The following is a 47,964-nucleotide window of genomic DNA, read 5'->3' as shown; positions in this document are numbered from 1 at the left end:
CCCCACGGGGCTGCAGCCCGCGCTGGTGCTGGGTGCGGCCATGGGGAATCAAAGTATCACTAGCATTCGCTAGAAGAGCCCAAATTCCTTCAAACCCTCACCTCGGCCAGAGCACCCACAGCCGCAGGTTCTGCTTGAGCCGCCCGGCGATGTCTCCGGCCTCCTGGCCCCAGCCCGTGAAGTAGTCAGCCCGCACCGCGCCCAGGATGGCGCTGCCGGTGTCTTGCGCCAGCACCAGGCGGCTCAATTGCACCTGGGGGCCGCTGGAGGCCAGCCACACGGGCGTGCCGTAGGGAATGCTCTGGCGGTCCACCGCGATGGAGCGGCCGGGGGTGAGGGGCACGCCCTGCGCGCCCTTGGGGCCGAAGGCGGCGTCCATGCCAGCCAGAGGTTCTTCCTTGAAGAACACGTAGCGCGGGTTGGTCCACATCAGCTCGTTGGTGCGCTGCGGGTTGGCGGCCAGCCAGGCACGGATGCCGGGCCAGGTGGCGTCGCGGGTGTAGCCCTGGTCCAGCAGCCAGCGGCCAATGCTGCCGTAGGGCTGGTCGTTGGTGCCAGCGTAGGCTACGCGCACCAGGCTGGTGGAGCCGTCGGGCTCCATCACGCGCAGGCGGCCCGAGCCCTGGATGTGCAGCACCATCGATTCCACCGGGTCGCGCAGCCAGGCAATGGCGCGGCCCTGCAGCGCGGCCTGGGCTTCGGGCAGGGTTTCGATCTGCTGGCGGGTGTACCAGGGCTTGCGCGCGCCAAAGCCCGCTGGCGTCCGGTAAATGGGCACGTTGAAGCCGTTGCCGGGCTGGCGGGCGGCGTCCATCAGGGGTTCGTAGTAGGCGGTGAGCAGGCCGTCGGGGTTGCCGTCGGTGGTTTCCACGCGGTAGGGCTGCAAGCGCGCCATCATCCAGGCGCGCTGCTCATCGCCGCTGGCAATGCTGAGCTGCCGCACTTCGCTACACAGCGCGGTGAACGGCGCCACGGGCCGCTCGCAGCTTTTGATCCAGGCGTTCCAGGCCTCGTGCAGCGCGTCTTCGGTAAAGCCGGGCAGTTCGGCCCAGCGCACAGGCGTCCAGCGGCTCTTGGGCTGCGACAGGGGCGGCGGCAGCGGACCCGTGTCGCCGGGCAGCGCCATGGGCGCCGTGGGGCGGGTGGCCGGCAAGTCCCCAGGGGCCGAAGGGGATGGCGCGGGCGGGGTGGAGCAGGCAACGAGCGTTCCTACAATCAGCGCCGTTACGACCAGGCGCAGGAGTGTCAATTTCATGGGGCTGATTTTGCTTGAAGCGCTGCTGGCGCTGGTGGTGCTGATTGCCATTGTGTGGTGGACGATGTTCTCGGGCCGCAAAGGCGGCGAGATGGATCTGCCCGCACAGAACCCGAACCCCGAGGCCCCCGACGATCGCAAACCGCCAACGCCAGGCGGCTGAGGCGCGCCGCGCCGTCTGCGTCAGCACATGCGGCGTTGTCCTACATAGCTTGCCTGCCTGTGCTGATGGCGCACGCGGCCCCTGTGCGAGATCATTGCAGGCAGCGAGGCGTACCGCGCACCCTGTGCCGATGCCACCCTTGCACACCGATATTTCAAGGAGCACACATATGCGCAAACACATTCTTCTGGGCGTCAGCGCCGCTGTCATTCTGGCCACGGGCTGCGCAAGCATGGACGACACGCAGCGCCGCACAGCCACAGGCGCGGGCGTGGGTGCCCTGGCGGGGGCGGTGATCGGCTCGGCCACCGGCGGCAATGCGGGCACGGGTGCCGTGCTGGGCGCAGGTGTGGGGGCCCTGGGCACCTACATCTGGTCGCAAAACATGGAGCGGCAAAAGCGCGAAATGGAACAGGCCACGCGCGGCACGGGCATTGCCGTGTCGCAAACGGCGGACAACCAGTTGATGCTGAACATCCCCAGCGACATCTCGTTTGCCGTGGGCCGCTCTGACATCCAGCCCAACTTTGCGCCGGTGCTGGACCAGTTTGCGATGGGCCTGCGCAACAACCCGTATTCGGACGTGCGCATCGTGGGCCACACCGACAGCACGGGCAGCGACGCGGTGAACAACCCCCTGTCGGTAGACCGCGCCGCCAGCACCCGCAACTATCTGGTGAACCGGGGGGTGGACGGCCGCCGCATTTCCATCGACGGCATGGGCGAGCGCTACCCGATTGCCAGCAACGACACCGCCGAAGGGCGCGCACGCAACCGACGCGTGGAAATTTTTGTGGGTGAGCGCGCCCGCTGAGGCGGTGCTGCGCTCAGGCGTGGTTCAGCGCTGTTTTGAACCAGTGCCCAATCCAGCGCTCAATCCAGCGCTCAATGGCCGGTGCGCAGCAAGTTGGCCAGCTCGACAGCCGACTTGACGTGCATCTTGTCGAACACGCGTGAGCGGTGCACCTCCACCGTGCGCACGCTGATGTCGAGCTGATCGGCAATCAGCTTGTTGGGCAGACCGGCCACCACCAGATCCATCACATCGCGTTCGCGGTCGGTCAGCTCGCGCAGCCGCTCTTGCAGGCTGCTGCGCTCGCGCAACTCGGCCAGCCGCTCGCCCGACTGGGCCAGGGCCTGCTCGATGCGGTCCACCAAGGCATTGTCGGAAAACGGCTTTTCGCAAAAGTCGAAGGCGCCGCGTTTGACGGCATCGACCGCCGTGGGCACATCGGCATGCCCGGTGAGGAAGATGACGGGCATGGTGTGCAAGCTGCCCCGCGCCACCAGCAAGTCAAACAAGGCCAGGCCGCTCATGCCGGGCATGCGCACGTCCAGCAGCAGGCAGCAGGGCTGGCGCTGGGACGGCCGGGTCTGCAGCATGGCTTCAAAGGCCTCGGCACTGTCAAACGATTCGCTGGGCAGGCGGCGCGAACGCAGCAGCCAGGCCAGCGCTTCGCGCACGCCAGCGTCGTCGTCAACGATGTACACAGTCGCGTTGGATACGGGTTCCATGGCAAATATCAGTTGGGAGGGTGTTGCGTTCGTTACGCCCACTCGAACGCCAGCGCAGCCCGCGCCGGGAATGTCATATTTTGACCGGCAGGGTGAAAGTGAATACCGTACCACGCGGCTCGTTTGGCGCGAACCCAAAGTACCCGCCATGCTGCTCCACCACCGTGCGGCACAGGCTCAGCCCCAGGCCCATGCCCTCGGTGCGGGTGGTGAAGAACGGGGTGAACAGCTTTTTGGCCACCTCTTGCGGGATGCCGCTGCCGCCATCCGCCACCGAAAACTCCAGCCACCCGCTGTGCCCTTTGGACGCTGCACGCCGCACGCGGATGTCCAGCACGCGGGGGGTGATGGTGGGGTCGTCCATGGCCTGCATGGCGTTGCGCGCCAGGTTGAGCAGCACCTGCTCCACCATCGTGCGGTCGCACAGCGCGGGGGGCAGGTCGGGCTCGACCGAGGTGCGCACGCTCACGCCCAGCTTGCGGGCCTGCAGGTTCACCAGCGGCCAGATGGCCTCGATGAGCTGCTGGGCGGGCACGGCCTCGCGGGCCTGATCGCGGCGGCGCACAAAATCGTGCACGCTCTTGATGACTCGGCCCGCCCGCTCGGCCTGACGCGCAATCTGGCGCATGGCCATGCGCACGTCTTCCAGGTTCTGGCTTGAGGGCACCGGCTGGTCGCCGGACACCGACTCCAGCAGGTTCAGCGAACCCGTGGCATAGCTGGAGATGGCCGCCAGCGGCTGGTTCAGCTCGTGGCTGAGCAGCGAGGCCATCTCGCCCACCGTGGCCAGGCGGGCGGTGGCCTGCAGGCGCTCTTGCGAAGCGCGCGAAAGCTCTTCCACACGGCGCTGTTCGCTAATGTCCAGAAACGCGCTCATCCAGCCGGTGTGCAGGCCCTGGGCGTTGATGAGTGGGGCCTCGATGATCAGCACCGGAAAGCGCGTTCCATCCTTGCGCATGAATTCGGACTCAAACCCCTCCCGTGGCGGCACGCTTCCGGCAAAGCGGTGGGCCTGGCGCTGGCGGTATTCCTCGACCCGCTCCGGGGGCCAGTACGGGGCCGAGGCGGGGGCGGTGGTGCTGTAGCCCAGCAACTCTTGCGCCGTAAAGCCCACCATTTCGCAGAACGCGGGGTTGACGTAGGTGATGCGGCCTTCCAGGTCGCGCGCGCGCAGGCCGGTGACCAGCGAGTCTTCCATGGCCTTGCGAAACGCCAGCGCATCGCCCAGGTCGCGCTCGGCGCGCAGGCGGCGCCGGTTGTCGCGCACCAGCACGCCCACCACCGTGACCAGCGCGATCGACATGGCCGTGACCAGGGCCGTGAGCACATTCGGGAACACGCTGGGCGCGGTGTGCCAGGTGTCCAGGCGCAACACCAGCGTGGTGCCCGGCAGGTCCAGCAGCTGCTGCGCGGTGAACATGCGCGTACCCCGGCGCGAGGCGCCCAGCACGGCCAGCCGGGTGCCGTCTGGTTCGGTGAAAGAGGCTTCCTGGCTGCGCGTGAGGCTGGCACCCACCATGTCGGCCAGCACCGATTGCAGCGAATAGGTGGCAATCAAAAAGCCCGATGCACGCCCGTTGACGCTCAGGGGCAGGCACAGCTCCATGAGCTCGGAGCCGAGCCCGTCTGAGTGAGGCTGGTAGTAACTGCCGGAATACGCAGGGGCGCTCAGGCGCCGCGCGGTGCTGCACGCCTGATTGGCTTCCGAATGGCTGTTCTCGCGCATGCCCCGGTCCCACATCAGGGCGCGGTAGGGCGTTTGCACATGGGTGCGCAGGCGCATGGCGTTGTCGCGCCATTCAAGGCGCACCAGTTCGCGCTGCAGGCGCAGCAGTTCGGCCGCCTCCACCTCCCACGCCAGCAGGCCGGGGTCAGACGCGTGCAGGGCCTGCAGGCTCTGCAGGTTCCGGTTCAGCGCCACGCGCACATCAGAGACAGCATCGGCCGTATCACGCTCCAGCCGCGTTTGCACCTGGCTGGCTTCGTACCGCCCCGCGAGCCACACCATGGTGACCAGCATGGACACCACCAGAGCGATCAGGGCGGTCCACAGCGACCAGCGCCGCCACGCGCTGCGCCAGCGGCGCCAGATGGCGCGCGAAATGGTGCTCATAAAACGCGGTGGGTGAGTGCCGGCAACTGCTGGCGCACGCTGCGCAGCCGCTCGGGGTCCAGGTCAGCCAGCACCACGCCGGGGCCCTGGCCCTGCTGCGCCAGCACCTGGCCCCAGGGGTCGGCCACCAGGCTCTGGCCCCAGGTGTGGCGGCCGTTTTCGTGCACACCGCCCTGGGCGGGTGCCACCACGTAAGCCAGGTTCTCAATGGCGCGGGCGCGCAGCAGCACTTCCCAATGCGCCTGGCCGGTGACATGGGTGAAGGCGCTGGGCACCAGCAACACATCCGCACCCGCGTGGGCATGGGCGCGGAAAAGCTCGGGAAAGCGAAGGTCGTAGCACACTGACAAGCCCACCCGCCAGCAGTGGCCGTCGCGGGCGGGCAGGTCAAACTGCACCGGAGCGTTGTCGCCCGCTTCGATCACGCGGCCTTCATGAAACTGCTCGCGCCCGTTGTCAAACCAGAAGAGGTGGATCTTGTCGTAGCGGGCCACGCAGCGGCCATCTGGCGCAAACACCAGCGTGGTGTTGCGCACGCGCTGGGGGTCGGTGGTGCGCAGGGGCAGGGTGCCGCCCACAATCCACAGCCCGAGTTCGCCCGCGGTGCGGGCCAGGAAGCTCTGGATGGGGCCCTCGCCCCAGGCCTCCTGGTAGGCGAGCTTGTCGGTATCGCGCAGGCCCATGGCGCAGAAGTACTCGGGCAGCACGGCCAGTTCGGCACCGGCCTGCGCGGCCTCTTCCCGCAGCCCACCGCCGGTGGCCAGGCTCTCTTCGGGCCGGGGGCCAGACACCATCTGGATCGCAGCGACTTTCATCATGAGGGGTCTCCGGTGCGGAGGGTCTCAGGCGTGGCATTTTGCGGCCCAGGCGCGGCGGGGCTGGCCCCCTGAGCCGGTGAAGTGGCCTCGCGGCCGCGGCGCGGCACACGCACTACGCGAGGCTCGGCCCAGCCACCGTCGATGTGGAACTCCTGCGTGGCGGCCTCGATGAGCGGGCCACGCAGGAACACCTGCGCCAGGAAGCTGCCCAGCCCCACCACCGGGTTGATGGCTGTGGCCACCAGCGATGCCGTCATGGCGTTGATTTCGGGCACCACCACCACGCGCAGGTCCTGGGTTTCTTTCTCGATGTCGGCCTTGCCTTCCATCAGCACGGCGGCGTTCACGCCCTTCATCTGCAGGTTGTTGGTGGAGGCCACGCCCTGGTCGATCAGCATGTCGCCGCGCACGAAGTCAAATGCAAACCCTTCGCTAAACACATCCCGGAAATCGAGCGAGAGGCGGCGCGGCAGGGACTGCAGGCTGAGCACGCTCAGCAGCTTGGCCAGGCCCGGATCAGCCTTCAGAAACTGCCCGGATTCGATGTTGAGGTTGACCTGCCCGGCCATGGTGCGAAAGTCAGGACTGAACGGCGCGCCGATCCAGCCCACCTGCCCCTCCATGCGCCCTTTGCCCCGGCGCACCACATTGACCATGCCAAACCGCGCCAGCAGGTCGCCCGAGTCGCGGATGTCGAGCTTGAAGTTGAGCGCCGTGCGCCGCTCGGCGCTGCGCGGCTCGGCCACGCCCCGGGCACGGCTCAGCAAGGCCCAGTTGCCCGTGGCGGTCAGGCTGGCTTCAGGCGTGGTGATGTTGAACTTGCCCAGGCGCCACTCCCGCTGGGCCCCTTCGGCATTACGGTTCTGGGCTTCGATCTCGATGCGACCGAGCTTGCGGCCGCGCAGTTCGAAGTCGTCCACCACCACGTCCACCGCGGGCAGCGAGCCCGGTTGCTCGGCCAGCAGGTGCTCCACCTGCGTGGCTTCGCTCTGCGGCATGCTCAGGCGCGACAGGCGCGCAAACAGGCGGCCATTGCCCATGTCGCCCGCTGCGGGCTGGCGAAACTCCACATAGCCGTTGAGTTCGGAGGCGTCCAGGTTGGCACGCCACAGGTTGCCTTCGCGCAGCCCACCGGCCACCAGGTTGTGCAGGGTGCGGCCTTGGGCCGACAGCTCGGTGGCGCGCAGGGCCACCACGTTGGGCAGGTAGTCCATGGCCGGGGACGGAGCCGGGCCGGGGCCCATCACGGCGGTGGCGCCGGGGCGTGCACCGCCAACAGCCCCACCTGCAGCACTGCCGGACGCGCTGGTGGACCGGGTAAACAGACGCTCCCACGCATCCACATCCACCCGGCCCAGCCGGATGTTGGCGGCCACGCCCTCGGCCACCACCGGCGCAGATTCACCGGCCGGCAGGCCCACGCCCATCGAGCCGCGCAGCACCCGGGGCTGGGCGCCTGCCAAATCGCGCAGGTAGGTGGCCGAGCCGATGCTGCCCAGGTCCAGGGTGACCTGATCGCGCAGCGGCGGCGGCGTGGCCCCGGCGGCAACGGGCACCAGGGATTCGCGCGCCACCATTTGTTCATAGCGCAGGGGTTGCTGGGCGTCGGCCGTCTTGCCCAGGGGCGCGGGCAGGTCCAGTGCCATGCCCTGCAGGGTGGTGTTGACCTGCAGCTCGGGCACCCCCCGGCGGAACGACAGCGCCAGGCTGTAGGGCGCGCTGCCGGTGGCGTTTTGCGCCAGTTGCGACACAAACCCCAGCGAAGGGGTTTGCTGCAGCCCCTGGGCTGTGGCCACGCCCTGCGCGCGCAGCTGGATGGCGGCCTCGGACGGCGGCGCCCCGGCAGGCAGGGCGCGCATGCCGCCTTCCAGCCGCACATCGCCGCCCAGCGCGCGGGCTTGCACACCGCTCAGGGTGAAGCCGGTGTCAGAAAACTGCACCACGCCCCGCGCGCGGCTCAGGGCGGGCGTGTCGGGGGTGATGCGCACCTCGTTGCCCGCCAGCGTCACGCTGCCCTGCACCTTGGATTTGTCAATTTCGCTGATCGGCAGGCTCAGTCGCAGTTGCAGATCGGCATTGCCCGTGCCGCTGGCCTGGGCCAGGGCGTTGCCCGTCATGCGCGCCAGGGGCGAGGTGGCCATGAGGCCCAGCATTTCAGACAGCGGCCCCCGCGCCTCGGCGTTCACCCCCACCACGGTGCGATCCAGGTTGGGAATCTGCGCCTCCACCTTGGTCAGGCGCGTTTGCGGCAAGCCCATGAAGGTGCCTGTCGCCCCCTTTACCTGCATGGACGAGCGCTCAAAGATCAGCTCGCCCGCCAGCTGCGTCAGGGCGGGCCAGCGCAGCGCTTCGTTGGGCTGCAGGCTGGGCGGCACATAGGCATAGGTCACGTCCTTCACCTTCGCGGCGATGCGGAAGTCGCCCCGCTTGGGGTCGTTGAAGGGCATCTCGTGCAGGTCGCCCCGCACCTTGAAATCCACATGGCTGGCCACCCCCGCCACCACCGCCTGCTCGACATAGCGGCGCGACTCGGCCGGAATGCTCAGCGGCAGGTAGCGGTGCACCCTCGTGCCATCGGCCCGGGTGAGCGCACCCGACAAATCCAGCACGCCCGGAAAGCGCGAGCCGTGCGCCACGCGGGCAGGGTCGCTGGTGTGCCACGACACGCGCGCCTGGCCCTGGGCATCGGCATTGGCAAAGTGGATGTCGCTGGCCTGCACCGCAATGCGCTCGCCCTCCAGCTGCCAGCGCACATTGGCGCCAAATTCGTCCAGCGGCAGCACGGGGTCTTCAAACACGCCGGGCAGCACCAGGGCACCGGCCTCGATGGCCAGGGTGGCCTTGCCGCCGGCCTGGTTCAGGTCAAATTCCGCGTTGGCGTTGCGCAAGCCCAGCGTACGGTTCGCCTCTTTCGGGGCGGCCCCGGCCAGCGTCAGACCCTGCACCTGCCCACCCACCTGGTATTGCTGCAGGGCATCGAGCGGCCCTTTCCAGGTGGCCTGGATTTCCTGCACCATGCCCTGGGGCGCATAGGTGGCAATGGCATCGTGGGCGGCGGAAGACAGGGGCAGGCGGCTGGCAATCTGGGCCAGCGCGGCCAGGTCCAGCTTGTCGGCACGGAACTCGCCTTGCGCAGGCGCCTTGCCAGAAGCCTCGGTGTATTGCAGCTTGAGGTTGCCACCCGGCCAGTGCAGGCCATCGTCGGCCACAAATTGCAGCCCCTGGGTGGAAAATTCAAAGCCCCCCTGCAGGCGGCGCCCCCCCAGGCGGCCTTCGATGGAGGGCAACTGCAGCGCCTGCAACCCCGCACCCAGGGTGGCGTGCACGTCGGCCAGCGCCAGGTCGGCCGTGCCGCCCACGATCTGGCCGCGCTGCACATCGGCCCAGGCCCGCAGGGCACCACGGCCGCGCGCCACGTCAATGCCCACATCGGCATGGTGGCGCAGGCGCGAGACATCGACCCGCGAGAAATGGGCAAACAGCTGCCCGTTCCAGTGCTTCCAATTGCTGTCACGCACCCGCAGCAGCGGCGCGCGGAACATGCCCACCAGCGTGAAGCGGTCGCCCCAGGCCTCGGGGGGCGTGGCGTCCACGCGCAGGCTGTGGCGCCAGTTGCCGTTGCGCAGCACCACATCCACCTTCTGCAGCGACAGCTCGGGCGCGCCGCGCATCTCGTCGTTCCAGCGCACGGTGCCCTCGCGGATCACCACCTCGCCTTGTGAAAACAGCCAGTCGGTGGCCGCACTGCTGTCGCCGGTGCCCTGCGAGATGGGCAGGCCGGCCACAAAAATCCGGCCATCAGCAGCGCGGCGAATGTCCAGATCGGGCGAGGCGATATACAGCTGCTCAAAACCCCAGTGCAGCAACGAGCGTGGCGACAGCGACACCACCACACGGGGCAGGCGCAGCGCGGCCCGGTTTTCGCCGTCCAGCAGCGCCACATCCAGCAGCTCGATGGAGGGGATCAACCCCTCGGAACGGGCCGAGATTTCACCGATGCGAACGGCCACCCCTAATGCCCGCGTGGCTTGCGCCTCGATCTGAGGGCGAAACTCGCCGATTCGCGGCACAATCCAGCCATGAAGGGCACCCCAGGCCATGGCCAGCAACAACCACAGGGCCAGCATCAATCCCAAAGACCAACGCGCAAACCCAGCCACGATTTTGAGCAAGCGGGTGGGGCGAGGGGTCGATTCGGTCATGTTGCGCGTGAAGGTGGCCGGAATTATGACCCGCCCCCAGGGGCTCGGTTCCGCAAGGTTTTTGCCAGCGTGTTAGCCCCTGTTACGCCCGTACTGCCACCCCTGACCGGCACTTTGCGCCCGGCCTGCAGGCCTTGTTGCGCCTGACGTGTTCCACCCACAGCCTTCCGCCTTCTTCGATCGCCGCGCCTGCCATGCAGAACATTGCCTCCGCCCTTTCCCCCTGCGCCACCATTGCTCCCAGTGACGGGCAGGCCGAGCATTCGCGCTTTTTCCAGCGGCTGCACCGCCGCTATGGGCAGGACCTGGCCCTGCTGCCGCCGGGCGCTCCCACCCGGGCCACGATGGAAGAGGCCATGGCCGCCCTGCGCGCGCGGGGTGTGGACATGGCCAGCGCCCTGCGCACGGTGCGGCAACTGGTCATGGAACGGCTCATCCGCCTGGACTGCGAAGCGCGTGCGCCCCTGGGCGACATCACCCGCGCCGTGACCGAGCTGGCCGAACTGGCCCTGGACCACGCCTGCCGCCACGCCCGTGAAGAGCTGGACAGCCGCCACGGCGCGCCCCAGGGCCCGCAAGGGCAGCCGGTGCAGTTGTGGATCATCGGCATGGGCAAGCTGGGCGCGCGCGAGCTGAACGTGTCGAGCGACATCGACCTGATCTATGTGTATGAGCACGACGGCGACACCGCAGGCATCGAGGGCGGCCGGGGCCGCATCTCCAACGACGAATACTTCGCCCGCGCCGTCAAGGCCATCTACAGCCTGGTGGGCGACACCACCGAGCACGGCTTTGTCTTCCGCGTGGACCTGGCCCTGCGGCCCAACGGCAACTCCGGCCCGGCAGCCATCTCGCTGTCGGCACTGGAAGAATATTTGCAGGTGCAAGGCCGCGAGTGGGAGCGCTTTGCCTGGCTCAAGAGCCGCGTCGTGGCCCCCACGAGCTGCATTGGCAGCCCCGAGGTACAGGCCCTGCGCGGGGTGGTGTTGCCGTTTGTTTTCCGCCGCTACCTGGACTACAGCGTGTTTGATGCGCTGCGTTCGCTGCACCGCCAGATCCGCGACCACGCCGCCAAGCGCAGCGCGGGCCACCCCGAGCGTGCCAACGATGTGAAGCTCTCGCGCGGCGGCATCCGCGAGATTGAATTCACCGTACAGCTCTTGCAGGTGGTGCGCGGGGGCCAGTTCCCCGAACTGCGCCGCCGCCCCACGCTGGAGGCCCTGCAGCGCCTGGCCCAGGCCGGGCTGATGCCGCAGGAAACGGCCGACGCCATGGCCCGCGCCTACGTCTTCTTGCGCCAGGTGGAGCACCGCATCCAGTACCTGGACGACCAGCAGACCCATGTGCTGCCCACGCGCGACGACGACCTGGCCTGGATTGCCAGCACCATGGGCTACCCTGACTGCTGCGCCTTTTTGCACGAGCTGGACGCCCACCGCGAGCTGGTGGCGCAAGAATTCGACACCCTGCTGGGCGGCAACGAGAAGAAGCAATGCAACGGCGGCGGCTGCGGCGGCCCCAAGGCATCGGCTCCGCCCCCACCCGAGCTGGAAAGCCTGCTGGAACAACTGCCCGAAGACTTTCGCGAACGCGTGGCCGAGTGGCGCAACAACCCGCGCGTGGCCAACCTGCGCGACGAGGCCCGGGCGCGGCTGTTCCGCATCGTGCAGCGCACCGCCCAGTGGCTGGGCGAAGGCCGCTGCAGCCTGGAAGCTGCCGGGCGCCTGACCAACTGGCTCGAACCCCTGATGCGCCGCGAAAGCTACCTGGCCCTGCTGCTGGAGCGCCCGCCCGTGCACCAGCAACTGCTGGCCCTGCTGGGCGCCGCCAAATGGCCCGCCCGCTACCTGCTGCAGCACCCCGGCGTGATTGACGAGCTGGTGGGCGACACGCTGATGGCCGAGCGCTTTGTGGTGGCCGACTTTGAACGCGAACTGGCCCAGCGGCTCAAGTCGCTGCAGTCCACCGGAGAAGACGACGACGAAACCCTGCTGAACCTGCTGCGCCGTGCCCAGCATGCCGAAACCTTCCGCACCCTGGCGCGCGACGTGGGCGGGCGCATCACCGTCGAGCAAGTGGCCGACGACCTGAGCGCCCTGGCCGACAGCGTGCTGCGCATCACCACCCAGTGGTGCTGGAACCGCCTGAAAAACCGCCACCGCGAGGTGCCGCAGTTCGGCATCATTGGCTACGGCAAGCTGGGCGGCAAAGAGCTGGGCTACGGCAGCGACCTGGACATCGTCTTTGTGTTCGACGACGACGACGAGCGCGCCCCCGAGGTGTATGCCGCCTTTGTGCGCAAGCTCATCAACTGGCTCACCGTCAAAACCGGCGAGGGCGACCTGTACGAGATCGACACCGCGCTGCGCCCCAACGGCAATTCGGGTCTGCTGGTGACCAGCTTTGAGGCCTATGCCAACTACCAGCAGCAGCGCGGCAGCAACACCGCCTGGACCTGGGAACACCAGGCCATGACCCGCGCCCGCTTCGTGCTGGGCAGTCCCGAGCTGCAGGCCCGCTTTGATGCCGTGCGCGAAGCCGTCATCACCTCGGCCCGCGACGCCAGCGCGCTCAAGGAAGAGATCGTCACCATGCGCGAGCGCGTGCGCTCCGCCCACCCGGTGCCCAGCGGCATGTTTGAGGTCAAGCACAGCCCGGGCGGCATGGTCGATGCCGAATTTGCCGTGCAGTACCTGGTGCTGTCGCAATCTGGCGCCCACCCCGAGCTGCGCGGCAACCTGGGCAACATCGCCCTGCTGGAGAGGGCCGAGCAAGTGGGCCTGCTGCCCGCAGGCGTGGGCCACGCCGCCGCCAACGCCTACCGCGAACTGCGCCGCGTGCAACACCGCGCACGGCTGGACGAAGCCCCCACCCAGGTCGAGCCCCCTGCCCTGCAAGCCGAGCGCGATGCCGTGCTGGCGCTGTGGCAGGCAGTGTTCGGGGCCGGGCACTGAGGCTGCGGCATGTCCAGCCAGAACTTGCATCTGATGCGGGGATGATGCCTGTCGCCCTGCAGCTGGATAGACAAGCCCACACCCCTGCAGCCCGTTGAACGCCCGAACTACAGGGCAAGCCCGGGGGTTTGCAAGCTTTTCACAGTTGCAGTTCTCGGGATAATGGCCTCCGCCTATGAACCTCGTCCCCATCAATTCCGAGTCGGTGCCCCTCGGCCAACCCCTGCCTTTTGCGCTGCGTTCCGCCAATGGCGCGTTGCTGGCCCAAAAAGGCTTTGTGGTGAGTGATGCCAAAGCGTTGAACGACATCACGGGCATGGGCATTCAACTGTGCGTGGATGTGGACGAATCCGGCGACAGCTACCGCGCCTACGTGGGCCGCTTGCAGCAAATGCTGATGGCGGAAACCTCGCTGGGCGAGCTGGCGTCTGTGAAGATGAGCGCCCCGGCACCGGCGCCTGCCCCTGCCCGCAACCGCGAAGAGCGCGGGCCCCTGGACTGGTCCGAGCTGCAACTGCGCGTGACGCAGGTGCTGCGGGCGCCCAAGGCGGTGGATTTTCGGGAGCGCCTGCAGGCCCTGCACGAAGACCTGGCCCGCCGCTGCGAGCAGGCGCCAGACGCCACTTTGCTGGCCCTGATTTTCCTATCGGCCCAGGAAACCCGCCTGTACAGCGGCACCCACGCCATGCTGGTCAGCTGCGTCTGCATGGTGGTGGCCCGCGAAATGCTGCGGTGGTCGCCCGCCCAGGTGCGCCGCCTGGGTGCTGCGGGCCTGACCATGAACATTGCCATGACCGAGCTGCAAGACCAGCTCGCACAGCAATCCCAGCCCCTGACCGCACGCCAGATTGCCGCCGTGGAAGACCACGCCGCCCGCTCGGCGGCGATGCTGGCCGAGCTGGGGGTGACCGACGAGGTGTGGCTGGAGGCCGTGCGCCACCACCACCACCGCAAGCCCGGCCCCTTCGCCGAAAAGACCGAAGGCGAGCAAATGGCCCGCCTGATCCAGCGCGCTGACGTGTTTGGCGCGCGCATCTCACCCCGCGCCTCGCGCTGGCCCATGCCCGTGACTGCGGCCATGAAGGCCAGCTATTACGACGAGGAAAACAAGGTGGACGAAGCGGGCGCCGCCCTCGTCAAAGGCCTGGGCGTGTACCCTCCCGGCGCCTTTGTGCGCCTGGCCAGCGAGGAAGTGGGCGTGGTGCTGCGCCGCGGCATCAGCGCCACCACCCCGCGCGTGGCCATTGTTACCAACCGCCTGGGCATGCCCACGGGCGAGTTCATCCCGCGCGACACATCGCAGCCGCAATGGAAGATCACCGGCGTGGTCGCCCACAAGGACGTGCGCGTCAAGATCGCGCTGGACCGGCTGCTCCCGCTGGTCTGACCCCCTGCGGCGGCCGCAAGCCCCCGCACCCCTCTCGCAACCCCCTACCCGGCGCCTGGCTTTGGCTGGAGGGCGTTCGCGTCGCCAGCAGGCGCTGGGCCCAGGTATCTCTGCGCCTGCGCAGTCCAATAGCTATTAAAAACATAGCTGCTTGCGCTTATCTGGCGGGCTTTACACCCATTTCTTGCTTGAAAACCGATGCTCCCTGGCCCGCCAGGTGGTCGGACACGCGTGCTGAATTCAAACGCGCAGGTCAACCTTATACCAATCAGTACAAATAAAAACTCACTTGGACAAAAAATGATTCAGCGGTTAAATTGCTTACCCATCACTTCAGAGAAAACCATGCGCGCCGCACTGACCCATCGTTACATCGTCGTCCAACTGGCCATAGTGGGGCTATGGGGGTTTGCCAACCCGGCCGCCGCCGCCAGCGCTGCCGCCTGCCCGGCCACGCTGCAGCACACCTATCTGCGCCTGCAGGACGAAAAGCCCCAGTCGCTGTGCCAGTACGCGGGCAAGGTGGTGCTGGTGGTGAACACGGCCAGTTACTGCGGATTCACCGGCCAGTACAAGGGGCTGGAAGAGCTGTACAGCCGCTACAAGGACAAGGGGCTGGTGGTGCTGGGCTTCCCGTCCAACGATTTCGCACAGGAAAAGAGCAGCAACAAGGAGATTGCCGACTTTTGCGAAAACACCTTCGGAGTGAAGTTCCCCATGTTTGCCAAGACCGCCGTGCGCGGGGCCGACGCGTCGCCCTTTTACAAGCAACTGGCCCAGCTCTCGGGCACGGCGCCCAAGTGGAACTTCCACAAATACCTGCTGGGCCGCGATGGCCGGCTGGTGGACAACTATTCCAGCATGACCGCCCCCGACAGCAAGAGCCTGGTGCGGGCCATTGAGCAGCAGCTCGCGGTGGCGGCGCCCCGCTGAGCGGCAACCCTTCTTTACTTTTCTTTAAAAAAAATGCGCGATCAGCTCTGGAACTTCTGCAAAGGGGCCCCACTCTACCCCCTGCAAGAGCGCGGTACGTGCTCTCCCGGTTTAACGTTGCGAAGCCTTTCGGTGCCTCGGGTTCCGACTGCCCTCCTGGAGCGCTTCTCCTCCCTCCCTCTCTTATTCGTTTCGGGATGCTTCGCAACCTTTTTATTCGCTGAGTCGGCCAGAGGGGGCCGGCCATGAAAGTCGCCATCATCGGCTCCGGCATCTCCGGCCTTTCGGTGGCGCACCAGCTGCGCAGCCAGGCGCAAGTCACCCTGTTTGAATCCGGCAGCTACTTTGGCGGCCACACCCACACGGTGGATGTGACCCTGCCCGATGCAGCGGGCAAGGCCGTCACCCACGGCGTGGACACGGGCTTTCTGGTCTTCAACGAGCGCACCTACCCCCACCTGATCGCGCTGCTGGCCGAGCTGGGCGTGGCCACGGCCCCATCGGACATGTCGTTCTCGGTACAAGTGCCGGGCGCGCGTGGCGGCAAGGCACTGGAGTGGAGCGGCACCAACCTCTCAACCGTGTTCGCCCAGCGCAGCAACCTGGTGAACCCCCGCTTCTGGGGCATGCTGACCGACCTGCTGCGCTTCAACCGGCTGTGCACCCGCATCGCCCAGGCCCATGCCGAGCAGGCGCTGATGCAGCCGCTGGGCGACTTTCTGAAGGAACACCGCTTTGGCGACGCCTTCCGCGACTGGTACTTCCTGCCCATGCTGGGCTGCATCTGGAGCTGTCCCACGGATCAGATGCTGAAGTTCCCGGTGGCAACGATGATCCGCTTCTGCCACAACCACGGCCTGATCCAGGTGGCCAACCGGCCCCAGTGGTGGACGGTGACCGGCGGCGCCCGCAACTACGTCGAAAAAATCCTGGCTGGTGTGCCCGACAAGCGCCTGAACACCCCCGTGCGCCGCATCGAGCGCGACGCTGCGGGTGTGCGCGTGTCCACCGACCAGGGCACCGAGCATTTCGACCATGTGGTGCTGGCCACGCATTCCGACCAATCCCTGGCGCTGCTGGCGCAACCCACGGCGCAGGAACGTGAGGTGCTGGGCGCCATCCGCTACCAGCCCAACCGCGCCGTGCTGCACACCGACACCACGGTGCTGCCCCAGCGCCGCGCTGCCTGGGCCGCCTGGAATTACGAGCGCGCCCAGCAGACCGACCGCGAAAGCGCGCGAGAAAGCACCAGTGTGTGCCTGCACTACCTGCTCAACCAGCTGCAGCCCCTTCCGTTTGCCCAGCCGGTGGTGGTGTCGCTCAACCCGGTGCGCAACATCAACCCGCGCCAGATCATTGGCGAGTACGAATACGCCCACCCCGTGTTCGACCTGGGCGCCATTGCCGCGCAGCAGCAGGTGCCCGCGCTGCAAGGCCAGCACCACACCTGGTTCTGCGGCGCGTGGACGGGTTACGGCTTCCACGAAGACGGGCTCAAGTCCGGCCTGGCCGTGGCACGCCAACTGGCACCGCTGCTGCAAGCACCCCAAAGGCTGGCCGCATGACCAACCTGCGCCCCACGCCCGCCGCGCAGCCCCTGCTGGGTTTTGGCCAGGTGCGCCACACCCGGCTGCGGCCACGCAGGCACGCGTTTGCCTACGGCACGTTCTTCCTGATGCTGCCCATGCGCACGCTGGCGCAAGGTGGGCGGGATGGCGCGCTGGCAGTGAACCGGCGCGGGGCCATCAGCTTTCACGACGTGGACCATGGCGATGGCCGCAGTGCCGAGCAAGGCGGTGCCCTGGCGTGGCTGGATGGCCTGCTGCAAGCCGAAGGCATTGACGACGCCACGGGCGAGGTGTGGCTGCACACCTACCCACGCGTGCTGGGCTACACCTTCAAGCCGGTGAGCTTCTGGTACTGCCACCGCGCCGACGGCAGCCTGCGCGCCATCCTGGTCGAGGTGAACAACACCTTTGGCGAGCGCCATTGCTATCTGCTCGACGCCCCGCAGTACGGTGTGGAGCAACAGGCGCGCAAGGTGTTCCACGTATCGCCGTTTTGCGAAGTGACGGGTGGCTACCGCTTTCGCTTCATGCGCACCGCGCCCGGCACCGATGACGCGGGCCGCACCGTGGTGCGCATTGATTACGACGACGCCAGCGGCCCCCTCATTCAGACCAGCGTGAGCGGCACCCTGCAACCCGCCACCGCCCGCACCCTGCGCCAGGCGCTGTGGGGCTACCCGGCCATGACGCTGGCCATCATCGCCCGCATCCACTGGCACGCGCTGCAGCTGTGGCTCAAGCGCGTGCGCTTTCATCGCAAGCCCGAGGCCCCGGCCTCGATCGTGACCCGTTGACATGCACGACCCGTATTCCGCACCCACCTGCGAGACCACTGCCATGAACTCCACCACCGCACCCCGTTCTGCCCTGGCCTTGCCCGCTGGCACGCCCGCTGCCGCGCGCACCGCACTGCAACTGCTGCAGCGCCTGCAGCATGGCCACCTCACGGTGCAGCTGCCCGACGGCACGCAGCGGCACTTTGGCCCCGGTGGCGGCCCCTCGGCAGCCATTGCCTTCAAGAACTGGAACGTGTGCAGTGCCGCCCTCAAGTCGGGCGACATCGGCTTTGCCGAGAGCTATATCGCGGGCGACTGGACCACGCCCCACCTGACCGACCTGCTCAAGCTCCTCATCGCCAACCGCCAGCAGGTGGAAGGCGTGATCTACGGCACCTGGGCCGGGCGGCTGCTGTACCGCATCAAGCACCTGCTCAACCGCAACACCAAGGCCAACAGCCAGAAGAACATCCACGCGCATTACGACCTGGGCAACGCGTTTTATGAGCTGTGGCTGGACGACACGATGAACTACTCGTCCGCCTGGTTCGAGGGCGATGCGGGGGGTGACATGCGCACCGCCCAGCTCGCCAAGGTGCGCCGCGCGCTGCGCATGGCCGGTGTGCAGCCGGGCGACCGGGTGCTGGAGATTGGCTGCGGCTGGGGCGCGCTGGCCGAAATGGCCACCACCGAATTCGGCGCCACGCTCACCGGTGTGACGCTGTCCACCGAACAGCTCGCGTTTGCCCGCAAGCGCATGGCGCAGCACGGCGTGGCGGGCCAGGCCGACCTGCGCCTGCAGGACTACCGCGACATCAACGACGGCCCGTACGACGCCATTTGCTCCATCGAAATGGTGGAAGCCGTGGGGCGCGAGTACTGGCCCACGTACTTTGCCTCCATCAAGCGCCTGCTCAAGCCCGGTGGCAAGGCGTGCATCCAGAGCATCGTGATCGACGACGGGCTGTTCAAGCGCTACATCAGCTCCACCGATTTCATCCAGCAGTACATCTTCCCCGGCGGCTGCCTGCCCTGCCCGCGCGAATTCCGCCGCGAGGCCGAAGCAGCAGGCCTGCGCGTGATGGACGAATTCGCCTTTGGGCAGGACTACGCCGAAACCCTCAAGCGCTGGCGCGAGCGCTTCCTGGCGCAGCGCGCAGAGATTTTGAAGCTGGGCTTTGACGAGCGCTTCATGCACATCTGGGAGTTCTACCTCGCCTACTGCGAAGCCGCGTTCGCCATGCAGAACATCGACCTCGTGCAGTACACGCTGGTGAACGACAGCGCCGCCGCCTGACCACCTCCTTCCACCGCCGGGCCATTTACTATGAAAAAGATAGCTGCTTGCGCTTTATTGGCGTGCGTTACAGCCACTTTTTTATCAAAATCTGTGCAGGGCAGCGAAACCACGCCCCTGCCCGGCACGGTGCTGGCTGGCCAGGGCACGATGCGCTTCTTTGGGCTGGAGGTGTACCAGGCACGCCTGTGGGTGAGCCCCGGCTTTGCCCCTGAGCGCTACGGCGACCAGCCCCTGGCGCTGGCGCTGACCTACCAGCGCAACTTCACCGCGCAGGCCATCGCCAAACGCTCCATCGAAGAAATGCGGCGCGTGGCCCCGTTCAGCGCCGAACAGGCCGAACGCTGGCAAGCCGCGTTGCAAGCCGCCTTGCCCGATGTGAAGCCGGGCGACACCCTCACCGGCATTTACCGCCCAGGCGGCGGTGCCGTCTTTCGCATGGGCGACAAGGTGGTGGGCAAGGTGGCCGACCCTGAATTTGCGCGCCTGTTCTTTGGCATCTGGCTCTCGCCCAACACGTCAGAGCCCGCGCTGCGCCAGGCGCTGCTGGCCAGCCGCAGCACGGCAGGATCGCCATGACCGCACCTGGCACCCCCGGCACGCTGCCCGCCCGCCAAGGCCTGACCTATGGCCTGCTGGGCCTGCCCCTGGCCTTTGTGGCGCTGCCGCTGTACGTGCTGCTGCCCAACCACTACGCACGCGCCTACGGCATGCCGCTGGCTACCCTGGGGGCCGTGCTGCTGGCGGCCCGCCTGTTCGACGCCGCCACCGACCCGCTGCTGGGCCGGCTGAGTGATCGGCTGTTCGGCCGCTCCACCCGCACCGTGCTGGGCGCGGGGGCCGGGTCGGCCGTGGTGCTGGCGCTGGGCATGTGGGCGCTGTTCTTCCCGCCCGTGCAGGGCCAGCAGGCCCTGGCCTGGTGGGCGCTGCTGTGCCTGCTGGCCACCTACCTGGCCTACAGCCAGCTCAGCATTGCCCACCAGTCGTGGGGCGCCCGCCTGGGTGGCGACGAAGCCCTGCGCAGCCGCATCGTGGCCTGGCGCGAAGGCGCGGCCCTGGTGGGGGTGGTGCTGGCATCGCTGCTGCCCAGCTTGCTGGGCCTGCCTGCCATGCTGGGCGTGTTTGCCGCCACGCTGGTGCTGGGCTGGTGGGCCTGGGCCTGCGCGCCCCGACCTGTGGCGCAGGGTGCCGGCACGCAGGGCGTGTACCACCCCGCCCAGCACGCCAGCCTGTGGCGGCCCTGGGGGCGTCCGGCCTTCCGCCGCCTGCTGGTGGTGTTCATGCTCAACGGCATTGCCAGCGCCATCCCGGCCACGCTGGTGCTGTTCTTCGTGCAAGACCGGTTACAGGCGCCATCCACGCAGGAACCGCTGTTCCTGGGCGCCTACTTCGTCTGCGCCGCCCTGTCGATACCGCTGTGGCTGCGCGCCGTGGGCCGCTTTGGCCTGGCCCGTACCTGGCTCATGGGCATGCTGCTGGCCGTGGCCGTGTTTGCCTGGACGGCGCTGCTCGGCAGCGGCGATGCGCTGGCCTTTGCCGTGGTGTGCGCCCTCTCGGGCGTGGCGCTGGGCACCGACCTGGCCCTGCCCAGTGCCCTGCTGGCGGGCGTGATTGCCTACGAAGGCGACAGCGGCCAGCACGAAGGCGCGTACTTTGGCTGGTGGAACTTTGCCACCAAGCTCAACCTGGCCCTGGCCGCCGGGCTGGCGCTGCCGCTGCTGGCCCTGCTGGGCTACACCCCCGGCACCCGCAGCGAAGCCGGCCTGCAAACCCTGAGCCTGGCGTATGCCGTGCTGCCCTGCCTGCTCAAGCTGGCGGCGGCTGCCGCGCTGTACCTGCTGGTGGTGCGGCGCACGCCCGGCAGCGCTGCGTTCCAGGCCCCGTGATTTTTCTCAATGCAACCCTGCACCTCACCCACCACCAAGGCCTTCCCATGATCCAACGCCGAACCCTTCTGGGCGCCACCGCCGTGGCGCCGCTTGCGGCCCTGACCGGGTGCGCCAGCCAGAACCTGGCCGGATACGCCAGCGAAAAGCCCGTGCTGGACCTGACCCAGTACTTCAATGGCACGGTAGATGCCCACGGCATCTTCCAGGGCCGCAGCGGCCAGATCGCCCGCCGCTTCACGGTGGTGATGGAGTGCAGCTGGAAGGGCAACGAAGGCGTGCTGGACGAAGCCTTCACCTATTCCGACGGCACCACCCAGCGGCGCATCTGGCGTCTGACCCAGCATGCCGATGGCCACTACACCGGCACGGCCGACGACGTGGTGGGCACAGCCAGGGGCCAGACGCAAGGCAATGCCTTTCGCTGGGGCTACACGCTGGCCTTGCCGGTGGATGGCAAGGTCTACCACGTGGACTTTGACGACTGGATGTACCTGATCGACGAGCGCGTGATGCTCAACCGCGCCACGATGAGCAAGTTTGGCGTGCGGCTGGGTGAGATCACCCTGTCGTTCACCAAGCGCACCTGAGCCACGCCATGAGTCTCAATCCCCGCATCCATTACTGGCAGGGCCGACGCGTGTGGCTGGTGGGCGCCTCCAGCGGCATTGGCCGCGCCACGGCGGCGCTGCTGCATGCGCGGGGGGCGCAGGTCATTGTGTCGGCCCGCAACGCGCAAGCCCTGCAAGCGTTTGTAGACGAGCACCCCGGCAGCGTGGCCGTGCCGCTGGACACGGCCCACACCGCCCAGGTCAAGGCCGCCGCGCAGCAGGTGCTGGCGGGCGGCCCGCTGGACCTGGTGTGCTACTGCGCCGGCCACTACCGCGACATGCGAGCCACCGACTTCGACCTGACCGAAGCCCTGCGCCATGAAGACGTGAACTACACCGGCACCCTGCGCGTGCTGGCCGGCGTGCTGCCCGCCATGGTGGCATCGGCCAAGATGGGGCGGCCGGGGCACGTGAGCCTGGTCAGCAGCGTGGCGGGCTTTCGCGGCCTGCCCAAGAGCCTGGCCTACGGACCTACGAAGGCGGCCCTCATCAACCTGGCCGAGGCGCTGTACCTGGATCTGCACGCACTGGGCATGGGCGTGAGCGTGATCAACCCCGGCTTTGTGGCCACGCCGCTGACGGCGCGCAACGACTTCACCATGCCCGCGCTCATCACGCCCGAAGCGGCGGCAGCGGCCATCGTGCGCGGCTGGGAAGACGGCGAGTTCGACATCCACTTCCCCAAGCGCTTCACCCGCTGGATGAAATGGCTGCGGTTGCTGCCGTACCGGTGGTACTTTCCGGCAGTGCGCCGCTTTACCGGCCTGTAAAACCCACGCCATGGAACACCCCCTGAGCCCCCCAGCGGCCTTGACGGAAGAAGCCGTCAGCCGCGTCATCGTCTTTTTTGAAACACTGTCGCCTGCAGGGGTGGCGCAACTGGGCGAGCTTTACGCGGCAGAGGCACGCTTCAAAGACCCGTTCAACGAGGTGCAGGGCGTGCCCGCCATCCAGGGCATCTTTTCCCACATGTTCGAGGCGCTGGAGCAGCCGCGCTTCGTCGTCACCGGCCGTGTGGTGCAAGGCCAGCAGTGCTTTCTGACCTGGGATTTCCTGTTCGCCTTCCAGAACTTTCACAAGGGCGTGACGCAGACGGTGCGCGGCGCATCGCACCTGGTGCTCAATGAGCAAGGCCTGGTCACGCTGCACCGCGACTACTGGGACGCCGCTGAAGAGCTGTACGAAAAGCTGCCCGTGGTGGGCGCTCTGATGCGCTGGCTCAAGCGGCGGGCAAACAGCTGAGCCTGTCGCAGGCCGTCACGGCCCTCATCCCGCCTTGGCCAGCTTGCGCACCAGGTAGTGCAGCGCCATCTCATAGCCCTGGATGCCCAGGCCTGCAATCACGCCGTCGGCAATGCCCGAGATGTAGGAGTGGTGGCGAAACTCTTCACGCTTGTGCACGTTGCTGATGTGCACCTCTACCACGGGCAGCGCCACGCCTGAGAGCGCATCACGCAGCGCCACGCTGGTGTGGGTGAGTCCCCCGGGGTTGATGACGATGCCGCGCGTGCCATCCAGGCGCGCTGCGTGGATGCGGTCAATCAGGTGGCCTTCGTGGTTGCTCTGAAAGCAGGCGGCCGTGGTGCCCAGCCGCACCGCCTCGGCGGCAAAGTGGCGCTCCACGTCGGCCAGGGTGTCGGCGCCGTAGATGTGGGGTTCGCGCGTGCCCAGCAGGTTCAGGTTGGGGCCGTTCAGAAGAAGAATGCTCATGGCGGTGGAATCAGCGTAACGAGGGAAATACGGCATTGTCTGCCCAATGGCCGCCACCGGCCCGGCAGCGATACCAACGCCCGCACCCGAGGTGCTTGCCTCAGGTGCGTGTTTAAGGCCAGCGCTTATTTGGCAGCGCGCAGCTTGGCCAGGGTGTCGTACACCTCTTTCACGGTTTCGGCACCCACCTTCTCGCTATGCTTTTCAATCACAGGCTTCATCTTGGCGCGCAGCTTGTCCAGCTCGGCGGCAGGGAACTCGGTCACCTGCATGCCAGACTTCTTGAGCTGGTCCAGCGCCACGTCTGACTGCACGCGCGAGACGCCGCGCTGGAACGTGGTGGCTTCGGCCATGGCGTCGTTGATCCACTTTTGCTCGGCGGGCGAGAGGCCATCCCAGAACTTCTTGCTGACGATGACGGCCTGCGGGTTGTACATGTGGCGCGTGATGGCCAGGTGCTTTTGCACTTCGTTGAATTTGGACGAGAGGATGGTGGTGACCGGGTTCTCCTGCCCGTCCACGGCCTTTTGCTCCAGCGCGGTGTACAGCTCGGGGAAGGGCATGGGCACGGCGTTGGCGCCCAGGGCGTTGAACATGTCGATGTAGATGGGCGACTGGATCACGCGGATCTTCAGGCCCGCCAGGTCCTCGGCCTTGGTGATGGGCTTTTTGCTGTTGGTGACGTTGCGAAAGCCCAGCTCCCAGTAGGCCAGGCCCACCAGGTTCTTGGCCTTGAGCTTGTCGAGCAGCTTCTTGCCGAAGGGGCCATCGGTCACGGCATCGGCTTCTTGCGGCGAGGCAAACAGGAACGGGAAGTCGTAAATGCCGAATTCCTTGGTCTGCGCCGACAGGATGCCCGCGTTCAGCACCGTCATTTCCACGGTGCCACCCTGCAGGGCCGACACGGTCTGCAGGTCGCCGCCCAGCGTGCCGCCAGGGAACAGCTTGACCTGAATCTTGCCGCCGCTCTTGGCTGCCACCAGGTCGGCAAACTTTTGCGCGCCCTGGGCCTGGGGGTGGTCCTTCTGGTTCTGGAAGGCGAACTTGATGGTGCGGTCTTGGGCGTACGCGCCCGACACCAGCGAGGCAGCCACCAGCGCCGTGGCCAGCAGGGTTTTCAAGAGGGTCATGGAAGGCTCCTTGGTAGGGATGAATGAAGCAAGGCCGTAAGAGGAAAAGGGTGGCGAGGGCGTTCAGCCGCCCAGCCAGCGCAGCGGCACCATCACGATGGATGGGAAGGCCACCAGCAGGAACATCACGATGAATTGCGCCAGCATGAAGGGCATGACACCGCGCGTCACATCCGACATGGAAATGCGCCCGACCCCTGCCACCACGTTGAGCACCGTGCCCACGGGCGGAGTGATGAGGCCGATGGCGTTGTTGATGATGAACAGCACGCCAAAGTAGACGGGGTCGATGCCTGCGGCCTTCACCACGGGCATGAGCACGGGCGTCAGGATGAGGATGGTGGGCGTCATGTCCATGGCCGTGCCCACAATCATCACCAGCAGCATGATGGCGACCAGCAGCAGCGTCTGGTTGCCCATGAAGGGCTCCAGCATGCCGATGATCTTGCTGGGCAGGTCGGCCACCGTAATGAGCCAGGCCGACACCATGGCCGCCGCCACGAGAAACATCACCACCGCGCTGGTGCGGGCCGCCGCCTGGAAGATGTCGGCCAGCTGGCGAAAGCTCAGCTCGCGGTACACCACCATGGCGACAAACAGGGCGTACACGGCGGCCACCACGGCCGCTTCGGTCGGCGTGAACACGCCCATGCGCAAGCCCACCAGAATGATGACGGGCAAGCCCAGGGCCCACACCGATTCGCGCAGGGCCTTGAGCACTTCCGCGCGGCTGGCGCGGGCGGGTGGCGCCACTTTTTCACGGCGCACCAGCCACCACCAGGTGATGGCCAGCGCGATGCCCAGCAGCACCCCAGGCACGATACCCGCGAGGAACAGCTTGCTGATGGACACATTGGCCGCCACACCAAAAATCACGAAACCGATGGACGGCGGAATGACCGGGGCAATGATGCCCGCCGAGGCAATCAGCCCCGCAGAGCGCGCCTTGTCGTGCCCGGCCGCCACCATCATGGGCAGCAGCAGCGATGCCAGGGCCGCTGCATCGGCCACCGCAGAGCCCGATACCGCCGCCAGAATCACCGCCGCCATGATGGCCACGTAGCCCAGGCCACCCGGCACATGGCCCACCACGGCCAGCGCCAGTTTGACGATGCGCTTGGACAGCCCGCCCACGTTCATGATTTCGCCCGCCAGCATGAAGAACGGCACGGCCAGCAGCGGGAACGAGTCTGCGCCGTTGATGACGTTCTGCGCCAGGATCTGCGCGTCGAACAGATCGAGGTGCCACATCAGCGCAATGCCGCTGATGAGGAGCGAGTAGGCGATGGGAATGCCAATCGCCATGGCGATCAGCAGAGAGCCGAGGAAGATGGCGACGGTCATGGGCGGCGGTGCTCAGGAAAGAGGGGGCGGTGGGCGCGGGCCATCAAGGCTTGCGCGCGGGGGGCGAATCGTCTTTGGCCACGATGGGGCCATGCGAAAAATGGGGCGCCACATCGCCCAGGTTGCGCTGTTCCAGCGCGGTCACTTCTTCGCTTTCCTGCACCATCACCAGTTCCTGGTCGCTGGTGTGGGTGAGCAGTGTGCGCAGCAAGTCACGCAGCAAGATGGCCATGGAGGAAATTCCCAGCATCACGCCGCTGGCGTAGAAGATGCCCACCGACGCGCCGGTGACGGGCGCTTCGGTGTCCCAGTTGATCTCTGCCTGCACCCAGCTGCCTTTGAGCAGCAGCCACGACACATACAGCATGGCCACCTGGGCCAGCACCAAACAGATTTTTTTGCCCTGACGGGGCAGGCGCGACACCAGCGCATCCGTGCCCAGGTGGCCGTGCTCGCGCAGGGCCACCACAGCGCCCATGAAGGTCAGCCACACAAACAGCCAGCGCGAGACTTCTTCGGACATGGTCAGGCCCGAGTTGAAGGCGTAGCGCAGCACCACGTTGCCGAAGACCAGCACCACCATGACGGCGAGGAGCAAGCCCCCCAGCATGTCCAGCGCTCGTGTGTAGCCCCGCAAAACGCGGTCCACCAAATCGAACATTGTTGTCTCCAGTCAAAACGTTATCGGCTGCTGGAATTATTTTGTACGAACTGGTTAGTTTTAATGATTCGGGCAAACCCTTGGTGAATGGCGGGCGCGGAATTCACGTGTGCATCCACCCCGGAGCCCACCCGCAGCCATCCAGGGCCAGCAGGGGCACAGCAGCAGAGCAAGCAAAGAAGCGGTCAGGCGCGCACGAAGCGCACCACCATGTCGATGATGGAATCGCGCCGCTGCGCGAGGGCCTCGGGCTCGTCGAGTGAGCGCTTGAAGATCGCGCTGAAGGTGTGGCGGTTGGCCACATTGAAGAAGCACAGGGCCGAGATGGACATGTGCAGGTCAATCGGGTCCATGTGGGGGCGAAACACCCCGCTGGCCACGCCGCGTTCGTACACCGCCTGCACGGCATTGATGGCGGGCACGTTCAGCTCCTGGATGGTGGCGGAGCGGCGAATGAACTCGCCCCGGTGCATGTTCTCGTTCATCACCAGGCGGATGAAATCGGGGTTGTCCAGCTGGTAGTCAAAGGTGAAGCCCACCAGGGTGCGCAGCGCGGCCTCGGGCTCCATGTCTTCCAGGCGCAGGCTCGTCTCGATCTGGCGAATGCGCCGGTAAGCCTCTTCGAGCACCGCCAGGTACAAGCCCTCTTTGCTACCAAAATAGTAGTAAATCATGCGCTTGCTGGTGTGGGTCAGCGCGGCGATCTCGTCGATGCGCGCGCCCGCCAGCCCCTTGTCGGCAAACTCGGCCGTGGCCACTTCCAGGATGTTGGCCATGGTGCGGTCCGGGTCGTTCACCCGGCCACGTTCCGGCGCCGCTGCGGAAGCTTTGCGTGCGGTACGGCGGGGGGCAGGTTCGCCCACCAAAGGAGTTCTAACCAGTTCGTTCATAGCCAGCAAAGCATAAGCGAACCACAGCCAGCTTCGTCCCCCAAGATACCCGCGCCGCCCGCAGCGGGGAGCATGCACCGGGGGTGGGAAAGCCCCTGGTTATCAGGCGCCCGGCTTGGTGTCCGCGAAGCTCGCGCGCTGCATCAGCTTGTCCATCAGCTTGCCCAGGTTGGGGTATTCGGTGCGCCAGGCCAGCTCTGGGTAGCGGAACTCCAGCCAACCCAGGGCGCAGCCCACGGCAATGTCCGACAGGCTCAGGTGGATGCCGCTGCAATAAGGCTTGTCGCCCAGCCCCTGGCTCATGGCCTTGAGGGCGGCGTTCACCTTGCCCATTTGCCGGTCGATCCAGGCCTGGCAGCGCTGGTCGTCGGGGCGGTGCACCCAGGTGGCTTCCATGCGGGCCAGAATGCCGGCGTCCATGGCGCCATCGGCCAGGGCTTCCCAGGTCTTCACCTCGGCGCGTTCGCGGCCCGAGGAGGGAATCAGCTTGCCCACGGGCGAGAGGGTGTCGAGGTATTCCACGATCACGCGCGAATCAAACACAGCCTCGCCGCCTTCCATCAGCAGGCAGGGCACCTTGCCCAGCGGGTTGGAGGCGGTCACCGTGGTGTCATCCCCCCAGACGTTGTCCTGCACGAACTGGTAGTCGAGCTTTTTTTCGGCCAGCACGATACGTACTTTGCGCACATAGGGGCTGGTGGTGGATCCGATCAGTTTCATGGGTCAGCAGGAAGTGAATGCCCGCACGCAAACGGCGCACGCTGGCTGGGCAGGCGATTCTATCGGCACCCGCCCACCCGTGCCTGACAGGCGTTGCGCCGCCCATCCACCTACAATTGCGCGCCATGAGCCTGTCCACCATCACCGCCCTCTCGCCGCTTGACGGCCGTTACGCCCCCAAACTTGCCGCGCTGCGCCCCATCATGAGCGAGCACGGCTACATGCACCGCCGGGTGCAGGTCGAGGTGGCGTGGTTCATCGCCCTGTCTGATGCAGGCTTTGCAGAATTCAAGCCCCTCACTACCGGAGCACGCGCTTACTTGCTCAGCTTGGTGAAAAACTTCTCCGAGGCCGATTCCGCCGCCATCAAGGAAATCGAGAAGACCACCAACCACGACGTGAAGGCCGTGGAATACTGGATCAAGAGCAAGTTCGAAGCCCGCCCCGAGCTGGAAAAGGCCTCTGAATTTGTGCACTTTGCCTGCACCAGCGAAGACATCAACAACACCAGCCACGCGCTGCAACTGCGCTCGGGCCGCGACCAGGTCATCCTGCCGGGCCTGGACCGCATCATGCTCAAGCTGCGCGAGATGGCCCACGCGTTTGCCGACGTGCCCATGCTCAGCCGCACCCACGGCCAGACGGCCAGCCCCACCACCGTGGGCAAGGAAATGGCCAACGTGGTGATGCGCTTGCAAACGGCCTGCGAGAAGATCGCCGCCGTCAAGATCATGGGCAAGATGAACGGTGCCGTGGGCAACTACAACGCCCACCTGTCCGCCTGGCCCGAGTTTGACTGGGAAGCCTTCAGCAAGAAGGTCATCGAAACGCCCGAGCCCCTGGGCCTGGGCCTGACCTTCCAGCCTTACTCGATCCAGATCGAGCCGCACGACTACATGGCCGAGTTGTTCGACGCCGTGGCCCGCGCCAACACCATCCTCATCGACCTCTCGCGCGACATCTGGGGCTATGTGAGCCTGGGCTACTTCAAGCAGCGCCTCAAGGCGGGCGAGATTGGTTCGAGCACCATGCCGCACAAGGTCAACCCCATCGACTTTGAAAACGCCGAAGGCAACCTGGGCCTGGCCAACGCGCTGCTCAAGCACCTGGCCGAGAAGCTGCCCATCAGCCGCTGGCAGCGCGACCTGACCGACAGCACCGTGCTGCGCAACATCGGCGTGGCCCTGGGCTACGCCGCGCTGGCCTACACCTCGCTGCTCACTGGCCTGAACAAGCTCGAAATCAACGAAGAAGCCCTGGCCGCCGACCTGGACGCGTCGTGGGAAGTGCTGGCTGAGCCCATCCAGACGGTGATGCGCCGCTTTGGTGTGCAAGGCGCGTACGAAAAGCTCAAGGAAGTGACGCGCGGCAAGACCGTGACGGCCGAAGCGCTGCACGCACTGATCCAGTCGCTGGACATCCCCCAGCCCGAAAAAGACCGCCTGCTGGCCATGACGCCTGGCAGCTACACCGGCAAGGCCGCCGAGCTGGCCCGAAGGGTGTAACCCCCCTGAGGCGCTGCGCGCCTTCCCCCCTGGGGACGCAACCCGTGGCCCGGCAAAGCCGGTTCCACGGTTGCACTGACTTGGGCACCGCCCGTAGCGAACACTGGCGGGTTTTCGATATTTTTTGCCTCTAGCGCTTTCCTGATAAGCGCTGGCAGCTATCAAATTAATAGTGAGGCTGCATGGCCATCAAATCCACCATCTTCAAGGCGAACCTGCAAATCGCCGACATCGACCACGGCTACTACGCCGACCATGCCCTCACCCTGGCACGCCACCCCAGCGAGACGGATGAACGCATGATGGTGCGGCTGGCCGCGTTGGCGCTGCAGGCCCACCAACTGCAGACGCTGTGCAATGGCGATGCGACGCTGGCCTTTGGCGCGGGCCTGTCCGACCCCGATGACCCGGACGCCTCACTCACTGACTTCACCGGCCGCAAGCGCGTGTGGATTGAGGTGGGCCAGCCCGAAGACAAGCCGCTGACCAAGGCCTGCAGCAAGGCCGATTCGGTCATCGTCTACTGCTTCAATCACGCGTCTGAAGTGTGGTGGAAGGGCATTGAAACCAAGCTGACGCGCCTGGAAAAGCTGCAAGTCTGGCGCATTCCCACCGAAGCCTCGCAGGCCATGGCGGCCATGGCCGAGCGCAGCATGCAGCTGCAGGCCACTGTGCAGGAAGGCGCGCTGACGCTGAGCAGCAACCTGGGCAGCGTGCACCTGGAACCCGTGCGCTGGAAGTGATAGATATCAACCAAAAAGCCTTCCAGCGCCCTACAGATAAGCGCCAGCAGCTATTGAATCAATAGCAATGACTCAGTCGCGCGGCATCAGCGCGCCACATTGCCAGCACTGCTCAAACCCGCCCTCGACGATCTCCCCGCACCGGCAAGCCCAGCGGCGCTGGGGCAAATCCTGAAGTTCCTGCAGCAGCGCGCGTGCACGGGGGGCGTGTTCGTCGTAATCCAGCCAGATTTCGGGCAGGCACTGGTCCGGCGGCAGGTGCCCGGCCGCAGCCCCCAGGTATTGCCGCTGCACCGACGCCGTCATGCCCGCTTCGCACAGCAAATCTGCCCACAGGGTGGCGATGGCGATATTGGGGGCTTGGGTCAGGCGCAGCATGGGGCCACCATAGCGGTTTGGTCGCCTCGCGTACAGCCCCCGGGGGAACGCTGCTGGCTACACCGCAGGCGGTTTGGAAGCGCCTTCCGCCGCCCGCTCGGCATAGCGGGTGAACCGCCAAGCCGTGTGCTCCAGCGTGATGCGCCGCCACACCTGGCGCTTGGCGGCTGGGCCCATGGCAGGCCAGTGCTGCACTTCATCGAACGTGCGGCCACAGCCCTTGCACAGATCGTCGCCCTGGCTGGTGGAGCAGATGGCAATGCAGGGCGTGTCGGGCGTGGTGTCGTACCAGCCCAGCCAGGCATCCAGGGCCTCCAGCGGCAGGTTGCCTTCTTCCACCGTATCTTCGTGGCGGTACACCATCAGCGCATACACCTCGGCCAGCGCCTGCACCTGCGGCGCCAAGGCCATGCCCGCATTGGAGGGCAAGCGCTGGCGCCAATGGTTGATGGCGGCTTCGATGTCGGTGATGTGGATTGCAGTCATGAAGATGGGGGTGCAGCGCAAGAAACCCTGGGCAGGCAGACGCTGACGGGGGCTGGATGATAGCGACCCCGAGTCGCCAAACAGCAGCGCAGGGGTATCCGCCAACCTGCTGGTAAACCCTGATACCCCTTCAGGGCATACGCAATACCCACAACCCCCGCGCCCTTGCACCGGCCGCCCGACGGTGTTCCAATCACCCCCTTCGAAGGGGAGTAGTTCCCGCCCAGGCCATGCACGCGCCACCCAGCACGCGCAGCAGCATCCGGGCAGCGTACCGTCGTCAGTACGAAGCGTCTCGCTTCCGGCGGTCCGGGTCAGTGCAGCCACCGTGGCCACACCGACTGAGCAAGACCTTTGATGGCCCCGCAGCGGGGTGATCAAGGCCGTCCCTCGCTCCTGCGCACCAGCGCGCGGGCAGGTTCCAGGTCCTCCGCCGCAGGCCTGACTCGCCAGGACAGACCCTTTGCCATCACAGCAGCGGGAAACTCCTTTTGCCTTAGGACACCGAGGACTTCATGGACTTTTTGACTTCACCCGAATTCTGGCTAGCACTGGGCCAGATCATCATCATCGACATCTTGCTGGGCGGAGACAACGCCGTCGTGATCGCGCTGGCCTGCCGCAAGCTGCCCCCTGCGCAACGCGCCAAGGGCATCATCTGGGGCACCGCCGGTGCCATCGTCTTGCGGGTGGTGCTGATCGCCTTCGCCATGACCCTGCTGTCGCTGCCGTTCCTCAAGTTCGTCGGTGCGCTGCTGCTGGTGTGGATCGGCGTGAAACTGCTGGCCCCTGACGAAGACGGCCACGGCGACGTGCAAGGCAGCGACAAGCTGCTGGCCGCCATCAAGACCATCATCGTGGCCGACCTGGTGATGAGCGTGGACAACGTGATCGCCATCGCCGGTGCCGCACAGAACGCAGGCGAACACTCGTTCCTGCTGGTCGTGCTGGGCCTGCTGATCTCGATCCCGATCATCGTCTGGGGTAGCCAGCTCGTCATCAAGCTGATGGAGCGCTTCCCGTTCATCATCACCTTCGGCGGCATGCTGCTGGGCTGGATTGCTGGCGGCATGCTGGTCACCGACCCTGCGTTCGTGAACCCCGCCGTGATGGACTGGATGCCCAAGTGGGGCAGCGTGGATGAAAAGGGCCTGGCGGTCATCTCCGACACCCTGTACTGGGCATCGCACATCGTGGGCGCCTTGCTGGTGCTGGCAGTGGGCAAGTTCATCGTGTCCCGCCGCGCTGGCGACGGCGGCGAAGGTGGCGCAGCCCACGGCTGACCCCGCGCCTGCACAGCGGTTCTCTGCGTTCGCAGCCTGCATGCAGGCTGCGGCCCCCAGGGGCGTTGACCTCCGCCCGCCGCACGGGCAGGGCAACGCCCTTTTTGCTTTCTGTTTCACCCCGTTCACCCACCCACAGGGCCTGCGACATGGACAAAATCATTGTGTACGTGGACGACGCTGACCATGCGCAGCAGCTGCTTGCGCCCCTGGTAGCCAACGAACCAGCCAGCCAGCGCCACTGGGTGCTGGTGGCCTGTGCGCCGCGCATGACGCACCGCGTCAGCAAATGGGTGAGCCACAGCGCCCGCGAAAGCTGGCGCAACAAATGGGCTGACAAGCTGTTTGCACAGATCATCCCCGGCGCAGGGCTGCAGCCTTCCCAGGTCACGACCGTGCTGGCCAAAATCCCCTTGGCGGAGTTGACCGAGCAACTGCAATCGCAAACACAGCAGGCCTGCGGCCGCCCTGCCCAGGTGCTGGATGCGCGCAAACCCCGCATGGGCACCGAAGCGCAAATCGGCGTCAACTCCTCCGCTGAGCGCCCATCACCACCATCCTCCTGGCCCGGCGTGCTGGGCAGCGTGCTCACCGGCTGCAGCACTTTGTGGGCCTTGGCGCTGGACTGAGCCACCCCTGCGCAGGGCTGCACCCCTGTTACACGGCCGGTGCTATTCTTCGGCCATGAAACTCCTCCTGAAATGGCTGCTCAGCGCCGCGGCGCTGCTCTTTGTGGCTTATGTTTATGGCGGCGTGCAGGTGCAGAGCTTTAGCTCGGCGCTGATTGCCGCGTTTGTCATTGGCCTTTTCAACGCCGTGCTGCGCCCGGTGCTGGTGATCCTGACCCTGCCCGTCACCGTGGTCACCGTGGGCCTGTTCCTGTTCGTCATCAACGCGCTCATGTTCTGGGCAGCAGCGGGCGTGCTGGACGGCTTTCACGTCAACGGGTTCATGGCGGCCTTGCTCGGCTCGCTCATCTACTCCGCGCTGGGCCTGGTGATCGAATCAGTGCTCGGCGGCCTGTTCACGAAGCAGTGATTGCACAGACCGCAGCCGGGTGTCGATGATCGACGCCTCGAAGTGGTCGTCGGCCGAAGTGCTGCGCCGCGCCAGATCCTGCCCGGCCTTGAAGCGGTCCACCGCTGCGGCGTAGTCGTAGCGCGCCGCATGCACTTCCGCCTCTGCCCGCACTGCACGCAGTGGCTGGCCCTGCGCATTCCAGACCGCCGCCATGGCTTGCCACGCCGAAGCATCGCGCGGGTGGGTCGCCAGCCAGGTCTGCAGCGGCCCCGTCACCTCTTTCGACTGGCCGGTGCGCAGCAAAATTTGCGTGCGCAGCAGCATCTCGGGCCGGCGTGAATCCCCCGGTGGCATGGCCGCCAGCGCAGCGGGGGCATCGTCTGCTGCCAGTTCCAGCTCCGCCCTTAGCAGTCTTGCCAGCCGCGTGGCCGCAGCATCGTTCTTGACCAGTTGCTGCAACTGCCCCGCCCAGCGCCGCGCCCCTGCCGCATCGCGCAACTGGCTGGAGCCCAGCGCCGCCGCATACAGCACGCCCGCCTGCCGCGCTGGCGGCAGCGCCGCAAAGCCGGTGCCTTGCGGCTCCGCCACCCACTGGCGCAGCACATCCACACCGGGTCTGGACAGCACCCGCGCCCGCGCGGTGACCATGGCATGCTCGGCCTGCAAAACAGAGGGGCTGCTCGCCGTCAACCCGCCCGAGGGCAGGCGCGACTGCATGTCGGCTATGCGCTGCGTGGTCAACGGGTGGCTGCGCAGATACGGCCAGCTGCCGTTGTCGTTGATGCGGTTGGCCTGCTGCAGCTTGTCGAACATGCCCACAAAACCCTCGGGTGCGAAGCCCGCTGGCTCCATCAGCCCCATGCCCACTCGGTCGGCCTCGCGCTCCATGTCGCGCGAAAAATTGAGCTGGTTTTGCATGGCCAACGCCTGGCCGCCCACCACCAGCGCCTGCGTGGCGCCTGGGTTCTTGCTGGCCGCCAGCGCGCCCAGCACCATCGCGCCCAGCAGCAGCGGCGTCTGGCGGCTTTGCTGCGTGAGCAAACGTGAAATGTGCCGTTGCGTCACGTGGCTCAACTCGTGCGACATCACCGAGGCCAGCTCGTCGCGCGTGCCCACCACCCCGATCAAGCCCAGTTGCAGCCCCAGGTAGCCACCCGGCAGGGCAAAGGCATTCACGGTGCGGTCACGCCCCAGCAGCACCTCCCACGCAAAGCGCTCGTCCAGCTCGGGCGACAACTCACCCCGCGCACGCGCCGCCGCCATCAACGGCTGCCAGATGCCCTGCACATATTCGCCAATCACCGGGTCATCGATGTAGTCCGGGTCGCGGTACAGCTCCCGAATGATGCGATCACCCAGCCGCCGCTCCTCGCTGCTGGTCAGGTCACTGCCATCGCCCAGGGTGGGCAGCCCCCCCTGTGCGTGAGCAGGCAAGGGGTTTGCCGCGCCAAACGCTATCAAAAGAGAAGCTGCCAGCGCTTTACTGGCGAGCGCTAGACGCCTTTTTTTACCCAATATCAACACTCATGGTCTCCCTGGCGCCATTGGTGGCGACAGCGCCAACTGCGGCGCACTGCACCGTATGATGCCCCCGACCCGCGAAATGTTTCGCACGTGGTTGCTACCAAGTGCACAGAGAGCCCTCGACCATGACATCCAAAACCCCAGAAACCCCCAGCGCCAGCCCCCTCACCCACTTCGACGCCCAAGGCCAGGCCCACATGGTGGACGTCGGCGCCAAAGGCGCCACCCACCGCATCGCCGTGGCCACCGGCCGCATCGAAATGCAGCCCGAAACCCTGGCGCTGATTGAATCGGGCACCGCCAAGAAAGGCGATGTGCTGGGCATCGCCCGCATCGCCGGCATCATGGCCGCCAAGAAAACCAGCGACCTGATCCCGCTGTGCCACCCCCTTGCCCTGACGCGGGTTGCTATCGAATTTGAAGCTGCCAGCGCACGTACGGAGGGCGTTTGCGGCATATTTTGCTCAGCTACCGTGGAAACGGTGGGGCAAACCGGCGTGGAGATGGAGGCACTGACCGCGGTGCAGATTGCCTTGCTGACGATTTACGACATGTGCAAGGCGGTGGACCGAGGGATGGTGGTGCGGGATGTGATGGTGGAGGAGAAGCGCGGGGGGAAGTCGGATTACCAGGCCACATAAACGGCTCTAGGAGCTAGCGGTCCTCAATCCTGCCTCTCAACCAAAATCGGGGCTGCTTTGGAATGTCTTTGTACCCCGTGTATGTAGCCTCTTGTGCAAGTGCTCTGACTTCATAACCGCCTAATGACCAATCTCTCTGGACCACAAAGCACAACATTCCTGTGAAACAGGCAAACACAACCGTTCTAGTTGATGAAAGTATGGCCTCTCTCACTGAGCGCCTGCCTACCTTCAAAGCAGACGGCTGATGTTGTGCAAGCAAGTAGCCGCTCAACACTACCAGCCAAATCTGTGGTGTTGGCATAACGAAAACACCATCCACCATGCTGAGAGCAAGTGCAGCAAAAACGGCCGCAGCGGTGCATACATACATGGCATCGCGCTCATGAGCCAAAGTTAGCTCAGCCGCCCCCAAGGCCTTAAGGTGACGAATGATGGCCAAGCAAGCAGACCACAACACTGCGACCATCAGCACGAAGGAGACCGTTCCCATCTCAGCTCCCCATTGCAGGAGGAATTGATGGGGATGTGCAGCCCTGCCATACCCCAGGTTCGCCAGATGCATAGGGCCAATGCCCAGCAGGAGGTGATTCCACCAAACGCGCAGGGCATCACCCCATAAAACCGAACGACCCGAAGAGGTCAGCGTCAACCTCTCTGAAGCAGTGTTGGTGAGATCCAGCGCCAACACTTGAGGTATTAGTACCAGCAACACAACATAGGCAGTCATCCCGATGCAAAAACCTTTGAACTGGATTTTTGACCAATCGCGTACGGTGCCGCCTATTACATAAAAACATGCCATCACCACCGCCATAGCGATCCAGCCACCGCGTGTCCCAGAGAATATCAAAAGCATCCAGAAAGCAGGCAGCAGCCAAAATGCTGATTTACGAAAACCTGAATCATTCAAGATAGGAAACGCCAGCATCGGCAACATAATGATGGCATATTGGCCAAAGAACCTGATGTTATCAAAGCCACCTATCAAAAGCCATGGATCGATGATTCCTATACCACTGACATAGGCAGCCGCGTATGAAACAAAAAACCCAAAAAAGAAAACACCACAGGACAGAACAATCACACCTATTAAAAATTTTAATAAATCATCCCTACTAACAAAAAAACACCAGGCACAATAAATTACAGCATAGTAGCTGCACACCCAAAGCGCCAATTCCAAAAAAGCCCATAACCTTTTTTCCGAAAAAACTGCCGAAAACACTCCCAATACAAATAACAAAATAAAAATCCATGCCACCCTCTTATCCACAAAAGGAGCACTTACATGTCGAAAATTCAACAGATAGCCACAAAAAAACAAAGCAAAAACTAGCACCTGAACCACACGCTGTGGATCATGAGAATTTTCCGCCCCAGGATAGAAATTCAGCGGCAAAACAAATAATAACAAGAAACATGCAATCAGCATTTTTGCTTGCATCTTGCACAAAAAACCAATAAAAGCTTTCAATTTTCAATAAATCCATCAATTGGCAAAGCAGCCAAAGGCTTTAAGGATTTTCGCTCCACAAAAACAACCCAATCATTACTTTTAGAGCTAACCACAGGAAGCCAACGAATATTCTCAACCGCTACATGCCCTTTAGCACTTATTTCAATCAGCACCCCCTCAATAGCCCATTTCTGTTGTGGCCTCGCCAAAACAAGGCGCTCTACTGTTTGAAGTTTGCGCTGTACTGCTGATTTGCTTTGCTCTAGGGACTCCCACCAATCGGGGCGTAAAGAGGTTTCGAGGCCGGACAGTGACAGCTTAATACTCTCCAGGAGCTCGTCCGAATTTCGTGGAGCACGGGTCGCAATCCAGCGCGGCCCAGACCATGGCAGTTCACGTAAATTCAGTGGCGCCTTAGGTAGTTCCGCAGGATCAATTTCAGACGCAGTGATCACACGAAACCGATCAACTTCAAACACCACATAAACAGGCCTAGCTTGCGCCATCGTCCACACCCCATAGCCCAAGGCACATAACTGAATCAACACAATAACAGAAGCATCGAGCCATCTTTCACGCAGGGATTTTTGAGGGTGATATACAACCAGTGTCAACAGTGGTCCACAGATCACATCGCACACCGCCAGAATCAGCAATAAGCCCGTGGCAGCCACCACACCGCCATAAGGCGCCGGAAACCACAGGTGGTATAACAAACCAACGACCACCCCAATAACTGTTGCACCACACCCTAAATGGATGAAAGCGGCTTGTAACTTTGCTTTGAAAACCTTGAATCGTGACGAATCGATTGCCATGTACTTGAAGATCAGCAAGTTCTAGGACGGTATTTTGCTGCCAAAGTCGAGGGTGTTGCACCAGTACCACACAACCAACTGATTCGCAACCCTGCATTGGCTGCAGCCGACAAATCCAGTGCAGCACCAAAATCATTCACCGGTTGAATGTAAAGCACATTAGCGCCAGCGGGGGCTACTGCAGGCTTATTCGCGACGGCAATGATGCCCGAGGAACTACTGGTCACAGATTCCACATTTCTATTACCTTCCAAAGCCGTTGCTCCCTGAAATGAAATCCCTAGCTTTTCACAGGTCGCCGAATCAGTACACGCCATGTCGGAAGGACCGACACTGGTAAATGTTTCCATAATGGCTTTTTTTAAACCCAAAGACAAAACAACACCTTCAGACACCTTGACCCGGATGGTGTAATCGTTATAACTTGGAATTGCAATGGCGGCCAATATTCCGATGATAGCCACCACAATCATCAACTCGATCAGGGTAAAACCTTTGGAGTATAAAGTTTTCATAAGAGCCTCTTTTTTTCAAACCTAGCCCTCAACTGATAAAAAAAAGCCTCCCCAATCTGGGGAGGCTTTAAGGTCAGCTAAACAGTGATCAGGTACCACGGCAGTTAGCTGGGCGATACTTGGCGAGCACCGTACCACCAGTGCAAGACCAAGCGATTTGCGTACCAGCATCAGCAGTCGAAAGATTCAAAGCAGTGGTGCCATTAGCGCCAACAGGAGCAACTGTCACAGTATTGTTAGCGGCAGGAACTACAGCAGGCTTATAGGTGACTGTGATGATGCCACTCGCTGCACTTGTCACACTAGCCACGTTCTTGTTACCCGCCAGAGCGGTCGCGTCCATCACCGTTGCACCAATAGCTGCACATGTAGCGGCAGAAGTGCATTCCATCGAGCGTGGGCCGTTAGCTTGGAAGGTTTCAGAGATGGCGGTCTTCAATGCAGACGACAGTACCAAGCCTTCAGAAATCTTGGCGCGGATGGTGTAGTCCTGATACGCGGGCAGTGCAACAGCAGCCAGAATACCAATGATGGCCACCACGATCATCAGTTCGATCAGGGTAAAACCTTTTTGCAGGGAACGCTTCATAAATCTCTCCTCGGGGTAAATTGCAAGTGAAACCTGTCGAATGTTCTTCAGGCTGGCTGTAATAAAGCAGATAGCGTGCCAGCTTTTCCAGATGCGTTTTGCGCTATCGCAACCACCGGGATCGTGCCGCCGCACAGCGACAACAGGCCTGGCTTCTGGGCCATTCGCCTCCAATCCAAGCACCACACTGACATTTTTGTTCTGCCATGAATGTCAGTCAACGCATGTTCGTTACACCTCAAACACCTGCCCCACCTGCAACCAGCCAATTTCCACATCCTCAGCAAGTTCCAGCTGTTTGATCTCTTGGAGGATGAGTTCGGTTTCGGATGGCTTGGTGTGGGTGATGTAGATCGGATAGCTGGCCGCGGGTGCTCTCAAGGCCAGTTCGGCAGCCAGCGTGGTGGGCGACAGGTGCTGGCTGCGGCGCGCGAGGTCGCTTTCGCGGCTGCTGAAGGCGGTTTCGATGACCAGCGCAGCGACGGGAAGTTGGGGCGGCGGGGCTTCGGCAAGCTGCTCCAGTGCGCTCCACAACGCCGGATTGCGCTCGGTATCTCCGCTGAAGGCCCACCAGCCGCGCTGGCCTCGTAACGCGTAGCCCACAGCCGGCACGCTGTGCACGGCTGGCAGCACCCGCACCGCCAGCCCACCGGCCGTGACGGTCTCACCAGCGGCCAGGGGTACGTACCGCAAAAACGGCGATTGGGCAGAGGGGACGCAACTGAAATCAGGCCAAACGATGTTGTTGAAGACATGCGCCTGCAGCGCAGCAATGGTGGCTGCCGGTGCATGCACCTGCACAGGCTGGCTGCGCAGCGATGAGACGGCATCGAGCATCAGCGGCAATGCGGCGATGTGATCGAGGTGGGAGTGCGTGAGGAAGACGTGGTCAATCTGGCGCATTTCTTCCAGCGTCAAATCCCCCACGCCAGTGCCTGCATCGATCAGGATGTTGTGATTGACCAGAAAAGACGTGGTTCGGCAGTCGCGGGCGATGGCGCCTGAGCAGCCGAGAACGCGGACTTTCACTGAAGTGTTCCTATCATGGGCATGCTGAGAACTTTTCCATCCATCATTTGGTATCGAAATGGGTGGCACCATCCCAATCCGAAGGAGGAGGGCGGGACATCATCTCTTCCAGGCGGGACGCATACAGTGCATAGAGCACGGATTGGGGCGCTTGGTGCCGTAAAGCGGCCAAGCTTTGGCCGCATTGTGCCCAGTCTTGGGCCCGGTAGTGTGCAAGCACTTGCTGCCAGCAGGCCAATTCATCAGCATTCAGCGCAGACGCTTGGCTTTGGTCGGCCAAGGGGGTGTAGATGTTCACACTCTGGGCTTTGCCTTTGACGCGCACCCGATCCAGTTCTTGCCATACGAAACCTGACGCCAGGTTTCGCGTCGATTCACTGGCGATGATGGAAACGCCATAGGTCTTGCACAGCCCTTCAAGGCGCGAACCCAGGTTGACCGCATCGCCGATGACGGTGTAGCTCAACCGAATGTTGGAGCCCATGTCACCAACGCACATGAGCCCGGTGTTCAGACCAATGCCAACGCCAATTTCCGGCAAGCCTTGCGCGCGATGCTCCTGGTTGAGTTGCTCAACCGCCCGGGCCATGCCCAAAGCCGCACGCACAGCGCACGCAGCGTGGTCTTGTGCAGGCACAGGAGCGCCCCAGAAAGCCATCACGCAGTCGCCCATGTATTTATCGATGGTGCCCCGCTCACCCTGGATGACTTCCGTCAGCCGCGTGAACACCCGGTTCAAAAGCGCTTGCAGCTGCAGCGGTGGCATGCATTCAGACAGGGCAGTGAAGCCTCGCATGTCGCAGAACATCACCGTGAGTTCCCGACTGTCTGCTTGCATGCTGTAGTGCTCGGGATGCTTGAGCATCTCATCCACCAGTGGGGGCGGAACGTAAGAGCGAAAACGCGAAGCCAGAGCGCGTTTGGCCCGGCTTTCAAACAAATAGCCATGGGCGATGTTGACCGCTGTGGCTGTGAATACCAGCGCAAGGGCGGTTGCCAACGGCATTGCCAGCCCGTGCGTCCGATACAACCAGAAATTGAGCAGGGTCAGAGCAAGGAACACCGCCGCGCTCAGCAACAACGCGGGGCCAGCCGGCAGCACTGACAGCCCTAGCGCGAGGACCAGCCCCACCACCAGAAGCTGCAGAATATCGAAACCGCGTGCGTAATCCGGGATAGCGATGGTGCTGCCGTCCATCAGTGCCGTCAGCATACTGGCATGGGCTTCTACGCCGGGATACACCGGGCCGACCGGGGTGGTACGCACATCTTGCAGCCCCGGAGCCGAGGTGCCTATCAAGACGGCTTTGTCCGCCAGGGTACCTTCCGCTATTTTTCCTTCCAGCAAGTCGCTGGCAGAAATGTAGGCATAGGAACCGCCCTCGGGGCCGCCGGGGCCTCGGAAAGGGATGAGCATGGCCAGCCGCTCATCCACGGGCAAAGCCATGCGGCGCGTGCCGTCTACCAAGACCACGCTTTCCAGTGTGTCATGGGTGCCGAGAGAAGCCGTCGCCGGAAAGCCGGGCTCCACGGTGGGCCCGCCCATCATGGCGCGAAACATGGCCAGAGCCAGCGACTCGTAATATTGGCCCTGGTATTCAGCCAGCAACGGCAAGCTGCGAACGACACCATCGCTGTCGCCGATGGTGTTGAAGAACCCAGCCTGAGCGGCAGCCTGATTCAATTCGCTGAGATTGGCTCCGTAGCCATTCCAGGTGGTGGCTGCCAGCGGCCTGCCGCGCAGCTGGGCGCCAGTCACCACCGGCAAAGGGAGCGCACCTTGGGTGTGCCCCTGCCGATCACTGGTGAAGTAGTAGCCCAGCACCGCCGCATGCCCATGAAGGCTGCGAGCAAACAAAGCATCGTGGTCAAGGGAAGGAGCCAAGCGAGCCAGTTGCTCGGCAAAGCCAGGAGTTTTGGCCAAGGGCCCTCGCTCCAAGGCGCGCAGGGATGCCAGCCCGGAGCTGTTGTCGCGCTCGGCAAACACCACATCGAAGCCCACCACAGACACACGCTGGCGTGCGAACAATTCTTGGGTCAGATCTGCGAGTTTGTCTCGGCCCCAGGGCCAGCGCCCGATGCGATCGATGCTCTTTTCATCGATGTCCACAATAACGATGCGCTCGTCGAGGGTTCGCGACATCCCCAGGCGCAGGCGGGCGTCGTAGATGAACTGGTCCAGCCGCTCCAGCAGCGGCAGGGGCATGGCGGCCGAAACATGCAAAAGCGCCAGTGCCAGCGGGATCAACGTGAGCAGCACGCGGCGCCAGCGGCGAAACAACAAGGAGCTGCGCATGGGCTCAACGCACCAAGCCCTAGCGAGCCGCCAGGGCTTGGCGGTCACATCAATCAGGTTTGTTCGAACTGCATTTCAGTGCCCGCGAGTTCCAGTTTGTCACCGCTTTTGAGCGGGACAGGGCTGGAGCCAATCGCCACACCATTGAGCAGAGGCATGTCCAGGCCTTCCACATGGGCCAGCACAAAGCCCTGAATGCGCTTGGTGATGGAAGCCACGGCAACACCGGGTTTGCCGATGGTGGTCACCACCTTGTGCAAGGCGACTTCGCGGCCAGCCGCTGCGCCCGACAGCACCCGGATAACGGCATTCATAGGGGCAGGAGGCGCAACCACACCACCGGGCCTTGCCGCCGGATTCAGCGCCGGAGCCATCCCCGGCTTGAACACCATGGTCTTCTCGAAGTTCTGGGCGTCTGCATCTTGCAGGAAGCGAATCTTGTATTTGCCCACCTCAATGGTGTCGCCGTTGCGCAACTCCTGGCGCTTGACTGCCTTGGCGTTGACGTAGGTGCCGTTCGTGCTCCCCAGGTCTTCAATCTCGACACCGTCAGGCATCATGTGGATAGCCGCGTGTTCACCGCTCACCGCCAGGTTGTCGATCACGATGTCGTTGTACGGGCGGCGGCCCAGCGTCGTGCGCTCTTTGGTGAGTTGCACTTCTTTGATGACGACGCCGTCGATCGAAACGATCATTCTGGGCATGATGATCTACTCCTGATTTGATGATTTGTTGTGTTGCTGTCCGTCAGGCAGAGCCCAAAAGACGGGACATGAGGCTGCGTTTTTTTCCTCCGGCAGCAGCCTGCGCCAGCAATACGCTGACGTTATCACGACCGCCGTGGGCATTGGCCGTGTCAATGAGCCGCCCCGCTTTGTCTTCCAGAGAGCCAGGCGTGCACAGCAAGTCTGCCAGCTCTTCGTCGTTGACCATTTCGGTCAAACCGTCAGAGCACATCACAAACAGGTCGCTGGGCGCCACTTGAAATTCGTTCACTTCCATTTGCACATGCGGCTCTACGCCCAACGCGCGGGTGACCAAATTGCGGTTGGACGACGCGGCTGCCTGCTCCCGGGTCAATATGCCTGCATCGACCTGTTCCTGCAACCAGGAATGGTCTCGCGTGATTTGCTGCAACACCCCTGCGCGCAAGCGGTAGCAGCGTGAATCACCGATGTGGCCGAGGATGAGGCGATCGCACTGAAAAACGCCCACCACCAACGTGGTGCCCATGCCGGAGTACTGCGGGTTGGACAGCGAAGCGCCCAAAATGGCATGGTTGGCGTTTTCCACACACAACTCCAGCGCCCGCCGCACATCCGTGGCAGGGGGCGCAGTCCCGGCCTGGGCCAGCCAGCGACCCATTTCCGTGCAAATGTAGGCAATGGCCATTCCGCTGGCAATTTCGCCCGCGTTGTAGCCACCCATGCCGTCAGCCAAGACGGCCACCTGGGCTTCCCGATCGACAGCCACGGCGTCTTCATTGTTGGCGCGCACGCGCCCCCGGTCGGTTTGGGCGAAAAATTCGTATGTCATGGATTGGGAAGCGCGTCATCCCACAGGGGCAGCCACAGGCCTGGATGCTGGGCTTTGTTGCTGTGGGTGCTCCAGCACCGTGGTTTTTGTCAGCAATATGCTTTGCTCTGCAGGGGAGCGGTCTGGATCATAGACGACTGCCGCAGTTACTTCGCCAATACTTTGTTGCAGAGCGTTGTCCATGGCGTGCGTGAACGCTTGCGCCAGCTGCGCACCTGTCTGGTAACGGTCCTCGGGCCGCTTGTTCAACGCCTTGGCCACCAGTGTTGCTACGGCCTCGGGCAAGTCGGGGCGCAGCGTGCGAACATCTGGCGCTGGCACATGAACGATCTTGTGCATGAGTTCTGGCATCGACTCGGCTCGCAGCGGCAATGCGCCCGTGAGCAGCTGGAACAGGGTCACACCCAACGCGTACAGATCTGTTCGCCCATCCACCTTGGCACCACACAGCTGTTCAGGCGACATGAAGCTGGGCGTGCCCAACACGATGCCCGTGCGCGTCTTGCTCGCATCGGTAATACGGGCTACTCCAAAATCCATCACCTTCACCGTGTCGGTGGCAGGGTCCCACATGATGTTCGCGGGTTTGACATCGCGATGCACGACATGCTTCGCATGAGCATAATCCAGGGCACTTGCTACCCGAGCGCCAATGACCAACACCTGCGCCACAGGCAACAGGTGGGGGGTTTGAGTGAAAGCGGTCAGGTCCGTGCCGGCCACGAACTCCATCGTGATGTAGGCGAGCCCCTGCGCTTCCCCAGAGCCATCAATGGTCACGATGTTCGGGTGCTCCAACCGCCCTGCGGCTTCTGCCTCTTTGAAAAAACGTTCGCGGGCATCCACCAGCGCAGCCCCCTCAAACTCCTGGTGCAGGGCCAAGGTTTTGATCGCCACCATTCGGCCTGAGCGCAAGTCTCGCCCTTGGTAGACGACCCCCATCGCGCCCTTGCCCAACTCGTGCTTGAGCTCATAGTGCGCAAATGCACCGGAGGCCTTTTGGCGCGGCAGCGTTTCTTGCACGGAGGCAGGCAGTGACGAAGCACCTTCGCCAAAGCTACTGCCAGCGCCATGGCCTGGCGAAATGCCAGCCTGGGCCAGCAAGTGGGTCTTGGCATGGCGGTAGCGTGCCCGCGCATCTTTGTATTCGGCATCGCGATGCACCAGATGCTTGAACACCTTCTTGGCCAGAGCAAAGTCTTTTTTGCGCTCAAAGTCCTTGCCCAGGTGGTAGAGGTTTTCCTTCAATGCGTCGCTGGTCGGCAGTAGCTTGAAGCGCTCAAAGGCCTGCAGCAACTCACCACGACCATGCAGGGCCAGCGCCATCATGCGCTCGGCATCGGCAGAGCCTTGCGGCACTTCACCCGGCGTGCGTTTTGGTAATGCAGCCCAAACACTGCACAGCATCTGCCCCCACAGCACCACTGCGGCGGCGGCCAAAAGAGGCACCATGTGCAAGGCGCGTTGCAGCCACCACCATTGCATGGCAACCAGCAACGTGGCCAGCCCCAGTGCAACGCCCCAGGCCACTCTTGTGCGCAAACCGGGCAGCGCCACAACCACCAAAGCCATGGCGAGCACCGCACCCCATGCCAGGGTGTGGGCCCAGTTTGGAGCCGTCACGGAGCGGGCCACACGCAATCCGACCAAGGTCTGGGCCACCACATCGGATGCGTGCAAAGACGAGCCCCCCGGTACGGTCCACACAGCGGCTTGCGGCCCTGCCGTCATTCCTACCACCACGGTCTTGTCGCGCAGGGCTGCCGGTGGCACTTGGTTAGCCACCACATCGGCTGCCGCCAACCGAGGCAGGGATACGCCAAACACTGGGCGCATCACCGCACCCGCATCCACCCCCACCGCCAAGCTGCCCAGCAGCAGACCAGGGCTGGAACTGCCGCCTCTCCAAGAAATATCTTCGGCGCTGAGATGCAACACACGCTGGGCAGCCAGCAGCGCAAGCGCAGGCACTCCCACGCTATCGTGGTTGAGTACCAGAGGCACCTGCCGGAGAATGCCATCGCTGTCAGCCCCCCATTGCAAATGCCCCACGCCTGCAGCCGCCTCCGCAAAAGGCCCCATCTGCACGGGCACCATGGCTGGCCCACGGCCGCCAAGGGCTGCCAAGGTACTGCGATGAAAAGCCGGTGGCAGTGAAGCGGCAGGCCCTTTGTCCGCAAATACCGCTGGCCAGATCACGTTTTGGGCCTGGGCAATGCTGCTCACCAGCGCTTGTGCATCGGTCGGCATGGCAGGCGACGCCAACGGCACGGCATACACCACGGTGCTGGCGCCTGCCTGGGCCAGGCGGTCAATCAAGGCGGCATGGTTGTCATAGGACCAGTTACCGCCAGCCGCTGCCAAGCTACGGGCATCGATGTCCACCAACACCGCCTCGCTCATCGCGCCGGGCGAAGCGTGGGCCACAGCAGCGTCGTACAAGATCTGCTGGGCCTGAGGCAATACACCCGCAAGCCACAAGCCTCCCGTCAAAGCCAGGGCCGTGGCGGCGCTGATCCATCCTGTCCACCGCCTTGGTTCTGCCCTGCGCTCCGGTAATTTTCTGGCCACTGCAATCCACGTTCCATTCTGTGAGTGGATGTAAAAAGCAAAAATTAAGCCCGTTCGCCACACGGCGGATAGATGCTCCCCCACCCGCCTTGCCAGGGCGCCCGACACTCTGGCGGTGCCGCTGTTTGTCGCCTGCCACCCTCGTAGCGACAAATTTGTCACACCAATCTCTCAAGCTTGTCCGAGCATTCCGGTCTGCCTGAACAGCAAAAAAAAGCACCCGCGACCAAACGGTGGCGGGTGCAGTCAACGGTACGGGGCAGGCCAACCCATGGGCTGGCCTGGAACCGCTGGATTACTTCAGCTGGGCCTTGAGCAGCTTGCCCAGTTCCGAAGGGTTGCGGGTGATGACGAAACCCGACTCTTCCATGATGGCGAGCTTGGCGTCAGCCGTGTCAGCGCCGCCAGAGATCAGCGCGCCAGCGTGGCCCATGCGCTTGCCGGGAGGGGCCGTCACGCCAGCGATGAAGCCCACCACGGGCTTCTTCATGTTGGCCTTGCACCACTGGGCGGCTTCGGCTTCGTCAGGGCCGCCGATTTCGCCGATCATGATCACGGCATCGGTGTCTGGATCGTCGTTGAAAGCCTTCATCACGTCGATGTGCTTCAGGCCGTTGATGGGGTCGCCACCAATGCCCACGGCGGTCGACTGGCCCAGGCCCACTTCGGTCAGCATGGCCACGGCTTCGTACGTCAGCGTGCCCGAACGGGACACCACGCCGATACGGCCCTTGCGGTGGATGTGACCGGGCATGATGCCGATCTTGATTTCGTCGGGCGTGATGATGCCGGGGCAGTTGGGGCCCAGCAGCAGGGTCTTCTTGCCGCCAGCAGCTTCCTTGGCCTTCATCTTGTTGCGCACCATCAGCATGTCCTTGACAGGAATGCCTTCGGTAATGCAGATGGCCATGTCCAGGTCGGCTTCCACCGCTTCCCAGATGGCATCCGCAGCGCCTGCTGGAGGCACGTAGATCACCGACACGGTGGCGCCGGTTTGCTGGGCGGCTTCCTTGACGGAGGCGTAGATCGGGATGTTGAAGATCGACTCGCCAGCCTTCTTGGGGTTCACGCCCGCGACAAAGCAGTTCTTGCCGTTTGCGTATTCCTGGCACTTTTCGGTGTGGAACTGGCCAGTCTTGCCCGTGATACCCTGGGTGATGACCTTGGTGTCTTTGTTGATGTAGATCGACATGTATGTTCTCCGGGCTTACTTGACGGCAGCAACGATCTTGGTCGCGGCTTCGGCCATGGTGTCTGCAGCAATGATGGGCAGGCCGGACTCGGCCAGCATCTTCTTGCCCAGCTCTTCATTCGTGCCCTTCATGCGCACGACCAGCGGCACGTTCAGGTTCACGGCCTTGCAAGCGGTGATCACGCCGGTGGCGATGGTGTCGCACTTCATGATGCCGCCGAAGATGTTGACCAGAATGCCCTTGACCTTGGGGTTCTTCAGCATGATCTTGAAGGCTTCGGTGACCTTCTCGGGGGTAGCACCGCCGCCCACATCCAGGAAGTTGGCGGGCTCGCCGCCGAACAGCTTGATGGTGTCCATGGTGGCCATGGCCAGGCCAGCGCCGTTCACCAGGCAGCCGATGTTGCCGTCCAGGCTGATGTAGGCCAGGTCGAACTTGGACGCTT

44 protein-coding genes (1 of these 44 only partly in view) are annotated in these 47,964 nt (G+C 64.2%); 19 read left to right on the top strand and 25 right to left on the bottom strand.

Features of this window, described 5'->3' with window-relative positions; all coding sequences use genetic code 11:
- Positions 1-97: 97 nt before the first annotated feature.
- Positions 98-1,306 (bottom strand): MltA domain-containing protein, encoded by a 1,209-nt coding sequence (locus tag AADJ04_RS00990; RefSeq protein ID WP_341238457.1) that lies wholly within the window; start codon positions 1,304-1,306, stop codon positions 98-100.
- Here AADJ04_RS00990 and AADJ04_RS00985 point away from each other — a divergent pair.
- Both AADJ04_RS00985 and AADJ04_RS00980 read left to right on the top strand, forming a co-directional pair.
- Entirely contained in the window at positions 1,254-1,418 is a 165-nt protein-coding gene (locus tag AADJ04_RS00985; RefSeq protein ID WP_341238456.1) for a hypothetical protein, read from the top strand. The genes AADJ04_RS00990 and AADJ04_RS00985 overlap by 53 nt on opposite strands.
- A gap of 169 nt (positions 1,419-1,587) precedes the next feature.
- Positions 1,588-2,232: an OmpA family protein gene (locus tag AADJ04_RS00980; protein ID WP_341238455.1), complete on the top strand. Its 645-nt coding sequence runs from the start codon at positions 1,588-1,590 to the stop codon at positions 2,230-2,232.
- Between the two features lie 71 nt (positions 2,233-2,303).
- On the opposite strand, the gene AADJ04_RS00975 is transcribed toward AADJ04_RS00980, so the two are convergent.
- The 4 genes from AADJ04_RS00975 to AADJ04_RS00960 all read right to left on the bottom strand — a co-directional run bounded on the left by AADJ04_RS00975 (position 2,304) and on the right by AADJ04_RS00960 (position 10,066).
- Positions 2,304-2,933: a response regulator gene (locus tag AADJ04_RS00975; RefSeq protein ID WP_341238454.1), complete on the bottom strand. Its 630-nt coding sequence runs from the start codon at positions 2,931-2,933 to the stop codon at positions 2,304-2,306.
- 73 nt (positions 2,934-3,006) lie between these two features.
- Positions 3,007-5,046 carry an ATP-binding protein gene (locus tag AADJ04_RS00970; RefSeq protein WP_341238453.1) on the bottom strand — a complete coding sequence of 680 codons (2,040 nt, stop codon included), beginning with the start codon at positions 5,044-5,046 and terminating at the stop codon, positions 3,007-3,009.
- Positions 5,043-5,861 (bottom strand): carbon-nitrogen hydrolase family protein, encoded by an 819-nt coding sequence (locus tag AADJ04_RS00965; protein ID WP_341238452.1) that lies wholly within the window; start codon positions 5,859-5,861, stop codon positions 5,043-5,045. The genes AADJ04_RS00970 and AADJ04_RS00965 overlap by 4 nt, the downstream gene beginning before the upstream one ends.
- Positions 5,861-10,066, bottom strand: coding sequence for a YhdP family protein (locus tag AADJ04_RS00960; RefSeq protein ID WP_341238451.1), 4,206 nt, complete (start codon positions 10,064-10,066; stop codon positions 5,861-5,863). The genes AADJ04_RS00965 and AADJ04_RS00960 overlap by 1 nt, the downstream gene beginning before the upstream one ends.
- A 194-nt stretch (positions 10,067-10,260) precedes the next feature.
- Here AADJ04_RS00960 and glnE point away from each other — a divergent pair, with 194 nt between their 5' ends.
- The 11 genes from glnE (at position 10,261) to AADJ04_RS00905 (ending at position 22,720) form a co-directional block, all read left to right on the top strand.
- Positions 10,261-13,020 (top strand): bifunctional [glutamate--ammonia ligase]-adenylyl-L-tyrosine phosphorylase/[glutamate--ammonia-ligase] adenylyltransferase, encoded by a 2,760-nt coding sequence (gene glnE / locus AADJ04_RS00955; protein ID WP_341238450.1) that lies wholly within the window; start codon positions 10,261-10,263, stop codon positions 13,018-13,020.
- A 175-nt stretch (positions 13,021-13,195) separates the two neighbouring features.
- Positions 13,196-14,407, top strand: coding sequence for an HD domain-containing phosphohydrolase (locus tag AADJ04_RS00950; RefSeq protein ID WP_341238449.1), 1,212 nt, complete (start codon positions 13,196-13,198; stop codon positions 14,405-14,407).
- Positions 14,408-14,752: 345 nt separating this feature from the next.
- Positions 14,753-15,340, top strand: a complete 588-nt coding sequence (locus AADJ04_RS00945; RefSeq protein ID WP_341238448.1) for a glutathione peroxidase — start codon at positions 14,753-14,755, stop codon at positions 15,338-15,340.
- Positions 15,341-15,585: 245 nt separating this feature from the next.
- Positions 15,586-16,905 carry an FAD-dependent oxidoreductase gene (locus AADJ04_RS00940; RefSeq protein ID WP_341238447.1) on the top strand — a complete coding sequence of 440 codons (1,320 nt, stop codon included), beginning with the start codon at positions 15,586-15,588 and terminating at the stop codon, positions 16,903-16,905.
- Complete coding sequence (locus AADJ04_RS00935) at positions 16,902-17,702, top strand: DUF1365 domain-containing protein (RefSeq protein ID WP_341238446.1); 801 nt, start codon at positions 16,902-16,904, stop codon at positions 17,700-17,702. The genes AADJ04_RS00940 and AADJ04_RS00935 overlap by 4 nt, the downstream gene beginning before the upstream one ends.
- Before the next feature lie 43 nt (positions 17,703-17,745).
- Complete coding sequence (locus AADJ04_RS00930; protein ID WP_341238445.1) at positions 17,746-18,981, top strand: cyclopropane-fatty-acyl-phospholipid synthase family protein; 1,236 nt, start codon at positions 17,746-17,748, stop codon at positions 18,979-18,981.
- Between the two features lie 93 nt (positions 18,982-19,074).
- Positions 19,075-19,560 (top strand): chalcone isomerase family protein, encoded by a 486-nt coding sequence (locus tag AADJ04_RS00925; RefSeq protein WP_341238444.1) that lies wholly within the window; start codon positions 19,075-19,077, stop codon positions 19,558-19,560.
- Positions 19,557-20,867, top strand: a complete 1,311-nt coding sequence (locus AADJ04_RS00920; RefSeq protein WP_341238443.1) for an MFS transporter — start codon at positions 19,557-19,559, stop codon at positions 20,865-20,867. The genes AADJ04_RS00925 and AADJ04_RS00920 overlap by 4 nt, the downstream gene beginning before the upstream one ends.
- Before the next feature lie 47 nt (positions 20,868-20,914).
- Positions 20,915-21,457, top strand: coding sequence for a DUF3833 domain-containing protein (locus AADJ04_RS00915; protein ID WP_341238442.1), 543 nt, complete (start codon positions 20,915-20,917; stop codon positions 21,455-21,457).
- A gap of 8 nt (positions 21,458-21,465) precedes the next feature.
- Positions 21,466-22,248 (top strand): SDR family NAD(P)-dependent oxidoreductase, encoded by a 783-nt coding sequence (locus AADJ04_RS00910; RefSeq protein ID WP_067512586.1) that lies wholly within the window; start codon positions 21,466-21,468, stop codon positions 22,246-22,248.
- 10 nt (positions 22,249-22,258) lie between these two features.
- Positions 22,259-22,720, top strand: coding sequence for a nuclear transport factor 2 family protein (locus AADJ04_RS00905; RefSeq protein WP_341238441.1), 462 nt, complete (start codon positions 22,259-22,261; stop codon positions 22,718-22,720).
- A gap of 24 nt (positions 22,721-22,744) precedes the next feature.
- Here the strand turns inward: AADJ04_RS00905 and aroQ are convergent, their stop codons facing one another.
- From aroQ to AADJ04_RS00875, 6 genes are all read right to left on the bottom strand, one after another.
- The gene (gene aroQ, locus AADJ04_RS00900) at positions 22,745-23,224 is read right to left on the bottom strand and encodes a type II 3-dehydroquinate dehydratase (RefSeq protein ID WP_341238440.1); all 480 of its coding nucleotides are present in this window, start codon (positions 23,222-23,224) and stop codon (positions 22,745-22,747) included.
- 89 nt (positions 23,225-23,313) lie between these two features.
- Complete coding sequence (locus AADJ04_RS00895; protein WP_341238439.1) at positions 23,314-24,318, bottom strand: TRAP transporter substrate-binding protein; 1,005 nt, start codon at positions 24,316-24,318, stop codon at positions 23,314-23,316.
- A gap of 63 nt (positions 24,319-24,381) precedes the next feature.
- On the bottom strand, positions 24,382-25,662 hold the full coding sequence (locus AADJ04_RS00890; protein WP_341238438.1) for a TRAP transporter large permease subunit: 1,281 nt from the start codon (positions 25,660-25,662) through the stop codon (positions 24,382-24,384).
- Between the two features lie 43 nt (positions 25,663-25,705).
- Positions 25,706-26,323 carry a TRAP transporter small permease gene (locus tag AADJ04_RS00885; RefSeq protein WP_341238437.1) on the bottom strand — a complete coding sequence of 206 codons (618 nt, stop codon included), beginning with the start codon at positions 26,321-26,323 and terminating at the stop codon, positions 25,706-25,708.
- Between the two features lie 185 nt (positions 26,324-26,508).
- Complete coding sequence (locus tag AADJ04_RS00880; protein ID WP_044395041.1) at positions 26,509-27,213, bottom strand: TetR/AcrR family transcriptional regulator; 705 nt, start codon at positions 27,211-27,213, stop codon at positions 26,509-26,511.
- 102 nt (positions 27,214-27,315) lie between these two features.
- Complete coding sequence (locus AADJ04_RS00875; protein WP_341238436.1) at positions 27,316-27,933, bottom strand: glutathione S-transferase N-terminal domain-containing protein; 618 nt, start codon at positions 27,931-27,933, stop codon at positions 27,316-27,318.
- A 125-nt stretch (positions 27,934-28,058) separates the two neighbouring features.
- Here AADJ04_RS00875 and purB point away from each other — a divergent pair, with 125 nt between their 5' ends.
- Positions 28,059-29,438, top strand: coding sequence for an adenylosuccinate lyase (purB, locus tag AADJ04_RS00870; protein ID WP_341238435.1), 1,380 nt, complete (start codon positions 28,059-28,061; stop codon positions 29,436-29,438).
- Positions 29,439-29,620: 182 nt separating this feature from the next.
- Positions 29,621-30,181 carry a YaeQ family protein gene (locus tag AADJ04_RS00865; RefSeq protein WP_066786348.1) on the top strand — a complete coding sequence of 187 codons (561 nt, stop codon included), beginning with the start codon at positions 29,621-29,623 and terminating at the stop codon, positions 30,179-30,181.
- 72 nt (positions 30,182-30,253) lie between these two features.
- On the opposite strand, the gene AADJ04_RS00860 is transcribed toward AADJ04_RS00865, so the two are convergent.
- Together AADJ04_RS00860 and AADJ04_RS00855 are read right to left on the bottom strand one after the other, a co-directional pair.
- Positions 30,254-30,559 carry a hypothetical protein gene (locus AADJ04_RS00860; protein WP_044395146.1) on the bottom strand — a complete coding sequence of 102 codons (306 nt, stop codon included), beginning with the start codon at positions 30,557-30,559 and terminating at the stop codon, positions 30,254-30,256.
- Between the two features lie 57 nt (positions 30,560-30,616).
- Positions 30,617-31,045, bottom strand: a complete 429-nt coding sequence (locus AADJ04_RS00855; protein ID WP_341238434.1) for a DUF3717 domain-containing protein — start codon at positions 31,043-31,045, stop codon at positions 30,617-30,619.
- Between the two features lie 515 nt (positions 31,046-31,560).
- Between AADJ04_RS00855 and AADJ04_RS00850 the strand changes: the two genes are divergently transcribed.
- From AADJ04_RS00850 to AADJ04_RS00840, 3 genes are all read left to right on the top strand, one after another.
- Complete coding sequence (locus tag AADJ04_RS00850; protein ID WP_142082714.1) at positions 31,561-32,328, top strand: TerC family protein; 768 nt, start codon at positions 31,561-31,563, stop codon at positions 32,326-32,328.
- Positions 32,329-32,477: 149 nt separating this feature from the next.
- The gene (locus AADJ04_RS00845; protein ID WP_198846095.1) at positions 32,478-32,957 is read left to right on the top strand and encodes a hypothetical protein; all 480 of its coding nucleotides are present in this window, start codon (positions 32,478-32,480) and stop codon (positions 32,955-32,957) included.
- Between the two features lie 55 nt (positions 32,958-33,012).
- Positions 33,013-33,366, top strand: coding sequence for a phage holin family protein (locus AADJ04_RS00840; protein WP_207373578.1), 354 nt, complete (start codon positions 33,013-33,015; stop codon positions 33,364-33,366).
- On the opposite strand, the gene AADJ04_RS00835 is transcribed toward AADJ04_RS00840, so the two are convergent.
- Positions 33,334-34,824, bottom strand: a complete 1,491-nt coding sequence (locus AADJ04_RS00835; RefSeq protein ID WP_341238459.1) for a M48 family metalloprotease — start codon at positions 34,822-34,824, stop codon at positions 33,334-33,336. The two genes, AADJ04_RS00840 and AADJ04_RS00835, sit on opposite strands and share 33 nt — an antisense overlap.
- A gap of 173 nt (positions 34,825-34,997) precedes the next feature.
- Between AADJ04_RS00835 and moaC the strand changes: the two genes are divergently transcribed.
- On the top strand, positions 34,998-35,513 hold the full coding sequence (gene moaC, locus AADJ04_RS00830) for a cyclic pyranopterin monophosphate synthase MoaC (protein ID WP_341238433.1): 516 nt from the start codon (positions 34,998-35,000) through the stop codon (positions 35,511-35,513).
- A 13-nt stretch (positions 35,514-35,526) separates the two neighbouring features.
- On the opposite strand, the gene AADJ04_RS00825 is transcribed toward moaC, so the two are convergent.
- The 11 genes from AADJ04_RS00825 to sucC form a co-directional block, all read right to left on the bottom strand.
- Positions 35,527-36,990: an O-antigen ligase family protein gene (locus tag AADJ04_RS00825; protein ID WP_341238432.1), complete on the bottom strand. Its 1,464-nt coding sequence runs from the start codon at positions 36,988-36,990 to the stop codon at positions 35,527-35,529.
- Positions 36,987-37,790: a TfpX/TfpZ family type IV pilin accessory protein gene (gene tfpZ, locus AADJ04_RS00820; RefSeq protein ID WP_341238431.1), complete on the bottom strand. Its 804-nt coding sequence runs from the start codon at positions 37,788-37,790 to the stop codon at positions 36,987-36,989. Before tfpZ ends, AADJ04_RS00825 begins: the two co-directional genes overlap by 4 nt.
- 11 nt (positions 37,791-37,801) lie before the next feature.
- Complete coding sequence (locus AADJ04_RS00815; RefSeq protein WP_341238430.1) at positions 37,802-38,305, bottom strand: prepilin-type N-terminal cleavage/methylation domain-containing protein; 504 nt, start codon at positions 38,303-38,305, stop codon at positions 37,802-37,804.
- Positions 38,306-38,393: 88 nt separating this feature from the next.
- Positions 38,394-38,894, bottom strand: a complete 501-nt coding sequence (locus AADJ04_RS00810) for a pilin (RefSeq protein WP_341238429.1) — start codon at positions 38,892-38,894, stop codon at positions 38,394-38,396.
- A gap of 231 nt (positions 38,895-39,125) precedes the next feature.
- A complete protein-coding gene (locus AADJ04_RS00805) occupies positions 39,126-39,923 on the bottom strand; it encodes a 3',5'-cyclic-nucleotide phosphodiesterase (protein ID WP_341238428.1) in 798 nt (265 codons plus the stop codon).
- A 43-nt stretch (positions 39,924-39,966) separates the two neighbouring features.
- Complete coding sequence (locus tag AADJ04_RS00800; RefSeq protein WP_341238427.1) at positions 39,967-42,219, bottom strand: adenylate/guanylate cyclase domain-containing protein; 2,253 nt, start codon at positions 42,217-42,219, stop codon at positions 39,967-39,969.
- 53 nt (positions 42,220-42,272) lie between these two features.
- On the bottom strand, positions 42,273-42,923 hold the full coding sequence (locus tag AADJ04_RS00795) for an FHA domain-containing protein (RefSeq protein WP_341238426.1): 651 nt from the start codon (positions 42,921-42,923) through the stop codon (positions 42,273-42,275).
- A gap of 43 nt (positions 42,924-42,966) precedes the next feature.
- Entirely contained in the window at positions 42,967-43,755 is a 789-nt protein-coding gene (locus AADJ04_RS00790; RefSeq protein ID WP_341238425.1) for a Stp1/IreP family PP2C-type Ser/Thr phosphatase, read from the bottom strand.
- Between the two features lie 15 nt (positions 43,756-43,770).
- Positions 43,771-46,326 (bottom strand): serine/threonine-protein kinase, encoded by a 2,556-nt coding sequence (locus tag AADJ04_RS00785; protein WP_341238424.1) that lies wholly within the window; start codon positions 46,324-46,326, stop codon positions 43,771-43,773.
- A 295-nt stretch (positions 46,327-46,621) separates the two neighbouring features.
- Entirely contained in the window at positions 46,622-47,518 is an 897-nt protein-coding gene (gene sucD, locus AADJ04_RS00780) for a succinate--CoA ligase subunit alpha (RefSeq protein WP_066696974.1), read from the bottom strand.
- A gap of 15 nt (positions 47,519-47,533) precedes the next feature.
- Positions 47,534-47,964: the end of an ADP-forming succinate--CoA ligase subunit beta gene (gene sucC / locus AADJ04_RS00775; protein WP_341238423.1), read on the bottom strand. It continues 730 nt past the right edge of the window; 431 of the gene's 1,161 nt are visible here — the last part of the coding sequence; its start codon lies off the right edge, out of view; the stop codon is at positions 47,534-47,536.

Source organism: uncultured Acidovorax sp. (genome assembly GCF_964021665.1).
GTDB lineage: Bacteria > Pseudomonadota > Gammaproteobacteria > Burkholderiales > Burkholderiaceae_C > Acidovorax > Acidovorax temperans.
This window is presented reverse-complemented; position numbering and strand designations above follow the sequence as displayed.

Coding starts and splice junctions, on each gene's coding strand:
- AADJ04_RS00985 (WP_341238456.1), top strand. CDS start 1,254: ATGGGGCTGATTTTGCTTGAAGCGCTGCTGGCGCTGGTGGTGCTGATT.
- AADJ04_RS00990 (WP_341238457.1), bottom strand. CDS start 1,306: ATGGCAATCAGCACCACCAGCGCCAGCAGCGCTTCAAGCAAAATCAGC.
- AADJ04_RS00980 (WP_341238455.1), top strand. CDS start 1,588: ATGCGCAAACACATTCTTCTGGGCGTCAGCGCCGCTGTCATTCTGGCC.
- AADJ04_RS00975 (WP_341238454.1), bottom strand. CDS start 2,933: ATGGAACCCGTATCCAACGCGACTGTGTACATCGTTGACGACGACGCT.
- AADJ04_RS00970 (WP_341238453.1), bottom strand. CDS start 5,046: ATGAGCACCATTTCGCGCGCCATCTGGCGCCGCTGGCGCAGCGCGTGG.
- AADJ04_RS00965 (WP_341238452.1), bottom strand. CDS start 5,861: ATGAAAGTCGCTGCGATCCAGATGGTGTCTGGCCCCCGGCCCGAAGAG.
- AADJ04_RS00960 (WP_341238451.1), bottom strand. CDS start 10,066: ATGACCGAATCGACCCCTCGCCCCACCCGCTTGCTCAAAATCGTGGCT.
- glnE (WP_341238450.1), top strand. CDS start 10,261: ATGCAGAACATTGCCTCCGCCCTTTCCCCCTGCGCCACCATTGCTCCC.
- AADJ04_RS00950 (WP_341238449.1), top strand. CDS start 13,196: ATGAACCTCGTCCCCATCAATTCCGAGTCGGTGCCCCTCGGCCAACCC.
- AADJ04_RS00945 (WP_341238448.1), top strand. CDS start 14,753: ATGCGCGCCGCACTGACCCATCGTTACATCGTCGTCCAACTGGCCATA.
- AADJ04_RS00940 (WP_341238447.1), top strand. CDS start 15,586: ATGAAAGTCGCCATCATCGGCTCCGGCATCTCCGGCCTTTCGGTGGCG.
- AADJ04_RS00935 (WP_341238446.1), top strand. CDS start 16,902: ATGACCAACCTGCGCCCCACGCCCGCCGCGCAGCCCCTGCTGGGTTTT.
- AADJ04_RS00930 (WP_341238445.1), top strand. CDS start 17,746: ATGAACTCCACCACCGCACCCCGTTCTGCCCTGGCCTTGCCCGCTGGC.
- AADJ04_RS00920 (WP_341238443.1), top strand. CDS start 19,557: ATGACCGCACCTGGCACCCCCGGCACGCTGCCCGCCCGCCAAGGCCTG.
- AADJ04_RS00915 (WP_341238442.1), top strand. CDS start 20,915: ATGATCCAACGCCGAACCCTTCTGGGCGCCACCGCCGTGGCGCCGCTT.
- AADJ04_RS00910 (WP_067512586.1), top strand. CDS start 21,466: ATGAGTCTCAATCCCCGCATCCATTACTGGCAGGGCCGACGCGTGTGG.
- AADJ04_RS00905 (WP_341238441.1), top strand. CDS start 22,259: ATGGAACACCCCCTGAGCCCCCCAGCGGCCTTGACGGAAGAAGCCGTC.
- aroQ (WP_341238440.1), bottom strand. CDS start 23,224: ATGCCGTATTTCCCTCGTTACGCTGATTCCACCGCCATGAGCATTCTT.
- AADJ04_RS00895 (WP_341238439.1), bottom strand. CDS start 24,318: ATGACCCTCTTGAAAACCCTGCTGGCCACGGCGCTGGTGGCTGCCTCG.
- AADJ04_RS00890 (WP_341238438.1), bottom strand. CDS start 25,662: ATGACCGTCGCCATCTTCCTCGGCTCTCTGCTGATCGCCATGGCGATT.
- AADJ04_RS00885 (WP_341238437.1), bottom strand. CDS start 26,323: ATGTTCGATTTGGTGGACCGCGTTTTGCGGGGCTACACACGAGCGCTG.
- AADJ04_RS00880 (WP_044395041.1), bottom strand. CDS start 27,213: ATGAACGAACTGGTTAGAACTCCTTTGGTGGGCGAACCTGCCCCCCGC.
- AADJ04_RS00875 (WP_341238436.1), bottom strand. CDS start 27,933: ATGAAACTGATCGGATCCACCACCAGCCCCTATGTGCGCAAAGTACGT.
- purB (WP_341238435.1), top strand. CDS start 28,059: ATGAGCCTGTCCACCATCACCGCCCTCTCGCCGCTTGACGGCCGTTAC.
- AADJ04_RS00865 (WP_066786348.1), top strand. CDS start 29,621: ATGGCCATCAAATCCACCATCTTCAAGGCGAACCTGCAAATCGCCGAC.
- AADJ04_RS00860 (WP_044395146.1), bottom strand. CDS start 30,559: ATGCTGCGCCTGACCCAAGCCCCCAATATCGCCATCGCCACCCTGTGG.
- AADJ04_RS00855 (WP_341238434.1), bottom strand. CDS start 31,045: ATGACTGCAATCCACATCACCGACATCGAAGCCGCCATCAACCATTGG.
- AADJ04_RS00850 (WP_142082714.1), top strand. CDS start 31,561: ATGGACTTTTTGACTTCACCCGAATTCTGGCTAGCACTGGGCCAGATC.
- AADJ04_RS00845 (WP_198846095.1), top strand. CDS start 32,478: ATGGACAAAATCATTGTGTACGTGGACGACGCTGACCATGCGCAGCAG.
- AADJ04_RS00840 (WP_207373578.1), top strand. CDS start 33,013: ATGAAACTCCTCCTGAAATGGCTGCTCAGCGCCGCGGCGCTGCTCTTT.
- moaC (WP_341238433.1), top strand. CDS start 34,998: ATGACATCCAAAACCCCAGAAACCCCCAGCGCCAGCCCCCTCACCCAC.
- tfpZ (WP_341238431.1), bottom strand. CDS start 37,790: ATGGCAATCGATTCGTCACGATTCAAGGTTTTCAAAGCAAAGTTACAA.
- AADJ04_RS00815 (WP_341238430.1), bottom strand. CDS start 38,305: ATGAAAACTTTATACTCCAAAGGTTTTACCCTGATCGAGTTGATGATT.
- AADJ04_RS00810 (WP_341238429.1), bottom strand. CDS start 38,894: ATGAAGCGTTCCCTGCAAAAAGGTTTTACCCTGATCGAACTGATGATC.
- AADJ04_RS00800 (WP_341238427.1), bottom strand. CDS start 42,219: ATGCGCAGCTCCTTGTTGTTTCGCCGCTGGCGCCGCGTGCTGCTCACG.
- AADJ04_RS00795 (WP_341238426.1), bottom strand. CDS start 42,923: ATGCCCAGAATGATCGTTTCGATCGACGGCGTCGTCATCAAAGAAGTG.
- AADJ04_RS00790 (WP_341238425.1), bottom strand. CDS start 43,755: ATGACATACGAATTTTTCGCCCAAACCGACCGGGGGCGCGTGCGCGCC.
- sucD (WP_066696974.1), bottom strand. CDS start 47,518: ATGTCGATCTACATCAACAAAGACACCAAGGTCATCACCCAGGGTATC.